This window comes from Ramlibacter alkalitolerans, assembly GCF_016722765.1.
Taxonomy (GTDB): domain Bacteria; phylum Pseudomonadota; class Gammaproteobacteria; order Burkholderiales; family Burkholderiaceae_C; genus Ramlibacter; species Ramlibacter alkalitolerans.
The window spans coordinates 1-55,309 of sequence record NZ_JAEQND010000017.1; the positions used below are offsets into that span (position 1 = coordinate 1).

Here is a 55,309-nt window from a genome sequence, read left to right on the forward strand (position 1 = left end):
TCCAGCGACGCCACATCTCGGCGTTCTGCTCGGGCTCCAGCCCTCGATCTTTTCTCGATGTCATTCCGGCCTTTCACAACATGAATCATGTTGCATTGACCGGTTGAGACCACCGGGACCCAGAACACGCGCGCAGCGCGTGGCATCGGGAGCCCTGGGTTCCCGCCTTCGCGGGAATGACGGCTTGTTCAGCCCACCGGCTCCTGCGGCGCGCCCATGCGCATCCTCAGCGACGACGCTTGCGCCGGCTGTTGGCGTAGAGGAGGAGGGCGGCCACGCCGCCGAAGATGGCAGCCTTGCGCAGGAAGCCGTTGCGGTTGTAGCGCCACTCGGCCGGGCCGCCCATCTCGGTGAAGAAGTTGGGGACGTGGCCGTGCGCCAGGTCGTCGATGATGCCCTCGACCACGTTCACGCGGTCGGCGAACAGCAGCATCAGCCAGTGGCGCAGGTCGTTCTCGCTGTAGCGGAAGGCGCCGGCACGGATCATTCCCGACATGCCCGAGGGCGGCTGCGCGGTGCCGAACACCGGCGTGAGCCCCGGGCGCTCGGTGGAGTGGAACACCTTCACCGTCGCCTCCTGGTGCTCGAGGTCGTCCCAGTGCCGGTTGATGAAGCGCGGCGGCGTGCGCTCCATCGGGAACGCGGGCCGCGCCTGCGGATCGAGGTCGGCGCCCCAGCCCGGGATGCCTTCCGGCGGCTTGCGCTGGTGGGCTTCGGGCGAGGTCTTCTCGACGTAGACCGTCATGTCTTCCGGATGGTTGCTCATGCCCGGCTCCTCAATGCATCTGCGTCTGGGACTGCACCTGCGACTGCGCCGGCAGCTGCCGCTCGTACTCGCGCGCGGCCGGCGGGATCAGCACCGGCTTGATGCAGTTGTCCAGCTTGCTGGAGAAGATGTGGTACGCATCGGAGACATCCTCCAGCGGGAAGCGGTGCGTGATGATCTCGCTGGGCTTCAGGCGCCCGGCCTGGATGTGTTCGATCAGGCGCGGCAGGTGGCGCTTCACGGCGGCCTGGTTGGCGCGCACCGTCAGCCCCTTGTTCAGCACGTTGCCGATCGGGACCATGTTGCCGGTCGGCCCGTACACGCCGACGATGGAGATGTTGCCGCCCTTGCGCGCCGAGTTGATCGCCCAGTGCAGCACCGTGGCCGCGCCGGCCTGCAGCTTCAGGTAGCGCCCCGACAGCATCTGCAGCATGTTGCCCACCGCTTCGGCGCCCACGGCGTCGATGCACACGTCGGCGCCGAGCCAGTCGGTCATGCCCTTGATGTGCTCCGCCATGTCCTGCACTTCCTTGAGGTTCACGATTTCGCAGGGCACCCACTGGCGCGCGAACTCGAGCCGGTATTCGACGTGGTCGACGACGATCACGCGGCCCGCGCCCATGAGCCAGGCCGACTTGGCCGCGAACAGGCCCACCGGCCCGGCGCCGAACACCACCACCGTGTCGCCCTCGGCGATCTCGCCCATCTCGGCGGCCTGGTAGCCGGTGGGGCAGGCGTCCGTCAGCAGCACGGCGTCGTCGAGCGTGAGGTCGGCCGGGATCTTCAGCGGGCCGATGTCGGCCATGGGCACGCGCACGAAGTCGGCCTGGCCGCCGTCGTAGCCGCCGGTGGTGTGCGAATAGCCGTAGATGCCGCCCGCCGCCGTGGCTTCGGGGTTGACGTTGTGGCAGTTGGAATAGAGCTCCTTCTGGCAGAAGAAGCAGGTGCCGCAGAAGATGTTGAAGGGCACCAGCACGTGGTCGCCCGGTTGCAGGCTGCGCACCGACGGGCCGACCTGCTCGACGACGCCGACGAATTCGTGGCCGAAGGTGTGGCCCACGCGCGTGTCGGGGACGAGTCCGTGGTAGAGGTGCAGGTCCGAGCCGCAGATGCACGAGCGCAGCACGCGCACGATCGCATCGTTGGGGTGTTCGATCCGGGGCTCGGGTTTCTGTGTCGCCCGCACGCGGTAGGGCCCGCGGTATTGCATCGCCAGCATTCGTTTGCTCCTGGGTGTTCTTCGTCGGAGCAAATCATTCTCCCGATTCGAACGCGGCCATTGGGGCGTCGGATGCATCCGGTTGCAAGCGGCCCCGCTGGCGCGTGCTTGCACCCACAATGCGTGCTGAACCCACGCCCACCATGACCACAGTCAGCCTCATCGGTGCGCCCACCGACGTCGGCGCCAGCGTGCGCGGCGCCGGCATGGGCCCGGACGCGCTGCGCGTCGCCGGCCTGGCCGAAGCGCTGCGCGCGCACGGCTTCCAGGTGATCGACCGCGGCAACCTCTCGGGTCCGCCCAACCCGTGGCAGCTGCCGGTGCATGGCATCCGCCACCTGCCCGAAGTCACCGCGTGGAACCGTGCCGTGTTCGACGCCGTGGCCACCGCGCTGGCGATGGGCCACGTGCCGCTGCTGATGGGAGGCGACCATTGCCTGGCGATCGGCTCGATCAGTGCCGTGGCGCGGCAGTGCCGGCAGGAGCAGAAGAACCTGCGCGTGGTCTGGCTCGATGCCCACACCGACGTCAACACCGAGGCGATCAGTCCGAGCGGCAACATCCACGGCATGCCGGTCGCGTGCCTGCTGGGGTATGGCCCGCCGGACCTGGTCGGCTGGAGCGGCGAGCGCGCCGCGCTGGATGCCGGCAGCATCGACTTCGTGGGCATCCGCAGCGTCGACGCCGACGAGAAGCAGGCGATCCGCCAGCTCGGGCTGCAGGTCTTCGACATGCGCCACATCGACGAGCACGGCATGCGCTACACCATGACGGAGGTGCTGCAGGACGTGGACGAGAACACGCACATCCACGTGAGCTTCGACCTCGACTGCCTCGATCCGATCGAAGCGCCCGGCGTCGGAACGGGTGTGCGCGGCGGCCCCACCTACCGCGAGATGCAGCTGTGCATGGAGATGATCGCGGACACCGGCCGCATCGGATCGATCGACGTGGTGGAGATCAATCCGGCGCTGGACGTGCGCAACCGCACCGCCGAACTGGCGGTGGAATTCATCCGCAGCCTGTTTGGCGCATCGACGCTGGCACGGTAGAGTTCTTGGGTGGATCCAGCCCAGCCCGCGACTGCCGCGTCTCCTGCCGATGCCGACGAAGGCGCGCGCCTCGCGGCGCTGCACCGCCTGGGCATCCTCGATACGCCGGCCGAGGCCTTGCTGGACAGCCTGGCGCGCAGCGCCGCCGCCGCCTGCGCCACGCCCGTGGCGCTGGTCACGCTGATCGACCGCGATCGGCAGTGGATCAAGGCGCAGGTGGGCCTCGAAGCGCTGGCCGAAATCCCCCGTGCCGAGGCGCTGTGCACCACCGTGCTCGCCGCGCGCGCGCTGGTCGAGATCGGCGATGCACGCAGGGATCCGCGCACTGCGGCCAAGGCTTGCGTGCACGGCGCGCCACACTTCGTCTTCTACGCGGGCGCTCCCTTAACGACGCCTGACGGGCACGTGGTCGGCACGCTGTGCGTGCTGGACCACGCCGAGCGGGCGCCGCTGCAGCCGGCGCAGCGCGCGGCGCTGGAAGAACTGGCGCGCTCCACCATGCAGGCGCTGCTGCTGCGGCAGGCCGCCCACCGCACGCTGCAGTCCTCCAGCGAGCGGCTGTTCCGCGAGCTGTCGGAGAGCTGCCCGGTCGGCATCTTCCATACCGATGCGCAGGGCCACTGCATCTACACCAACCCGCACTGGCAGCAGGTCTTCGGCCTCACGCTGGCGGAGTCGCTGGGCGAAGGCTGGCTGCGCGCGATCCACCCGGACGACCGCGCCGGCGTGCTCGCGATGTGGCAGGACGTGGCCACGCACGGCAGCAACTTCGACCACACCTTCCGCGTGCTGCACGCCGACGGCGCGGTGCGGCACGTGCGCGCCCGCGGCCGCGCCGTCTCGCTGCCGGGCGGCTCCCCGGGCGGCTACGTGGGCTCGGTGGTGGATGTGAGCGACGAGGTGGCGACCCGCCACCAGCTCGAATCGACCAACGATTTCCTGGCGCGGGCCGAACAGATCGCCGGCGTCGGCGGCTGGCGGATGGACCTGCAGACGCGCGAGCTGCTGTGGACGTCGCAGACGCGCCGCATCTACGAACTGCCGCCGGACTACGCGCCGCGCGGCGACGAGCACCTGCACTACTTCGCGCCGGAGGCCCAGGCGGTGGTCCGCAGCACCGCGGAACATGCGATCGCCACCGGCGAACCCTGGGACGTGCAGCTGCCGATGCGCACGGCGCGCAACCGGCAGATCTGGGTCCGCTCGATCGGCCAGGTCGAGTACCGCGACGGCCGGCCCGCGGTGCTGGTGGGCGCGCTGCAGGACGTGACCGAGGGCCAGCGCGCGCGCGCCGCGCTGGAGCTGAGCCAGGAGCGGCTGCACCGGGCCCTGGAGGGATCGGGCCTGGCGCTGTGGGACCTCGACGTGCCGACGGAGCGCATCTACCTGTCCGCGACCTGGTCCGCGATGCTGGGCGGCCCGCCGCGCGAGACGCACTGCAGCGCCCAGGAACTGCTGGACCTCGTGCCCGGCGAGGACCTCGCCCGCATCCAGCAGGGGCTGGAGCTGGTGCTGGGCGGCCGGTCGGCCCGTTATGCCGTGGAGCACCGGGTGCGGCGCGTGGACGGCACGCTGCTGTGGATCCACAGCGAGGGCCGGGTGGCCGAGCGCAGCCACGACGGCATGCCGCTGCGCATGGTGGGCACCAACCGCGACATCACGCACGGCAAGCAGGCCGAGCACGACCTGCGCGAGGCGCGCGACGCGGCCGATGCGGCCAATCGCGCCAAGAGCCAGTTCCTGGCGACCATGAGCCACGAGATCCGCACGCCCCTGAACGGCATCATCGGCATGACCAAGCTGCTGCTGGACGAGCCGCTGTCGCCTGAGGTGCGCCGGCACGCCGACCTGATCGACCGCAGCGCGCACTCGCTGCTGGCGCTGGTCAACGACATCCTGGACTTCTCCAAGATCGAGGCCGGCCAGATGGAGATCGAGAACGTCGCCTTCGACCTGCACGAGCTGGTGGACGACGTGGCGACGCTGTACCGCCTGCGTGCCACCGAGAAGAGCCTGCTGCTGCGCGTGCGCATGGAGCCGGGCGTGCCGCAGTTCGTGCAGGGCGACCCGACGCGCATCCGCCAGGTGCTGGTCAACCTGCTGGGGAACGCGCTGAAGTTCACCAACGCCGGCTCCATCTCGCTGGACCTGCGCGCCACCACCGAGCCCGACGCCTACCTGCTGGAGTTCGCGGTGGCCGACACCGGCATCGGCATCCCGCCGGAGGTGCAGCCGCAGCTCTTCACCCGTTTCATGCAGGCCGATTCGGCCACCACGCGCAAGTTCGGCGGCACCGGCCTCGGGCTGGCGATCGTGCAGCAGCTGGTGCACCTCATGGGTGGATCGGTCCGCGTGCGCAGTGCGCCGGGCCAGGGCTCGCGCTTCGTCGTCACGCTGCCGGTGCACGCGGCGCAGGATGCGGCGCCGGCCTCCGTCTGGCAGGACCTGCCGCCGCCGGCCTCCGACACGCGCATCCTGATCGCGGAGGACAACACGACCAACCAGGTGGTCGCGTTCGGCATGCTGCGCAAGCTGGGCTACGGGGACGTGCGGCTGGCCAGCAACGGCATCGAGGCCTACGAAATGGCGACCGCCGCGCCCTTCGACATCATCCTGATGGACTGCCAGATGCCGGAGATGGATGGCTACGAGGCCACGCGGCGGCTGCGCGCCGCCGGCTGCACGGCGACCATCGTGGCGATGACGGCCAACGCGATCAAGGGCGACCGCGAGCGCTGCCTCGAAGCCGGCATGAACGACTACCTGACCAAGCCGATCGACATCCGCCTGCTGCGCGGCATGCTGGCGCGCTGGGCCAGCGGCCAGGCCTCGCGCCTGTCCGACCTGCCGCTGTTCTCGCCCGGGGACCTCGACACGCGCTTCGGCGGAGACGTCGAGCTGCAGCAGGTCGCGCTCGGCACCTTCCGGGAAGCGACGCCGCCGCTGCTGGCGCGGCTGCGCGCGCTGCTGTCTTCCGGCAACCGGCAGGGCTTCGGCCTGCTGGCGCATTCCGCCAAGGGCGGCGGCCTCATGGTGTCGGCGGAGCGCTATGCGGCCATCGCCGCGGCGCTGGAGGAGCGCGCGGCCAGGGCGCCGACGGAGGAACTGGAGAAACTGCTGGCGGAGCTGGAGCGCGCCTTCGAGGAGTTCGCCGCGGTGGTGCAGGCGCGGGGCTGAACGACGGCACCGGGGCAGGCGCCCCGTGCGGGTGGATCACTCGCCGGGCGGCTTCACTTGTCGGCCGGGGCGTCGCTGGCCGGGGCGTCCTCGCTGCGCGACGGCCGCAGCCGCTGGCCCGATCCCTCGCGCAGGGCGCGCAGCACGCTCGCCGCGCCCTCGCCCGAATTCCCGTGCCGGCCGACGGGCGCCGTTTGCACGGCTGGCGCATCCTTGTCGGTGGGCAGGTCTGGGGACGGGATCATGCCGACGCACATTAGATGTGAATGGCTCGGCTGCGTGTAGGACAACTTCCCGGCCCCCGCCGGACGTGCGCCGACGCTGCATGTTGGCGCAGTCTGTCATCCCTGCGCCGCGGCCGGAAAGGAAAGAGGCGCCCACGGCGTGGGGGGTTGACGTAGGCTGGTGGTGGAGCGCCAGCGCAACCCCAGCGGTCCGCTGAGCGCTGGGGTTCGCCTCCGGGCTCACCGCCGGCCTACGAGATCAGCAGGCGGGCGCCGCCTTACTGCGGCTCGAGTCCGACCTTCTTCACCAGCGCCGCGTACTTCGCCAGTTCGCTGCGGAAGGCCGACTGGGCCTGCTCCGGCGTGCTGACGTGGATGCTGTTGCCCTGCTTGGCCATCACGTCCTTCACCGCCGGATCGCTGAACGCGGCGACGACGGCATCGTGGGCCTTCTTCACGTTGGCCGCGCTCATGCCCTTGGGCCCGATCACCGCGAACCACGCTTCGACCGCGAAGTTGGCGAGGCCCTGCTCGGCGAAGGTCGGAATCTCCGGCGCGGCGGGGGTGCGCTGCGCGGTCAGCAAGCCGATCGGGCGCAGGGCGCCGCCCTTGATCTGCCCCTGCACGCTGGGCAGGGCGGCGACGGCGAAGTCGATCTGCCCACCGATCAGGTCCGTCACCATCGGGCCGACCCCCTTGTACGGGATGTGCCGGGCCTTCACGCCACCGGCCTCCAGCACCAGCTCGCCGGCCAGGTGCAGGATGGTGCCGTTGCCGCCGGAGCCGAAGTTGAATTCACCCGGCTTCGATTTCAGCAGCGCGAAGAACTCGCGCGCGTTGGTCGCCGAAACCTTGTTCGGGTTGGCCACCAGCACCATGGGCGTGGCGCCGACGACGGCGATCGGCGTGAAGTCGCCGGGCATGTCGAAGGGCAGCGACTTCAGCACGCTGGGGAAGATCACGACGTTGTTCGACACCACCGACAGCGTGTTGCCGTCCGGTGCCGAACGCGCCAGCGCCTGCAGGCCGAGGACGCCACCGGCGCCCGGCTGGTTGTCCACGACGACGTTGGCGTTCAGCGCCTTCGACAGCGCGGGTGCCGCGGCGCGGGTGATCGCGTCCACGCCCGAGCCGGTCGCGTTGGGAAGGATGAACTTCACGGTGCCGGACTGGGCCAGGGTGGCCAGCGGCAGGCCGGCTGCGGCCAGCGCCGCGCCCGTGGCCAGGACGTGACGGCGGGTGATGAGGGAAGAAGTGGTATGGCTCAATGTGTCTCCTGGAATCGCAATGCCTCTCGTCAGGCCACCACGGCCTTGGCCTTCAGCGCCTCGATCTCGGCGTCGGCCAGGCCGACGGAGCGAAGCAGTTCCTGGCTGTGGGCACCGAGCGCGGGCGGATCGAGCCGCACGCCCAGGCGTTCCCCGCCCAGGGTGAAGGGCAGCAGGGTGGTCTTGACGGTCTCGCCGGCCCGGGCGCCATCGGGCAACCTCACGTCGGCCAAGCCGCCGGTGGCCAGCAAGTGCTCGTCATCGTACAGGTCTTCGGGCCGGCGGATCGGCGCGAAGGGCAGGCCCGCCTGCTCCATCCGCGCGGCAAGCTCGGCGGCGCTGCGTTCGCGCAGGCGCTCGCGCAGCGTGGCCAGCAATTGCGGGCGCTGCAGCACGCGCTGGTTGTTGGTCGCGTACCCGGGCTCCGCTTTCAGGTCGGGGAAGCCCAGCACGTCGCAGAACTTGAGCCACTGGGCGTCGCTCACGGCGGCCAGGAAGATCTGCTCGCCGTCCTTGACGGTGAAGACGTCGTACACCGCCCACGGGTTGTCGCGCGCGGGCAGCGGCGCGGCGGGCTTGCCGGTCACCGCGTACTGCAGCATGTGCTGGCCCATGAGGAAGACGTTGTTCTCGTACAGGGCCGATTGCACTTCCATGCCGCGGCCGGTGATGCCGCGCTGGATCAGCGCGCCCAGCACGCCGATGGCGGCGAACAGCCCGCCCATGATGTCGTTGACGCTGGTGCCCGCACGCAGCGGATCGCCGGGCCGGCCGGTCATGTAGGCCAGGCCGCCCATCATCTGCACCACTTCGTCCAGCGCGGTGCGGTGGTCGTAGGGGCCGGGCAGGAAGCCCTTGCAGGTCGCGTAGATCAGCTTCGGGTTGGCGGCGCTGAGCGACGCGTAATCGAGCCCGTACTTCTCCATCGTGCCGGGCTTGAAGTTCTCCGCCACCACATCGGCCGAGGCGCACAGCTTGCGCGCGAGCGCGGCGCCCTCGGGCTGGTGCAGGTCGATGCCGATGCTCTTCTTGTTGCGGTTGAACATGGGGAAGAAGCCGGAACCCGCGCCCAGCAGGCGGCGCGTGCGGTCGCCATCGATCGGCTCGATCTTGATCACCTCGGCGCCCAGGTCGGCCAGCACCATGCCGCAGGTGGGCCCCATGACCATGTGGGTGAATTCGACGACGCGCAGGCCGGCCAGCGGCTGCGGGGTGGACGGGTTCGTGTCAGGCATGCGCGGCCTCCTTCGCGAAGGTCTTCGGAAGGCCGGTCTTCCAGATCGTGCCGTGGGTCGGCTCGCCGGCGAGCCATTGCGCGACGCGCGCGCGCAGCGCGAGCAGCTTTTCGAAGTCCAGGCCGGTTGCGATGCCCATGCTGTGCAGCATGTACGTGAGGTCCTCCGTGGCCACGTTGCCGCTGGCGCCCGGCGCGTGCGGGCAGCCGCCGATGCCGGCGGTGCAGGCGTCGAAGCGGGCGATGCCCAGTTGCAGCGCGGCGAACACGTTGGCGAGGCCCAGGCCGCGGGTGTCGTGGAAGTGGCCGCAGACCAGCTTGTCGCCGGCCACGCGCAGCACCCGCTCGAACAGCCGCGAGACCATGGCGGGATCGGCGTAGCCCACGGTGTCGGCGAGGCTCACCGCATCCACACCGGTGTCCAGCACGGCCTGCACCAGGCGCACCACTTCCTCGGGTTCGACGCGGCCCTGCAGCGTGCAGCCGAAGGCGGTGCTGATGCCGACCTCGATCTGCGTGCGGGCGCCGCGCGCATCCCGCTCCGCGCGGATGCGGCCGATCTCGGCCACCACGTCGTCGGGCGCCTTGCGCAGGTTGGCCAGGCTGTGCGCGTGGCTGGCCGACAGCGGCAGCAGCATCATTTCCGCCTTGGCCTCCAGCGCCCGCTCGGCGCCTTTCAGGTTCGGCACCAGGACGCTGGCGCGCAGCCCGGGCAGGGTCTGCGCGAAGGCCAGCACTTCGGCGGTGTCGGCCAGTTGCGGCAGCAGCCGGGCCGGCACGAAGGAGCCGACCTCGATCTCGCGCTGGCCGGCTTCGTACGCCGCACGGATCCATTCGAGCTTGGCCGCGGTGGGCACGAGGGTCGCGACGCTCTGGAGGCCGTCGCGCAGGCCCACCTCGCGCACGACCACGCGGCGCGGCAGGGTTTCGGTGAAGGAACGGGTTTGCATCGGAAGCGAGTTTAGAATTTCCGTATTGGCCTTTGATCTCTATTTCGGAACGGTGAAGTTCCGATCGGGCAAACCTTGCGCGACCTCGACCTGACCACGCTGCGCCTGTTCGTCTCCGTCTGCGAGACGGGCAACATCGCGCGCGCCGGCGAGAAGGCGAGCATCGTCGGCTCCGCCATCAGCAAGCGCCTGGCCCAGCTGGAAGACCAGCTCGGCACGCCGCTGCTGGTGCGCAAGCGCCATGGCGTGGTGCCGACGCCGGCCGGGCAGACGCTGCTGGAACACGCGCGCGGCATGCTCGATGGCGCCGCCCGCATCGAGCGCGACATGGAGGCCTACGTGGCCGGGGGCCGTGGCCAGGTCCGCATCCTTGCCTCGGTCTCGGCGATGACCGAGTCGCTGGCCGATGACGTCGCCGCCTTCCTGCGCCAGCCGCAGCACCGCGCGATCAAGGTGGACCTGGAGGAGCGCGTCAGCCCCGAGATCGTGCGCGGCGTGCGCGAAGGCCACGCCTCGCTGGGCGTCTGCTGGGACGCCGCCGACGTCGGCGCGCTGCAGTCGCGGCCCTATCGCACCGACACGCTGTGCGTCGCGGTGCCCGAGGGCCACGCGCTCGCCACGCGGCGCAAGCTGCGCTTCGCCGACACCTTGCCGTACGAGCACGTGAGCCTGCCCGTGAACAGCGCGGCGCAGCTGATGCTGCAGCGGCGCGCCGCGGCGCTCGGTCGCAGCGTGAACCACCGCGTGGTCGTCACCAATTTCGAAGCCGCCATGCGCGTCGTGCGCGCCGGGCTGGCCATCAGCATCCTGCCGCGCGAAGTGGCCGAGGCGGGCGCCACGCCGCCGCCGGGCCTGGTGCTGCTGCCGCTCGACGAGCCGTGGGCGCAGCGGCGTTTCATCCTCTGTTTCCGCGACGCCGCGGCGCTCGCGCCGGCGGCGCAGCTGCTGCTCGCGCACCTGGCGTCGCTCGCCCCCGCACCATGAATCCAGAAGTCCTCGACCTCGGCGCGCAGCCGCGCCTGCTGTTCCTCGCCTGCGATGCCGATGCGGTTCGCGCGCAACTCGCCGGCCGCCGGCTCACGCGCGCCGAAGCGGGCACGCTGCGCGACGACATCTCCACCGACGAGATCAGCCCGGTGCGCATCCTGTCGCACTACGACGCCAGGCTGGCGCGCTTTCCCTACACCGGCTTCACCAGCGCGGACGGCCAGCAGCCCATCGCGGCGGGCGCCGTGCAGGCGGGCGACTTCCAGGTGACGGTGGCGGGCCGGCGCTACGGCAAGGGGTCCTCGCGCGAGCACAGCCCGGCGGCGGAGAAGCTGGCCGGCATCCGCCTCGTGATCGCGCAGAGCTTCGAGCGCATCTACCGCCAGAACGCCGACAACATCGGCCTGTTCACGTCCACCGACTTCGGCCTGGTGGAGCGCCTGCAGCGCGGCGAGGCGATCACCATCGACGAACTGGTGGCCGGACGCGATGCGCTGGCGGCGGCGATCCTGCGCAGCGGCGGCTTGCTGCGCTTCGGCCAGCAGCACCTGCGCGCCGCCAGGCCGGTGGCCGCGCCGCCGGCCACGCGACCGCTCACCCTGTTCGAGAAGATCGTGCAGCGCCACATGCTGCACACGCCGGTGACGCCGGACGCACCCGCACCGGGCGAAGGTTGCTTCGTGCGGGCGGACTGGCGCTTCATCCACGAGTACTACACCGGCATGGCGGCGCACATGCTGCACGAGACCCTGGGCACGCCGCTCGCGCTGCACGGCCAGGCGTCCATCCTGGTGTTCGAGGACCACACCTCGTACGTGGAGGAAAGCCCCGCCCATGCCGGCTCGCCGCTGCTGCCCAACATGCATGCCATGCGGCAGGCGCAGCGCGATTTCGCTTCCGCCTACGGCCTGCGCAGCCACCGCACGCTGACGGAGGACGAGGCGCGCGCCGACGACGGCAGCAACGTCGCCGGCATCTCGCACGCGATGATGGCGGAGCACTATGCATTGCCCGGCCAGCTGGTGGCCGGCACCGATTCGCACACGCCGCACAGCGGCGCGCTCGGCTGCGTGGCCTTCGGCGTCGGCACGACGGACATGGCCAATGCCTTCGTGACCGGCGCGGTGCGGCTGACGATGCCGCAGGTGCTGCGCATCGAGCTGCAAGGCGCGCTGCCGCCGGGTGTGGCGGCCAAGGACGTGGCGCTGCACCTGCTGCAGCTGCCGGCGATCCGCGCCGGCGCGGGCGTGGGCAAGGTGTTCGAGTTCGGCGGCTCCGCGCTCGCGGCCTTGGCCACCGACGAACGCGCGACGCTCACCAACATGACGGCGGAACTCGGCGGACTGACCGGCATCGTCGAACCCGATGCCGAAACGCTGCGATTCCTGAAGGAGCGCCGCGGTGTCGACTTCACGCTCGAAGCGTGGATGCGCAGCGATCCCGGCGCGACGTACAGCGACACGCTCCGCGTCGACTGCAGCGCGCTGTCGCCGATGGTCGCGCGGCCCGGCGACCCCGGCAACGGGCTCCCGCTGGACCAGTTGCGCGAGCGGGTGCCGGTCGACATCGCCTATGGCGGCTCCTGCACCGCCGGCAAGCGGGAGGATTTCGACCAGTACCACGCGGTGCTGGCCTGGGGCCTGGCGCGGGGGCTCACCGTGCCGCCGCAGGTGCAGCTGTTCCTGCAGTACGGCACGACGGCGGTGCGCGACTACTGCGTCGCGCGTGGCTATGACCGCGTCTTCGCGGCGGCGGGCGCGCGGATGCTGCAGCCTTCGTGCGGGGCGTGCGCGAATTGCGGGCCGGGATCCTCGACCGAGGCCGGGCAGGTGACGGTGAGCGCCATCAACCGCAATTTCCCGGGGCGGTCGGGCCCGGGGCAGGTGTGGCTGGCGAGCCCGGCGACGGTGATGGCGAGCGCGCTGGCGGGGGAGTTGGTGTCGTGGGCGGCGTTGCAGCGGCGGCTTGCAGCGGCGGATTCGTAGGCTGGCGGTGACGCGCGTCAGCGCCGGAACCCCAGCGTTGCGCGAAGCGCTGGGGTTCGCGCTTCGCGGCTCACCGCCAGCCTACGCAGGCCGCTCCAGCAACCCGCGCTCCTCCAGCCCCCGCCGCACATCTTCCGGCCCACCCACCTGCACCGCCTGCATGCCGATCGCGCGGGCCGCTTCGATGTTCGGCAGCAGGTCGTCGAACAGCAGCGCCTCGGGCGCCGCCACGCCGATCGCGTCGAGCACGTGGCGGAACGCCGCTGCGTCCGGCTTGCGCTGGCCGATCTCGTGCGAGACGAACACGCGCGCGAAGCGCGGCAGCAGGGTCGGGAAGGCGCGCTCGATCTCGGCCACGTGCACGGGGTTCGTATTGCTGATGGCGTAGCAGGGCACGTCGGCGCGGATCGCCTCGAGCAGGCGCACCGTCTCCTCGATCTCCGCCACCAGCATGGCATTGAAGCCGGCGCGCACGATGTCGGCGTCGCAGTCCAGCGCCAGCACGTCGCGCAGGTGCGAAAGAAAACCGTCGGCTGACAGCGCGCCGGTCTCGTGGCGCAGGTAGGGGTCGTCCTGGCGGAAGGCGGCGCGCAGCTCCTCGGGCGACAGGCGCGAGTGCGGCTGCCACACGGTGAGCGGCCGGGCGAAGTCGACGTCCAGCACCACGCCGCCGAGGTCGAAGAGCACGGCGCGGACGGGCGATTGCGGATCTTTCATGGCCTGCGATTGTCCCCGGCCGTGACCGCTTTGGGCTAAGGTAGCGCGCGCCAGCCATGTCCTTCCTCGACCTGCTCGGAGCGCTGCTCACGGCCGTGGCCGTGCTCGGCTACGTGAACTACCGTGTCGTGCGCCTGCCCGACACCATCGGCATCACGGCCATGGGCCTGCTCGTGTCCCTGCTGCTGGTGCTGGCCGGCAACGCGATTCCCGGGGCCACTGCCTGGGCGCGCGAGCTCGCCGGCCGCTTCGACTTTCCCGAACTGGTGCTGCACGGATTGCTCAGCGTGCTGCTCTTCGCCGGCAGCCTGCACCTGAACATCGCGGAGCTGGCGCGCATGAAGCTGCCGGTGCTGGTGCTGTCCACGGTGGGCGTCGTGCTGTCCATGCTGCTGGTGGGCTACGGCGCGTGGTGGGTGCTGCGCGCGATCGGCCTGGACGTGCCGCTGAAATACTGCCTTCTGTTCGGTGCGCTGATTTCGCCGACCGACCCGATCGCGGTGCTGGGCGTGCTGAAGACGGTGGGCGTGCCACGGACGCTTGAGGTCGAGATCGCCGGCGAGAGCCTGTTCAACGACGGCACGGGCGTGGTCGCCTTCCTGGTGATGCTGGGGATCGCGACCGGCAGCCAGGAGCCCACCGCCGCTTCGATCGCACTGCTGCTGGTGGAGGAGATCGCGGGCGCGGTGCTGCTGGGGCTGGTGCTGGGCTACGGCGCGTTCCTGATGCTGCGCGGCGTCGACAGCTATGCGGTGGAGATCATCATCACGCTGGCGCTGGCCACCGCGGGCTACAGCCTGGCCGAGCACCTGCACGTGTCGGCGCCGATCACCGTGGTGGTGGTCGGACTCGTGATCGGCAACCACGGCGCGAAGCACGCGATGAGCGAGACGACGCGCCAGCACCTGTTCTCGTTCTGGGACCTGATCGACGAGGTGCTGAACCTGGTCCTGTTCGGGATGGTGGGGCTGCAGTTGCTGGCGTTCGCCGGCCAGCAGGTGTCGTATCTCGCCGCCATCCTGCTGGTGCCGGTGGTGCTGGCCGCCCGCTTCCTGAGCGTGGGTCTGCCGGCGGTGGTGCTCGGTCGGTGGCTGCGGAACCGGTCGCCGCACGGCGTGAAGGTGCTGACGTGGGCCGGCCTGCGCGGCGGCATCTCGGTCGCCATGGCGCTGTCGCTGCCGGCCTTCGAGGGCCGCGACACGCTGGTGCTGGGGACCTATGCCGTGGTGCTTTTCAGCCTGCTGGTGCAGGCGCCGACGCTGGGGTGGTACCTGCGGCGGCTGGGCGTGCGCGCGCCGGCCCCGGCGGCAGCGGCGGCGTCGGTGCAAACCCGTGCCTGAGGCTCTTGCGGTTGGCGCGGGCTGTCGCCACACTGGCGCTCCACCCACCCACATCACCTCGAAGGAGAGCGTCATGGAAGTCTTCATGGTCGAGCGGTCGCTCAAGGGCATCCCGATGGACCAGCTGGCCGCAGCGCAGCAGCGCGCCATCGCCACCGCGCAGGAGATGACGGCCGCCGGCACGCCGATCCGCTACATCCGCTCCACCTTCGTGCCGGAGAGCGGGCAGTGCCTGTGCCTGTTCGAGAGCGAGGGTTGCGAGGCGGTGAAGGCGCTGAACGAGAAGGCCGAGATCCCGTTCAACCATGTGAGCGTGGCGCTGGATCTGACGCCGTGAGATTGGCGGTGGCGTCGCGGCACGCGTGCATCGGAAGCCCTGGATTCCCGCCTTCGCGGGAATGACGGACAAACCGCCTGCGCGGGAATGACGGGCGGATGCGAGCGCGATAGCGTCATCCCCGCGCAGGCGGGGACCCAGAGGGGGCCGCGTAGCGGCACTCGTGCATCGGGAGCCCTGGACTCCCGCCTTCGCGGGAATGACGGACAAACCGCCTTCGCGGGAATAACGGTTGTGTCCGCCTTCGCGGGAATGACGGTCAGTCCGCCTTCGCCCCCGAGTCCTTGGCCAGCTTGGCCCAGAAGCGGTTTTCTTCCTTGATGAAGGCGGCGAAATCCGCCACCGAGCTCGAGGCGGAGACGTCCGTGCCTTCGCGCGCCAGCGCGGCCTTCACTTCCGGCTTCTGCAGCGCGACCTGCGTGGCGTCGAACAGCTTCTTCACGATCTCCGGCGGCGTGCCGGCCGGCACGAAGAAGCCGTACCAGAAATCGATCTTGTAGGCCGGCAGGCCCGCTTCCTTCATGCCGGGAAGATCCGGGATCAGCGCAAAGCGTTCGGTCGTCGTCACGCCCAGGCCCACCAGCCGGCCGCCCTTGATCTGCGGCAGCACCGAAGGCGGCGTGGCGAAGGTGACCTGCGTATCCCCCGCGATCACCGACTGCACCGAGGGCGCGCCGCCCTTGAACGGGATCGGCGTGAGGTTGACGCCCGTGAGCTGGTTGAACAGCACGCCGCCCAGGTGCGGTGCCGAACCCATGCCCGCATGCGCGAAGTTCACCTTGCCCGGGTTCTTCCTGGCGTACTCGATCAGCTCCGGAATCGACTTCACCCCGAGCTGCGGATTGGCCGCCACCACCAGCGGCGAAGCCGTGAGCTTCGCCACCGGCACCAGGTTCTGTACAGAAGCCGCCCACTTCGGATCGATGGCGGGATTGACCGAGATCGCGCTCGGGCTGGCGATCAGCAGCGTGTAACCGTCCGGCGGCGCCTTGGCGACGAAATCCGCCGCGATGCTGGAGCCCGCCCCCGGCTTGTTGTCGATGACGATCGGCTGGCCGAGCGCGCGCGACAGCGCGTCGCCGACCGCACGCCCCACGTAGTCGGCCGCGCCGCCGGGCGTGAAGCCGACGACGAGTTTCACGGGCCGCTCCGGCCACGGTGTGGTCTGCGCGGCGACGCTGCCGCAGAAGGCGAAGGCCAGCGCGCAGCCGGCCAGGAATCTGCTCATCACGTTCCTCCTGTGATCACGATCTTGCCGACATGCGCATTCGCCTCCATCAAGGCCCGGGCCTCCGGCAGCTGCTCGAACGGGAACACGCGATCCACCAGCGGCTGCAGCCGGCCTTGCGCCACCAGCGGCAGCATCTCTTCGGCAAAGCGCCGCACGCCTTCGGTCTTCTGCGCCGGGCTGGTCAATTTCTGCGATACGCCGAACAGGACCATGCGCTTGGCGTGCAGCGCCTGCAGGTCGATCTCCGCCTTCAGCACGCCGTCGACGTAGCCGACGGTCGCCAGCCGGCCTTCGAAGGCGAGGCAGCGCACGCACTCGGCGAACACCGTGCCGCCGACGTTGTTGACGACCAGGTTCACGCCCGCGCCGCCGGTCGCATCCATCACCTGGGCGTGGAAGTCGGCGCCGCGCGTGCAGATCGCCACGTCGAGGCCCAGGGCCTGCAGCCGCGCGAGCTTGTCCTGCGACCGCGAGGTGCCGATCACCTTCGCGCCCAGCGCCTTGGCGAGCTGCAGCGAGGCCACGCCCACGCCCGACGAGATGCCGGTGACCAGCAGCCAGCCGCCGGCCTTCAGGCCGCCCTGCAGCACCAGCATGTCGTGCGCCGTCATGGAGGTGGTGGGGAAGGCGCCGGCCTGTTCCCACGACAGCCCCTGCGGCACGGGCATCGCATCGGACGCGTTGGCCAGCACGTACTCGGCCATCGCGCCGGGGAAGCGCCCCATCACGCGGTCGCCCACGGTGAAGCGGGTGACATCGGCGCCGGCCTGCACGACCTCGCCGGCGGCCTCGATGCCGAGCGGCTTGGCGCTGCCTGCCTTGGTGAGGCCGCCGATGATGAACTCGCCGCGGTTCAGGCCCGCCGCGCGCACGCGCACCAGCAACTGGTGCGGGCCCGGTTCGGGCACCGGCGCCTCGCGCAGTTGCGTGTGCAAGCCGCCGTCATCGGCGCTCAGCCACCATGCGCGCATCTCAATGCCCCCGGAACGCCGGCTTGCGCTTTTCCATGAAGGCGCGCCGTCCTTCGGCGTAGTCCTCGCTGTCGAAGCACTGGCGGATCAACTGCTGGCACAGGTCGCGGTCGAGGTCGGCGTCGGGCTTGAGGATCTCCTGCATGATCCGCTTGCCGGCATGCACCGTCAGCGGCGCGTTCTGCGCCATCGCATCGGTGTACTCCTTGAGCAGGGCGTCCAGGTTCGCGCCCGGGCAGACGCGGGTGATCAGTCCGACCGACTTCGCCTCGGCGGCATCGATGCGGCGGGCGGTGAAGAACAGGTCCTTGGCGACGCCGACGCCGACCAGGTCCACCAGGTTCTTCAATGCGGACAGGCGATAGCCCAGGCCCAGGCGCGCGGCGGGAATGGCGAAGCTGGAGTCGTCGCTCGCGATGCGCAGGTCGCAGCTGATCGCGACGTTGACGCCACCGCCAATGCAGTAGCCGCGGATGCAGGCGAGCGTCGGCTTGGCGCACAGGTAGATCGCCATCAGCGCTTCTTCCGCCAGGGCCTCGTACTGCTTGACCGCTTCGCGCGCGGCACGCATGTCCTCGAACTGCGAGATGTCCGCCCCGGAGACGAAGGACTTCTCGCCGGCGCCGGAGAACACCACCAGCCGGATGGCTTCGTCGCCTTCGGCCTGCCGCAGCAGCGACGGCACGGCCTGCCACATGTCGACCGAGAGGGCGTTGTGGCGAGTGGGATTGTTGAAGCGGATGTGCAGGGTGGACCCGTCGGCCCAGGCCTGCACGCGTTCGGTAGGCGACTGGTACGCCCGTTGTCCTGTCATGCGTGCTCCCGATCTGGAGCGCGCAGTATCCCAAGGGGCGCGGGCGGGGCCTTCGGGTCTTACCCGAGCACGGCAGCCTGTTCTTCCTCGGCCGCAGCAGCCTCGCGCAGCAGCGCGAACGGTGGCGCGTCCTTGACCAGCAGCACGCTGCACGGCGCTTCTGCCGCCACGCGTGCGGGGATGGTCGGGATCCAGCGGCGCAGGGCGAGGCCGTGGGTGGCTGCGCCGATCACGATCAGCGTCACGTGGTTGGACGCCGCGTACGCCAGCAGCGCGCCGGCCACGTCGTCCGACAGCAGCACGTGGAACGACACCTGGCGGCCATGCAGGTCGATGCCGCGGCACCACTGGCGCAGCTGCTCGCTGTGGTAGCGGTGCACGGCCGCCTCCTCCACCTGTGGATCGGGATCGACCACGGTCACGCAGGCGAGCCGGGCACCGGGCCGCAGCCCCAGCGAGCGGCGGGTGGCCTGCCGCAGCCCGTAGAGCACGGCATCGGTGGTGTCGTGGTGCGGCACGGCGACCATCACGATCGGCACTTCGTCGATGCGCTCGGTGGGCAGCGGACTCGGCTCGTAGTGCATGCCGGCGGCGCGGATCCAGCGCCGGAACTGGCTGCTGAACGAGGTGCGGCGCGTGCGCAGGCCGCGCGCGCCGACTTCCACCTGCTGCGGGTTGCCGAGGTCGAAGGCCAGGTGCGCGGCCGAGGGCGGACGGTTGGCGGCGGCGCTTTCCAGGCAGTGCAGGATGATCTCCTGCAGCCAGGGCGGCACCTCGGGGTTGAGGGCGCGCGGCGGCGACGGATCCATCCACAGCCGCTGGCGCAGCCCGCCGGTGGTGGCCGGTGCGCCGAAGGGCAGTTCGCCGGTGGCCAGCTCGTACAGCATCACGCCGATGGCGAAGACGTCGCTGCGCGGGTCCCCGCGCATGCCCACCACCTGCTCGGGCGCCATCCACGCCGGCGAGCCGATGGCCGGCCGCAGGTCGGCCGCCAGCAGGTCGGGGTAGTGAGCGTGCCAGCTCAGGCCGAAATCGAGCAGCACGCACGTGCCGTCGGGGCGGAAGATCACGTTGGCGGGTTTCAGGTCCAGGTGCACCGCGTTCTGCCGGTGCAGGCTGTGGGCGGCCAGCGCGATGGCGCGACCCCAGCGCGCGATGTCGACGGCCGCGGGGCGCGGCTGCAGCGGCGACAGCGCGTCGAGCATCTCCTGCAGCGTGCGGCCCTCGATGTATTCGATCACCAGGTAGGGCAGCCGGTGCATGTCGCCGGCGGCGACGAAGCGCGGCACGTGCGGGCCGTGCACCGCCTGCAGCATCTGGTGCTCCACCTCGAAGCCGACCAGGTTCTCGGCGCCCTCGCCGCCGCCCATGCGCGGCAGCTTCATCATCATCGGAAAGCCGGGATCGGGGCGGCCGCCGTCGTAGCGCACGCGGTAGATCTCGGCCATCGCGCCGGCGTGCACGCGCGGGCCGATCACGAAGCCGTCGATCAGCGATCCCTCTTGCAGTCTCATCGTCCGAGCTCCAGTCGCATGGCAAAGCTTTCCGGCAGGCCGGCAGCGCGGATGGCGGCCGCGGCGGCCCGATGGTCGTACGCTATGCGGTGGAACGAGAGGCGCGACTGAGGCAGCTCAAACAGGGCATACATGGCGCGCGGGTCGCCGTCGCGCGGCTGCCCGACGGAGCCGACGATGGCCAGCCAGTTGCGGTGCGCGGCGAGCGGCACCGGCACGTCCGGCACCGGCGAGAAGGCCATCGGGTGGCCGTCGGCCGCGCGGTAGTAGAGCTGCTGCTGGTGCACGTGCCCGCAGAAGACCTTGCTGGCGCCCCACTGGCGCTGCGCCGAGCCGAGCGCGCGCCGCACCAGGGCGGGCCGGTCGAGGTACTGCCAGGCCGCCGGCTTGTAGGGATCGGCATGCACCAGCAGGGCATCGTCGAAGGTGGCGGTGAGCGGCAGGCTGGCGAGGAACTGGAAGTGCTCCGCATCGAGCTGGGCCCGCGTCCAGCCGACGGCGAGCTGTTCGCCGGTGCCGCCGGTGGCGCTCTCGCCGCGCACCGCGGCGTCGTGGTTGCCGCGCACCACGAGGGCGCCGCGCGCGACCAGCTCCATCACCATCTCCAGCACTTGCGCGGGCTCGGCCCCGTAGCCCACCAGGTCGCCGAGGAAGGCGTAGTGCGTGGCACCGCTGCGGTGTGCGTGCGCGAGGCAAGCCTGCACGGCGCGCCGGTTGGCATGCAGGTCCGACAGCAGGGCCAGCTTCATGGAGCCATATTCTGCCGGGTGCAGAGCCCCTGCTTGACGAAGGTCAAGCTCCCCACCGGCCCCCGCTCCCAGACTGGAATCAAGCAGTAAGGAGTACAGCATGGAAGCGCAAGAGAGGATCCCCGATACCGTTCCCGCCGCGGAACTGCATGGCCCGGTGAACGAATTCCACGGCTCGCACGAGCACATCATCGACGGGTTGCACGCCATGGAGAAGCTGCCGGAGCTGGCGGAGGCGCTGGAGCGGGCGCGCCTGGTCGCCAATGCCACGCTGATGCTGTTCGACAAGGTGGTGCACGAGCACCATGCCGACGAGGAGCAGGAGCTGTTCGTTCACGTCCAGAAAAGCTGCACCGACCTGCGCGAAGGCCATCGCGTGCAGGAGCTGGTGGGGCGCCTCGCGGCCGACCACCGCCGCATCGAGAAGATGTGGCTCAGGATCCGCCCGGCGATCGCGCTGACGGCGCAGGGCAAGGTGCACGGCGTGCCGGACTTCCGCGCCGAAGTGGCGAAGCTGGTGGAGATCTACCTGGAACATGCGCAGCTGGAGGAAGAAGTCTTCCTGCCGCTGGCCGACGCCATCCTGGCCCGCGACGCCAACCACCTGGCCGCCCTCGACGTGGCCCTGCACCTGCGCCACGCCCCGCCGCTGCGGGGGGCGTACGTGTAGGGGGAAAGCCGGACAACCAGACAACCAGACAGCCAGAACGCAGAAGCCGCAAAAGTTACGCAAAAGCCGCAAAAGGGACCTCCTTCAATGGATCCCTTTTGCGGTCTTTGCGTACTTTTGCGGCTTCTGCGTTCAAGGTCTCCGATTTCCGGTTCCCGGTTCCCGGTTCCCGGCTTCCGGTGCCTACCACCACTGCTGCTGCCCCGGCTGCGGGACCGAGTGGCAGCGTTCGCAGGTGAACATCGCGCTGAAGGCCACCTTGGCGTGGCAGGTGCCGCAGGATTCGCCGGCCAGGATCTTCGGCATGGTGGTCGGGTTCGCGCCGGCCCTGGGCACGAACAGGCCGTCATGGCAGTTCGCGCACGCCAGCCACTGCGTGTGCGCGCCATGCGGGAACTTCACGTACGGCATCTGCGCCGTGTTCTTCATCAGGACGTCCAGCTCCAGCAGCTGCATGCGCTCCTGGTCACCCCGCACCGAGGCCCGCGGCTGGATCAGGCCTTCGCGCAGCGCGCGCACCCAGTCCGGCTTGCCGCGCGCGTCGGCCGGCAGCGCGGAGAACGCATCCCTGGGCTGCTGCAGCTTCGCGGCGTCGGGGTTCCGAGGATCCAGCACCGGCGCCGGCGGCGCGTCGGTGGGCGGCTCCGGCAGCGCGCCGAACAGGTCCTGCGGCCACTCGGGCAGGCCGCCCTGCGCCTGCTGTGGCGCACGGCCGTCCTGGGCCACCGCGACGCCGACGATCGCCAGCGCGCCCGCCACGAGCGCTGCAGCGGCGGCCAGCGCGCGCGTGCGCTTCAGAAAGACGAAATCCTGCAGGGCGTGAGCCATGCAGGATTCTGGTGCGGCCCGTGCGGGCCGCGATTGCCGAAGGTCAATTCGCCACGGGCGCGGGCAGGGTCGTGCCGGGCATGTGTTCGGTCTTGGCATCGAGCACCACTTCCGGCTCGTCCACTTCCAGCGCGCTCGGGTGCGACAGGTGCTGCGCGAGCCGCTCCGTGTCGAGGTCGCCCGTCCAGCGCGCCACCACCAGCGTGGCCACCGCATTGCCGACCAGGTTGGTCAGCGCGCGCGCTTCGGACATGAAGCGGTCGATGCCGAGGATCAGCGCCAGGCCCGCGACCGGCACGTTGCCCACCGCGGAGAGCGTGGCCGCCAGCACGATGAAGCCGCTGCCGGTGATGCCGGCGGCGCCCTTGGAGGTGAGCAGCAGCACGGCCAGCAGCGTGATCTGCTGCATGATCGACAGCGGGGTGTCGGTCGCCTGCGCGATGAACACGGCGGCCATCGTCAGGTAGATCGAGGTGCCATCGAGGTTGAAGGAGTAGCCGGTCGGGATCACCAGGCCGACGGTGCTCTTCTTCGCGCCCAGGTTCTCCATCTTCTCCATGATGCGCGGCAGCACGGACTCGGAAGAGGACGTGCCCAGCACGATCAGGAGTTCTTCCTTGATGTACTTGACCAGCTTCCAGACCGAGAAGCCGTGCAGGCGAGCGATCGTGCCCAGCACCACGAACACGAACAGCAGGCAGGTCAGGTAGAACGCACCCATCAGCTTGCCGAGGGAGAACAGCGAGCCGACGCCGTACTTGCCGATCGTGAAGGCCATCGCGCCGAACGCGCCGATCGGGGCCACCTTCATGATGAAGCCGATGATCGTGAACAGCACGTGCGAGGTCTTCTCGATGAAGTCGAACACCAGCGTGCCGCGGCCTCCGAAGCGATGCAGCGCGAAGCCGAACATCACGGAGATCAGCAGCACCTGCAGGATCTCGCCCTTGGCGAAGGCGTCGAACACCGTCGTCGGGATCACGCCCAGGAGGAAGTCCACCGTGGTGCCGATCTTGCCGGGGCCCGTGTAGGCGGCGATGCCCTTGGTGTCCAGCGTGGCCGGGTTCACGTTCATGCCGGCGCCCGGCTGCAGCACGTTCACCACCACCAGGCCGATGATCAGCGCGATCGTGCTGACCACCTCGAAGTACAGGAGCGCGAGGCCGCCGGTCTTGCCGACCTTCTTCATGTCCTCCATGCCCGCGATGCCGATCACCACCGTGCAGAAGATGATCGGGGCGATCATCATCTTGATCAGCTTGATGAAGCCGTCACCGAGGGGCTTCATCTCCGTGCCCAGCGCGGGGTAGAAATTCCCGAGGAGCACGCCGGCGATGACGGCGCAGATCACCTGGAAATACAGCGAGCGATACAGCGGCTTGCGCGCTTTCGCTTCGAAGGTGGAAGGGAGCATGGTGGTTCCTGGCTGCGTGAAGATGGCGAACTTTAGGTACCCCGGGAAATCCCTGATATTGTGGGTTCCCACAACCTTGAGTTGCATCAACTCAGCCGCTGCCGCCTCCGCACGGCGCTTGAACTCACGCAGCCGCAGGCAGCTCCCGCGGTGGCTCCGTCGGCTTCTGGAACACGACCTGGCCGGAGTCGACGTGGATCACCTGGATGGCGGCGCCGGGCTCGGTGCGGCTCTTGGCCGCGAGCGAGACGGCAACGCAGCGGTGGGCCACCTCGAGTTCGCGTTCGCCCGGTTTCGGCCACAGTGCGCCCCAGATCGGCGCGTTGCTGCGGATGCGGTAGCCCACCGGCTCCGGGCACTTGCGACGGGACGAGCCCAGGCACAGGTCTCCATTGCAGATTTCCATGTCTCCTCCAATGCTTTTTTTTTTCGGCGCCGGCAAGCATAGGGCCGCGCAGCCGGCAATCGGCCGGACGAGCCGCGGGCAGGCGGGCGCCGACCATGCTTCGTCATCGTTCATTGATCTGGATCAAGGATAGTCAGCCGCCCGCTCTCGCTAGCAAACCCGCATTCCCATGCCCGGCGCCGGCTCCCAGAATGGCCCCGCCCCATCAACGCACAAGCAACAAGGAGTGGCTCAGGCATGGCAGAAGTGAAGTGGACCGGCGGCACCGAACACTGGACGAACAAGGGCGAGGTGCGGCTGTTCCTGTGGAACAAGAAGGCCGCCGCGGGGGTGCCGCACCGCGGCACGCTCTTCTTCGTGCACGGCTCCTCGATGGCCTCGCAGCCCACCTTCGACCTGCAGGTGCCGGGCCGCCCCTTCTCCTCGGCGATGGACTGGTTCGCGGCCCAGGGCTACGACACCTGGACGATGGACAACGAAGGCTACGGCCGCTCCGGCAAGGACCGCCCGGTCAACGCCGACATCGGCAACGGCGCCGATGACCTGGAGGCCGGCAGCGACTACGTGCTCAAGGCGACCGGGGCGAAGAACCTGCTGATGTACGGCATCTCCTCGGGCGCGCTCAAGGCCGCCCTGTTCGCGCAGCGCCATCCGGAGCGGGTGGCGAAGCTGGCGCTCGACGCCTTCGTGTGGACCGGCGAAGGCAGCCCCACGCTGGAGCAGCGGCGCAAGAAGCTGCCGGAGTTCCAGGCGAAGAACCGGCGGCCCATCGACCGCGCCTTCGTGCACAGCATCTTCAACCGCGACCACCCGGGCACCGCGGACGAGGCAACCATCGAAGCCTTCGCCGACGCCATCCTCACGCTGGATTCCTCGATGCCCACCGGCACCTACGTCGACATGTGCTCGAAGCTGCCGCTGGTGGACCCGCAGCAGATCAAGGTGCCGACCATCGTGCTGCGGGGCGAATTCGACGGCATCGCCAGCATCGAGGACCTGCTGGCCTTCTTCGCCAAGCTGCCGCATCCTAACAAGCAGTTCTCGGTGATGGAAGGCATCTCGCATGCGAGCTTCCAGCAGAAGAACTACATGAACGTGTACCACCTCCTGCATGCGTTCTACACGCTGCAGGAGCCCGTCTACAGGGGGTGAAGCCATGCGCTGCGTGTTCGGTTCCCTGGTGCTCGGTGCCGCGCTCGCGACGGCGGGCCTCCCGGTCTTCGCGCAGCAGCAGGCGTGGCCCGCGCGCCCGGTCAAGCTGATCGTGCCCTTCGCGCCGGGCGGCTTCACGGACGTGACGGCACGCATCCTGGGGCAGAAGCTGTCGCAGGCCCTCGGCCAGCAGTTCGTGATCGAGAACAAGCCGGGCGCCGGTTCCACCATCGGCAGCGAACTGGTGGCGAAGTCGCCGCCGGACGGCTACACGCTGCTGATGGTCTCCAGCACGCACGTGATCAGCCCCTGGCTGTACAAGAACCTGCCTTATGACCCGGTCAAGAGCTTCACCGTCGTTGGCAAGCTGGTGGAGTCGCCCTACGTGCTGCTGGTGCACCCCAAGGTGCAGGCGAAGAACGTGCAGGAGTTCATCGCGCTGGCCAAGTCGCATCCCGAGGCGATCCACTACGCCTCCTCCGGCAACGGCAGCGCGCAGCACCTCATGGGCGGCCTGTTCGTGTCCATGACGGGCGCGCCGCTCAAGCACGTGCCTTACCGCGGAAGCAACGGCGCCGCGCAGGACCTCGTGGCCGGCGTGGTCGAAAGCAGCTTCGCCGGCGTGCCCAACGCGCTGGCGCAGGTGCCCAACGGCCGCCTCAAGGCACTGGCCGTCACCACCGGCAAGCGGGCCCCGCAACTGCCGGACGTGCCGACGCTGGAAGAAGCGGGCGTGAAGGGCTATGACGCCTCGGTGTGGCTCGCCCTGCTCGGTCCCGCGGGCATGCCCAAGGACATCGTGCACAAGCTGAATGCGGAGGTCGGCCGGCTGATGGCCGATCCCGAGACGAAGAAGGCGCTGTTCGAAGCCGGCGTCGAACCCACGCCCTCGAGCCCCGAGGAGATGGCGCAGTACCTGCAGCAGGAACTCGCGCGCTGGGGGAAGGTGGTGAAGGACGCGGATATCCGGTTGGAGTGAGGGGGCGAGGGCGCGGGCGCGAAGCACTCCGTCTTCGTCAACCGCGCCCGCAACAAGTCCTCCACTGTTCCCATACGTCTCGCGGCGCAATGCCGCTGCGCGCCGGTCAACTCCGACTGATAGAGACCGCAATGGTCCGTCGCGCTGCCACGAGACAGCAAGCACCCCCGGCCTGCTATTTCTGAGCGGCAGCAGCTGGTTCGAACAGCTCCACCAGATTTCCGGACGGATCCTCCAGCAGAATCTGCCGCCCGCCCGGCCCCGAGACGATGTCGTTGCGAAACTTGACTGCGGCTTTCTTGAGCACCTCGACCTGGGCGTCGAGATCGGTGCTTCGAATGATGAAGCGATTCCACCCGCCCGGTTCAGGTTTGCGGCCATCGGGCATCGGTTGCGACCCACCACCCGGGCCCTGCGGGGGACTCAGCACGAGTTGCAGGTTCTCCCGCTCGAGAAGCGCGAACTGGGGACCCGATTGAGCGGAGGTACGAAAGCCCAGATGAGTGGTGTAGAACGCGACCGCTGCGTCAACGTCGTGCACAATGTACCGAACCATCAATTCGTTCAGCTTCACGAGGCCTCCTTCGCGGAATGCGGAACACTTCGGTCGACAGGCGCCCGACTGTCGCATCCGTCATGCGGTGAACTCAGAATTTGGAGTTTCGTATGACGTCAGAGGTTCTGGCTGTGGCAGGCCATGTCGCTCACACGGTACAGGAACACCGCGGCATGGCGGTCCAGCATCGCTCCGGCCTCCGGGTGCTCGTACGCGATTCGTCAAGGTGAGGTGTATGCCTGCGGCCGCTCCCGCTGGGGGATGACGATGTTCATCGGACACACCGCCGTGGCGCTGGCGGCGAAGAAGCTGGCGCCGGAGGTCTCCCTGGGCCTGCTGCTCGCGGCCGCCACCTGGCTGGACCTGGTGTGGCCGATCCTCGTGCTGCTCGGGGTGGAGGTGGTGCGGGTCGACCCCGGCAACACCGCCTTCACGCCGCTCGATTTCGTCTCCTATCCCTGGACGCACAGCCTGCTGATGGCGCTTGCCTGGTCCGTGCTGTTCGCGCTGGTGCTGTCGCCCTGGGTGCGCGGCCGCCGAGCGCTGGCCGTCCTCGCCGCGCTCGTCTTCAGCCACTGGGTGCTCGATTTCGTCTCCCATCGTCCCGACCTGCCCGTGACGCCCGGCGACGCGGAGAAACTGGGCCTGGGCCTGTGGAACAACGTGGCCGCGACGCTCGCGGTAGAAGGCGTGCTCATGGCCGCCGGCACCTGGCTGTACCTGCGCGCGACGCACGCGCGCGCTGCGGCCGGGCGCCACGCCTTCTGGGCGCTGGTCGTGTTCTACGTCGTGGTCTGGCTGGCCAACCTGGTCTCGCCACCGCCACCGAGCGACCGCGCAGTGGCCTGGGTCGCCCTGTCCGCCTGGCTGCTGCCGTTGTGGGCCGGCTGGGCCGACAGGCCGGTCACGGGATCGCCACCGCGCGCGGCCAGGACGCCCTAAACTCCACCCTGCGGACATTTCGCCCGTAGCCCCCATGAACAACATGCCAGAACCAGGCCTCGCGCGTACCGGCTCCAGTCTGCTGCTGGACTGGCAGAGCCAGGCCCTGCAGCTCGCGGTGCGCGGCGCCCCGCTCGCGGACGTGCTGGAGGTCCTGGTCCAGGCTGCCGAGTCGCAGTCCGACGGCCGGTTCATCGGCTCCATCCTCCTGCTCGATGGGGACGGCCGCCACCTGCGGCACGGCGCCGCGCCCTCGCTGCCCCAGGCCTACAACGAGGCGATCGACGGCATCGCGATCGGGCCCAGCGTGGGCTCCTGCGGCACCGCCGCGCACTTCGGCCATGCGATCGTCGTGACGGACATCGAGCGCGACCCGTTGTGGGCCGACTTCAGCGCCCTTGCGCTGCAGCATGGCCTGCGCGCCTGCTGGTCGACGCCCTTCCACGCCAAGGACGGCAGCGTGCTCGGAACCCTGGCGCTCTACTACCGCGAGCCGCGCGGCCCCAGCGAGACCGACCGCGAGGTCGTCAAGCTCATCGGCAACACCGCTGCGCTGGTGGTCGAGAACGCGCGGCTGCGCCAGCGGCTGCAGGACATGGACGCGCGCCCGCCCGGCGCGGACGGCGCCGCGAAGCTCGCTTCGCAGCCTTCGATCCACCCCTGAAGTTCAGGCCGCCAGCGGCCTCATCCCACCGTCAAGCCGTGCCGCGTCGCGATCAGCGACAGCAGCATGCGCGCGCTCGCCTCGTTGGTGGCGCAGGGCACGTCGTGCACGTCGCAGGCGCGCACCAGCGCGTTGATGTCCGGCTCGTGCGGCTGCGGCGTCATCGGGTCGCGCAGGAAGATCACCATGTCGACCTGGCCGCCGGCCAGGCGGGCGCCGATCTGCAGGTCGCCGCCCAGCGGGCCGCTGAGCATGCGCTCGACGTCCAGCCCGGTCTCGGCGGCGATGCGGCTGCCGGTCGTGCCGGTGGCGCACAGGCTGCACTGGCGCAGCACGGGCGCGAACTCGCGCGCCAGTTCGACGATGGTGGCCTTCTTGCGGTCGTGCGCGATCAGGGCGATGCGGGGTGGGTGGCGTTCAGTGGTGTCCATGCGCTGCGGCGGCCGCACCGGCGTTCACCGTGCCCACCAGCGTCTCGGTGCCGGGCGCCTCGCGCGGCAGCTCGTACAGGTGGAACGGCGGCTGGTCGGGCCTCTTGCGCAGGAGCAGGGGCCGGGCCACGTTGAACACCGGCACGCCGTTGATGGTGCGCCCTTCCAGCGTGCCGCGGTGCGCATGCCCGTGGAAGACGGCATCGACAGGATAGCGCAACAGCGGTTCCTCCAGCCGGCTGCTGCCCAGGAAGGGGAAGATGTCGGCCGGCTCGCCCTCCACCGTGCCGCAGATCGGCGAGTAGTGCAGCAGCGCGATGCGCCGCGGCGTGCGCAGCTTGGCCAGCGCGGCCTCCAGCTTCATCGCCTCGTGCAGCGCCTCCTGCACGAACAGCTTGATGATCGGCTCGCCCCACGCGCCCAGCGAGCCGCGGCCGAAGCCGCCGGCGAAGCCCTTGGCGCCCGCGATGCCCACGCCCTCGATCTCGCAGGCCTCGCCATCGAGCACCCGCACGCCCGCCTTCTTCAGCGTCTCCGTGACGGCTTCCGGCGTGCCGGATTCGAAGTCGTGATTCCCCAGCACGGCGACCACGGGCACCTTCACGCCGCTCAGCTCTTCGGCCAGCACGTGCGCTTCCTCCGCGGTGCCGTAGTCGGTCAGGTCGCCGCACAGCAGCAGGGCGTCCACCGTCTCGGCGGCCTGCGCGAAGAAGGCGCGCAGGGTGCCGGCCGACTCCTTGGTCACATGGATGTCGCCGACGACGGCGAAGCGCACGGTGCTGGGGGATTTGCTCATGGCCAGCGATGCTGCCGTGCCTGCCGCGCCATCGGGATCGTCCATCCCTGCGGACGGCTGTAGGCGGGCGCCGACGATCGATGAGGTGCCTTGTCAGGTGCGTCACAGCGTTTCGGCCGAGGTGCTGGCCCGTACGGGCTCCCTAATCTTCCGATCATGTGCTCAGACATGCCCCTGGCCCCCTCGCTGGAAGAAGAAGTCGCGCCGGAAACGGCCGCCTTCTACCGCCGTGCGCTGCAGACGCTGGTGGACGCCGGCGTGCCCTTCCTGGTCGGCGGGGCCTTCGCCCATGCCTGCTTCACCGGCATCCGCCGCTCGACCAAGGACCTGGACCTGTTCATCCGGCGCCAGGACTACGAGCGCGTGGCGGAGCTGATGCGCGGGCAGGGCTGGGAAACCGAGATGACCTACCCGCACTGGCTGGCCAAGGTCTATGCCGGCGCGGAGTTCATCGATCTCATCTTCAACTCGGGCAACGGCGTCACGCCGGTGGACGAGCGCTGGTTCCACGACAACGCCGTGGCCGACGTGCTGGGCGTGCCGGTGCGCATCGCCAACATGGAAGACGGCATGCTGTCCAAGGCCTTCATCATGGAGCGCGAGCGCTACGACGGCGCCGACGTCGCGCACCTGCTGCAGGCCAACGCCGAGCGGCTGGACTGGCACGGCCTGCTGCAGCGCTTCGGCAGCAACTGGCGCGTGCTGCTGGCGCACCTCACGCTGTTCGGCTTCATCTATCCCGGCGAGCGCCACCGCATCCCGGCGTGGGTGATGCAGGATCTGCTGGGACGGCTCGCCGCCGAGGTGCAGCAAGGCCCCGTCGAGGACCGGCACGTGTGCGCCGGCACGCTGCTGTCGCGCGAGCAGTACCTGCACGACGTCGAACAGCTCGGCTACGTGGACGGTCGCCTCACGCCGGCCAGCACCATGACCGAGGCCGACGTGGCCACGTGGACGGCCGCCATCCCGGCGCGCCAGCCCGGCGCCGCCGCTGCCGGCCCGGAAGGGTCGCTCGCCCCCGGCCACGCCTGAGCCAGCCGCCAGGGCTGCTTTAGGCATTCCCCCAGACCCCCTTAGTCAATCGCGAGCCCGCGAAGGGGCGCGCGCTCGTCACAATCCGACACATGCAGGTGTCCCGGAGGGGACGAGCGCCGTCGCGGCGGAGCGCGGCGTGGTCACGTGGCACGTCAGGGAAGGGTGGTCATCATGCAAGCCAGCGAGCACGCCAGCCTGCTCGAAGCGCTGTCCGAGCGCCTGCTGACCGACTTCACGCAGCAACTGTGGCGCAAGGTCTTCCTCGGACCGGGCTACGAGTGCATCCGCTTCGAGCGCGAGACCGTGACCTTCCTGTGCACGGACACGCTGGACTTCGACTGGACCCCGGAGGAAACCGAGACCGTCGCCGCCCGCTACGGCGGCCGCGTCGAGCGCTGCGACCAGCGCCTCGTGCTGGCGTTCCCGCGCGCCCGCGACGCGCTGCAGATGGCGCTGCTGCTGCAACGCACCACCTGCTGCCCGCTGCGCATGGCCCTGCTCACGGCGAGCTGCCACTGCGCGGTGTACGGGCTCGCTGGCAGGCAGCGGCGCCTGGCCATCGGCAGCGAGGTGCAGCAGGCCTGCGCCAGCGCGGACCAGGCGCAGCCGGGCGCGATCCACATCTCGCCCGCAACGTACCGCTGCCTCGGCCCCTGCTACGCATGGCGGCCCCGCGCCGCGCCCGTGGCCACCGAGCTGCGGGGCGATGAAGGCGCGTCCGCCGCGATCACGCTGGCACCCTCGGCCCCGCCGCCGCTGGCCACCTTCGCCGGCCTCGGTCGCCTCGCCTGAGGCGCGCGCGCCTCACGCCGCCACTTCACTCACGGCGTCGCCCCAGGGCGACATGATCTCCGTGCAGCCCATGTTGCGCGCGCCCTCGCGCAGCACACCCGCGGGGCAGGCGAAGGCATACGGGAAGACGTTGCGCCGGGCGGTGCTGGTGGGCATCTCCTCGGCCAGGGCCTGCAGGATCTCGCGGGGCAGCAGGCGGTCCGCGGTGACCTGGCCGCCCCCGCTGACGTCGATGCGCGGCTGGTGGAAGGCCTGCTCCAGCGTCATGCCGTGCGCCATCAGGAAGGAGCTCAGTTGCAGCACGGCGCCCAGGATCTTGCGGCCGCCCGAAGCTCCGAGCGCGAAGCGGCGGCCGTCGCCGGCGACACCGATCACGGGGCAGTAGTTCGCCAGGCAGCGCTTGTCCGGCGCCAGCGAATTCGGCTTGCCCGGTTCGGGGTCGAACCACATCACGCCGTTGTTCAACAGCAGGCCGGTGGAGGGCGAGACCACGCGCGAACCGAAGATCGACAGCAGCGTCTGCGTGACGGCGCACAGGTTGCCTTCGCGATCGACCACGCTGAAGTGGGTGGTGCAGCCGGGCGCCTTGGGCGATTCCTGGTCGCCCATGCTGGACAGGCGCTTGCGGAACGCGGCATCGAGCACACGCGCCATGGCGCGGTAGGCCCGCGCGTCGGGCGCGCCCGCGTGATCACCCAGCTCGCCCTCCAGCATCTGCAATGCCTGGGCGAAGGTGGGTCCGCCGGTGAGGCCGGGCGCGGCGTAGACCTGGCCGCCGCGGTACGGCACCGCCAGCGGTTCGACCCATTCGGCCTGGTACGCGGCCAGGTCGGCTTCCGACAGGCATCCGCCCTTGGCGCGCACGTCGCGCACCAGGGCGCGCGCGACGCCTCCTTCGTAGAAGGCGCGCGGCCCCTCGTCGGCGATCTGCTGCAGCGTGCGGGCCAGCGCGCGCTGGTCCAGGTGGCGCTCGGTGCTGGCCGTCCAGGCGCCGAGGATCGGCCATCGGCCGTCCTCCAGGAACATGGCGGCCGCATCGGGGTCGAGCGACAGCGGCTGCGCCGTGGACGCGGTCACCAGCCCGGAGTACCAGTCGACCAGCAGGCCTTCCTGCGCCAGCCGCACGGCGGGGGCGACCAGTTCGCGCCAGGATTTGCGACCGTGGCGCGCGTGCGCCAGGCCCATGCCCGAGACGACGCCGGGCACCGCCACGGCGGTGGCGCCCTGCACGTTGCGGTCGTCCACCACGCAGCGCCAGGGGAACAGGTCGGAGCTGCGGCCGTCCGGCGTGAGCGGGTAGTCGGCCGGATCGAGTTCGCGCGGCGAGCGCATCCCGAAGTTCACCACTTCGGCCTTCTGTTCGGCGGCGCGCCACAGCACCATGCAGCCGCCCGCCGCCGCGCCGCTCATCCACGGCTCCACCACGCCGAGCGCGAACGAAGTCGCGACCGCCGCATCCACCGCGTCGCCGCCGGCGGCGAGCACCGCGGCGCCGACGCGCGCGGCCTTCTTGTGCTGCGAAGCGACCACGCCGCCCTCGCTGGCCACCACGGCCTTGCGCACCACCTGCGCATCGGAGAAGTTGTCGATCACGTTGCGTCCTTCATTCCGGCTGCTGCACGTAGCGCACGATGTCCGCGTGCGTGGCGAACCACACCCGCCCGAGATGGCGGGCGTGCAGGATCAGTTCCTCCAGGATCCAGATGCGCGAGCGGTAGCCGCTGATGTGCGGATGCATCGTGAGCTGGAAGATGCCGCCTTCGCGGTAGGCCGCGTCGAGCTCGCGGCGGAAGATGTCGAACACGTCGCCCGGCGGCGTGTAGGGGCGCAGGCCGGCGAAGCGGTTCATGTTGAAGTACACGGCATCGTCGCGGATCCATTCCACCGGCAGTTCCACCACGCCGCTCGGCCGGCCATCGAGCAGCAGCTCGTAGCAGTCCACGTCGGCCATCAGCGAGGAGTCGTACTGCAGGCCCATGTCGCGCGCGATGGCCAGGGTCGAAGGGCTGAAGTCCCACGAAGGCGTGCGGATCCCCACCGGCCGCCGGCCGCAGACCTTCTCCAGCGTGTCGGCGCTGCGCAGCATGAGGTCGCGTTCGGCCGCTTCCGGCAGCACCGAGTTGCGCTCGTGGATCCAGCCGTGCAGCGCGATCTCGTGGCCGTCGCCGGCGATGCGGCGCTGTTCGTCGGGATAGAGCAGCGCCGTGACGGCGGGCACGTAGAAGCTGGCCGGCACGCCCTGGCGCGCCAGGATCTCCAGGATGCGCGGGATGCCCTGGCGGTTGCCGTACTGCCCCTGCGACAGGCGGCCGATCGATTCGCCGCCCTCGCGCAGCTCGTTGGTCTCGTGGTCGGAGTCGAAGGACAGCGCGATGGCGCAGCGCGCGCCGCCGGGCCACTGCCGCGGCCGCAGGCTGCGCCCGGCGCGCACCCGCTCGACGATGCCGCGCCACTGGGGCTCCGGCCACTGCCAGGGTTGCAGCGGCTCGGTCATTTCTTCGCCCCGGCGTGGATGCGGTGCGCGATCTCCTGCGCCGCCTTCGCCTCGCTGGCGACGAAGGCAGAGAACTCGCGCGGCGGCATGGCCACGCCTTCGATGCCCTGCTGGTCGAACTGCGCCTTCACCTCGGGCTCCGCCAGGGCGGCCACCACCGCCGCATGGATCCGGTTGACGATCTCCGGCGGCGCCCCGGCCGGCAGCCAGAGGCCGAACCAGTTCACCTTCTCGAAACCCGTCAGGCCCTGTTCGTCCATCGTCGGCACCTCGGGCATGCCCTTCCAGCGCTTCCTGCCGGTGAGGGCCAGCGCGCGCAGGCGGCCGTTCTGCACGTGCTGCAGCGCGATGTTGGTGCCGACGAAGAAGATGTCGATGCGGCCGGCGATCAGGTCGCTGGTCGCCTCCGGGATGCCCTTGTACGGCACCGAGAGGATGTCGGTGCCCGTCATGGCCTTCATCAGTTCGGCCGGGATGTGGCTGGCCGTGCCGTTGCCGGCGTTCGCATAGGTCAGCTTGCCCGGATGTTTCTTCGCCAGCGCGATCAGTTCCTGCAGGTTCTTCGCCTCCACCCCGGGGTTCACCACCAGAGCCTGGCCGAAGTTCTGCGCCGCCAGCGTGACGTGGGTGAAGTCCTTGACCGGGTCGTAGGGCACGTTCTCGGCGAAGGGCGGGATGTTGACGTGCGAGGCAGTCGTGAACAGCCACGTGTAGCCGTCCGCCGGCTGCTTGGCCACGTAGGCTGTGCCCACGAGTCCGCCGGCGCCGGCCCGGTTGTCGATGATCACCGGCTGTCCCAGCACCTGGTTGATCTTCGGCAGCATGGCGCGCAGGATCAGGTCCGGCGGACCGCCGGCGGGCGAGGGCACCACCACCTTGATCGGCTTGTTCGGGAAGTCGCGCGCGGCGGGCGCGCCCTGCGCGAAGGCCGTTGCGCCCGCGAGGGCCAGCGTGGCGAAGAGGGCGGTACGGCGGGTCGGTTGACGCATGGGAGGGGCTCCGTTCAGGCCACGCGGACGGCGGCCTGTCGTTCGATGGAGGAGAGGATCGCCTCGAGCACGGCGACGTTGTGCACGGCGTCGCCGCCGGGCACGGCGAGGGGGCGCCGGGCGGCGGCGTGCAGCGCGAACTCTTCCAGTTCGGCGCGTTCGGTGCTGGTGTCGGGGAAGCGGTGGACGACCGGCTTCTGCTTGACCGTGACCTGTTGCGGGTCGAAGAAGCACGTTTCGAGCGACCAGGTGTGCAGGTGCTCCACTTCGCCGACCTGCGCCCAGCCCTTGCTGCCGAACACCTGCAGCCGCCACGTCTCCGCGGTGGCGATCACGGTGCCCAGGTAGCCGGTGGCTCCGCTGGCGAAGCGCAGCAGCATCGAGGTGGTGTCGTCGACGCCGAAGTCCTGCGCCAGCCGGAAGCTCTGGGCCGTGACCTGTTCGATCGGGCCGGCCAGGAAGAGCATCGCGTCGATCACGTGCACGCCGCGCCCGGTCATGCCGCCGGCCGGCACTTCCTCGCGGTCGTGGCGCCAGTGGCCTTTCGGAAAGCGGTAGGCGCTGGGGCCGCAGAAGTTGCCTTCGAGGTGCAGCACGCGCCCGAGCGAGCCGTCGGCGATCAGGCGGCGGATCTCCTGCAGCGCGGGCTGCTGGCGCCAGTTGTAGCCCACGCCCAGCGTCACGCCGTGCTGCGCGCAGGCACGGGCGGCCCGTTCGGCGCTTTCCGCGTCGAGGCCGAGCGGCTTTTCGCAGAACACGTGCTTGCCGGCCTGCGCCGCCGCGACGATCTGCTCGGTGTGCAGGGAGTGCGGCGTGGCGAGCACGACGGCATCGATCTCCGGATCGCGCAGCACTCCGTCGTAGCTCGCGAGCAGGCGCAGGCCGTGGGCCTGGGCGAACTCGCGCGCCTTGTCCGGCGTGCGGGTGGCGGCGGCGGTGAAGGCGATGGTGCTGCTGCGGCCGTGGACGCTGCGCACGAGGTTCTGGCCCCAGGTGCCGAGGCCGATGATGGCGGCGCGGATCATGAAAGGGTTGTCTCCGTGTTCGCAGACTGGTGGTGAGCGCCGCAGGCCGCGAACCCCAGCGCTTCGCTGCGCTCGCTCGATCGCTGGGGTTCCTTCGTCACCGCCAGCCTGCGCAGGCCGCAACGGGCCCCGGGCACCTCCATGCCTGCAAGGATGGCTGCGCGGATCATGGCAAGGAGGTCTCCGTGTTCGTAGGCTGGTGGTGAGCGCCGCAGGCCGCGAACCCCAGCGTTTCGCTGCGCTCGCTGGATCGCTGGGGTTCCTTCGTCACCGCCAGCCTACGCAGCCCGCAACAGGCCCCGGGCACCTCCATGCCTGCAAGGATGGCTGCGCGGATCATGGCCAGGAGGTCTCCGTGTTCGCAGGCTGGTGGTGAGCGCCGCAGGCCGCGAACCCCAGCGCTTCGCTGCGCTCGCTGGAGCGCTGGGGTTCCTTCGTCACCGCCAGCCTACGCAGCCCGCACAGCAGATCGACCAGGGCCGTGGCGTCGGAAGGCGCCGCATCGCCCCGCCACGCCACATGCTGGTCGTCGCGGCACAGCACCAGCTTGTGGCGATACGCTGCGGGCACTTCCACCCCTGCGATGTCGACCACTTCCAGCGGCATGCGCCGCTCGCGCGCGGCGGCGTGCAGCGGCGCCACGTCCGCCGCGGTGTCGAAGCGCAGGAGGGTGTACCCCGCCCCGAACGCGTCATACAGCGACCGTCCGTCCGGCAGCCAGAAATGCGGCGCCCGGCAGCCCGGCACCGTCGAGGGCGTGAAGTCGCCCATGGTGTACGCCGGCGGTGGCTCGTCGTCCTCGCAGACGATGGGCGAGCCCTGGTAGTAGTAGCCGAAGTTCAGGCCCGCGCAGCAGAACTGCTGCACGTTGAGTTCATAGGCTTCGCGCCCGACTTCCTCCCGGGCACGGGCGCCGGCTTCGTCCTGCGTCTCGATGTTCGCCGGCACCGCGCGCCGCGCCTTGATCATGCGCGCGGCATGCTCCATGGCGAACTGCGACACCTGCATCGTGATCGGCTGGCGCTCGGCCTCGTAGGCATCGAGGATCGCTTCGCCGCCCCAGCCCTGCACCCGCGCCGCCAGCAGCCACGAGAGGTTGAGCGCATCGGCGATCCCGGCGTTCATGCCGTAGCCGGCATACGGCACCCACAGGTGCGCGGCGTCGCCGGCGATGAAGACGTTGCGGTCGCGGAAGCGGTCCGCCACCAGCCGGCGCCCGACCCAGTCTTCCTTCGTGATCACCTCGTAGTCGAAGTCTTCGCCGACGCCCAGGATCTGCCGGATCGCCCAGTCGCGGTCGATCGAGTCGAACTCCGGCTCGTCGGGGTTGAGGTGGTTGTGCACCAGCCAGGTCTCGCGGCCGTCGATGGCGAACACCGTGCCGCAGCGGCGTGGATTGACCGCGTAGGTCGACCAGGCCGGCTTGCCCGGGATCCGCGCGCGCAGGCCCGGCGCGCGGATGTAGCTCGATTGCACGCGCTGGATCACCGGCGTGCCTTCCAGCTTCGCGCCGATCGCCTTGCGCACCAGCGAACTGCCGCCGTCGCAGCCCACCAGGTAGCGGCAGCGGATAAGCCGCTCCTGGCCGCCTTCCAGGTCCAGCGCGGTGGCCTCCACGCCGTCGGCCTGCTGCACGAAGCCGGTGACCTGCGTGCGGTTCAGGAGCGTCACGCCCGGCAGCGCCGCCGTGTGTTCCAGCAGGATGGGCTCCAGGAACAGCTGGTTGATGCGGTGCGGCGGCTCTGGCGTCGGCCACCAGGTGTCGGGGCCCTCGCGCGAGGTATAGCGTTCGGCGCGCCCGGGGATCGGGATGCGCGTGAGCTCCAGGCCGCACACGGTGGTGCGGAACACGACGTCGTTCGGGTAGTCCGCCGGCAACCCCGCGTCGCGCAGCTTGTGCGCCACGCCCAGCCGGCGGAAGCGCTCCATGGTGCGCGCCGCGACGTGGTTGCACTTCACGCTGGGCGGCTCGGCGTAGCGGCGAACCTCCGCGATGGCGACTCGCACGCCGCGCGATTGCAGGTCCATCGCGAGGGTGAGCCCCACGGGTCCCGCGCCGACGACCAGCACGTCGGCCGCGATCTCCTGCAGGCTCATTGGTCGATCCTGATGCTGGCCTGGCGGATCACCTTGCCCCACTTCTGCGTCTCGGAGCGGATGTAGGCCTCGAAGACTTCCGGCCGGCTCGGCGCCGGCTCCACGCCCAGGTTGCGCATGCTGGCGGCGATGTGTTCGTCCTTCAGGGCGGCGGTGATCTCCGCGTTGAGGCGCTGCACGATCGCCGCCGGCGTGCCGGCCGGCGCCACCACGCCGAACCAGCCGGTGGAGTCGTAGCCGGTCAGGCCCGCCTCGGCCGCCGTGGGCACCTCGGGCAGCTGCGGCAGCCGCTGCGGGCTGGTGACGGCATAGGCCACCAGCTTGCCGGCCTTGATGTGCTGCAGCGCCGAGGGCAGGTCGACCACCGCCAGCGGCACGTTGCCCGCCAGCACGTCCAGCGCCGCCGGGCCGGAGCCCTTGTACGGCACCTCGACCAGTTTCACGTCGGCCATCTGCGCGAACAGGGCGGCGGACAGGTGCATCGCCGTGCCGTTGCCGCCGTGCGCGATCGCCAGCTTGCCGGGCTGCGCCTTCGCCAGCGCGATCAGGTCCTGCTGCGTCTTTGCCGCGAGCGAGGGGCTGCCCACGAGCACGAAGGGGATCGCCGCCAGCAGGGTGACGGGCTTGAAGTCCTTGACCGGGTCGAAGGGCATCTGCGCATACAGGCTGCTGTTGGCCGACAGCGCACCGGCCGCGCCCACGCCCACCGTGTAGCCGTCGGCCGGCGCCTTGGCCACGATCGACAGGCCGATGTTGCCGCCGGCCCCGGGGCGGTTGTCCACGACCACCTGCTGGCCCAGCCGCTCGTTCAGGCGCGGCACCAGCATGCGCACCACCGCGTCGGCGCTGCCGCCGGGCGGGAAGGTCACGACCATGCGGATCGGCTGCCTGGGAAAGTCGGCGGGCGCGCCGGACTGCGCGAGGCTGGCGCTCGCCAGGCCCACGGCCAGCAGCGCCGCCAGGGCGCGGCTCATGCTCTTCATGCGGTGTCTCCTTGTGCGGCGATTGGAGCGGGATTCCCCGGGCGCGGCCATCGAAACAATCCCGGAGCAGCCGCTGTCGGCCATGCCGCACAGGCGCTCGCAGCCCGGCCCGATGGCCGCCGCAGGGTGCGCCGGGCCAGCATCGCAGCATGAACGACACCCCACAGCACGAGGCCCTCTGGGCCCTGATCAAGGACACGCGCTTCTGCATGCTTTCGCACCGCCATGCGGACGGAACGCTGCATTCGCATCCCCTGACCACGCAGAACAAGGAACTGGGCGAGGACGCCTGCCTGTGGTTCTTCGTCTCGAAGTCCTCCGAGGTCGGCCAGCGGCTGCGCCAGGATGGCAACGTCAACCTGTCCTACGCCAACCCCGACAAGGACACCTGGGTCTCCGTGACCGGCACCGCGCGCGTGCTGGAGGACCCGGGCAAGAAGAAGGAACTCTTCAACGCCATGGCCAAGGCCTGGTTCCCGGGCGGCGCCGAGGACCCGGACCTGGAACTGGTCGAAGTCCGCATCGACGAGGCCGAGTACTGGAACGTGAAGGAGAACAAGCTGCTGCAGTTGCTCAAGATGGGCAAGGCGGCGGCCACCGGCACGCGGCCGAAGAAGATGGGCGAGCACCAGGAAGTGCAATTCCGCTGAGCGCGCGCGGGGCTGCCCTGGAGGCAACCCCGGGCTTTCCCTGAGCTGCCGCGGCAGCCTTGTTCCGGTTGAGGTTCGTCAACTGGAATCCGCGGACGGCAGGCGATCGTTGCGTCCGTCCGCACCGAGGAGAGCCCGCATGCCTGCACCCGCCGTCCACGTCCGCTTCGTCGGCCTGCTTTCGTCCGTGCGGGCCGAGGCGCTCGCGCGCGCCTGCATCCGCGGACTCGACGCGACCTATGGCGACGTGGCCTGCTGGGACGTGTGCCTGCAGCCACCGCTCGCGCCCTGGTGCAGCAGCGGCTATGCGGTGCGGGCGCAGGCGCGGATGAACGACGGCAGCATGATCTCGATCCGCGCCCAGGGCAGCGGACTGGAGGACACGGTGCGCGATGCCTTCGATGGGATCGAGGGACTGCTGCTGCAGGAAGCCGGCGCGCACGCCGCGGCGCACCCGGCCTGGCGGCCCACCGCGACAGACGACGCGCGTTCGCTCGCGGCCTGAGAAGCTGTGAACGAATTGCTCGCACCCGCGTGAGGCCGCCATGAACCTCCTCTTGCTCTCAGGACCGCGCCCTGCGGCCTCACCCTTCGGGCCGGGGCGCCTCGAGACGCATGCCGTCGTTGCGCCCCTTGCCCAGGCGGCCAGCCTGGGCTGCGGGTCGCGCCTAGGCCTGCGCCCCGATGCGCCCCGTCGCGGGCACGATCAATTCATTCACAGCTTCTGAGCGCGCCGCCGCTCAATCGCCCAGGCAGTAGCTGCTGGCCCGCTTGTGGCTCGCGCCCCAGGTGCGGTAGCCGGTGCGGTCGATGTGGATGCGGCCGCTCGGGTAGCGGCTCACGCCCATGTCCCACTCCTTGCCCTGCTCGCGCCAGAAGCGGCACAGGTTAGCGCCGACCTGCGGTGACAGTGGCGCGATGTCGACGGCGAACTTCTGGTGCGAGCTGCCCGGCGCGCCGCCGGCGCAGCGGTTCAGGCGCGGGTCGCGATAGGCCGAGACGACCTCCAGCGTGGGCAGCACCCCGCGCTGCCGCAGGTCGCGCAGCAGGATCAGCACGTCGCGCACCTTCTCCCACTCGCTCTGCGGCGGCACCTCGAAGGGTTCGGCGCGGCACTCCTTCCACATCGAGGCGCTGCGCAGCAGCTGGTACATCGGCACCACGTCGGCCAGGCTCTGGTCGACGAGGTAGGCCGCGAAGGTGTCGACCTCCCCGCCGTGCTTGGCGCGCCAGATCGTGAACAGCACGTCGTCGCGTTCCGGGTCGCTGAGCTTGACCTCAGGCGCGGGCGGCGCCGGCGGCGGTGGCGCCGGCAGCGGCGCCTCGGCGGCTGGCGGCACCGGCGGCTGCAGCGGCGCCGTGGAGGTCGAGGGGGTCGGCGGCGTGGAGGGCGCGCGCGGCGTACAGCCCGCGAGCGCGGCGGCCACCAGGGCGAGGACGAGGCAAAGTCGGCGTGATTCGCGGGGCTTTCCCATGCCGCACAGGCTAGCGCAGCGCCACGGCCGCGCATGTCGGAGGGATGTCAGCTTTCCAGCGGGAAAGAGAGGCTGAAGAGCACGCCGCCGCCGACATTGGCTGCCTCGACCGTGCCGCCCATCTTGGCCATGTAGGTACGGGCCACGAACAGGCCCTGGCCGCGCCGCCCCTCGCCCGCGTCGGCGGCGCCGTCGCTCACCCCGTAGTCGAAGATGCGCTCCAGCATGCCCTCGGGAATGGCGGGGCCCAGGTTGTGGATGCCGATCACGGCCCGCGCGTGCCCCTGCTGCAGCGTGAGGGTGATGGCGGTGCCGGGGCTGCGGTGCCGGTCCGCGTTGCGCAGGATGTGCGTGACGATGTCTTCCAGCGAGAACGGATCGGCCCGCACCGTCAGCGGCGCCGCCAGCGGCGTGTAGCGCACCTCGGCGATGCCGGCGAACTGCGCATTGGCGGCCACCTCGCGCAGGAAGGCGTCGAGGTCCACGGCGGCGATCTCGAGCTGCGCGGCCTGCAGCGCCTCGCCGGGCGAGGCCTGCCCGTACAGCACGCGCACCGCCTGCTGCATGCGCTGCACGTAGCGGTGGGCGGGATCGGCGGGATCGGGGTGCAGCACCATCAGCGACTGCAGCGGCGACAGGATCTCGTGGCCCACGGCCTGCAGCATGTCGCGCTCGCCCTGGGCCCGCAGCTGTTCGCGCTGCACGTCGCTCTTCACCCGCTGCAGCAGGTCCGCCAGGCCGCCGGCGAGGATCCCCAGTTCGTCGCGCCCGCGCAGGTCGGACACATCGAGCTGGCCGATGCCCGCATGGCCGGAGGCGTCCATCTGCACGTTGTGCGAGACCGCGGCGGCGCGCCGGGTCAGCACCGCGATGCGGCGGATCAGCCCGATCTCGATCATCAGCCAGGCCAGCACGATGGCGCCCAGCATCGCCGCCACGTACCAGGACATGCGGGTGGCGATCGCGCCCAGGCCCTGGTCGATGCCACGGGCGTCGCCGGTCAGGCGCGCCTCGTAGCTGCCCAGCGGCGTCGTGATCGTTTCGCGCGCGGCCAGCATCCCGGGGCGGGCGGCGACCGGCAGCCGGTCGATCAGGCGCAGGATCAGCGGCGAGGTGCGCTGCGTGCCGTCGTCACGCGCCTTCAGCACGGCCACCGGCGCCGTGAGGCCGCCGTCCTGCCGCGTGATCGTGAGCTCCTCGCCGGGCGCCAGCAGGGCCGACAGTTCCTGCAGGGCCGGCGGCGGCACGGCACCGCGGGCGTTGCTGTCGAACAGCGGCCGGTCGCTTTCGGGCGGCAGCACCTGAAGCTGCACGCGGATGCGGTCCAGGTCGGAGGGCGGCCAGGCCGGCGGCTGGTGTTCCAGCGCGCCGCGGAAGCCCTCCACCGGCAGCCGGATGGCGTAGGAGACGCGGCGCGCGCAGTCCGGCGGCTCGCCGCCGCTGGCGCAGCCGGCGCTTTGCCAGACGCTGGCGCGGAAGGCGCGCAGGGGCCGCGCGTCGGGCGGCAGCTCGCTCTCGCCCCGCGAGGGGTAGGCGACGAAGCGGCCGCGTACCAGCGGCTCGCCGCGCATCGAGACCTTCTCGAACGGTGCGATCCAGGTCCGCAGTTCGCCGCGCATCTCGAGCCGGATCAGGGCGCGGTGCACGCCCAGCAGGTCGGCGTCGCCTTCCTCGCGGCCCACCAGGTCGCCGCTGGCGAAGCTGCCCACCAGGTACAGGAAGCTGCCCGCATAGGCGCTGCTGCCGACGCCCGCGCACAGGGCGCTGTCGTCCGGATAGACCACCGGGCAGCCCGCCAGTTCGACCGCCTGCTGCGCTTTGCCCGGGTCGTCGACGTCGAGCGAGGCATAGGGCAGCACCAGCGGCCGCAGCGGCGTCGGCGCGCCGCCGGCACCGGGGTTCAGCAGGGCCAGCAGGCCGGACGGCTGGCGCAGGCGCGCCATCAGGTCGGCCTGCGTCTTGCGAAAACCCTGCTGGTAGTTGCGGTAGCTGCGCGCCTTCTCGTCCTGCAGCAGCACCACGGCGAGTGCCAGCGTGGCCAGCGCCAGCAGCAGGAACACACCGCGGATCAGGATGCGGCGGCGGAACGACGCCAGCCCGAGGGGCGGCACCTCCAGCCGCGCCAACGACAGTTCCGGCAGGGCCAGCCCCGGCAGCTTCATGGCACCCAGCGGAAGCCGCGCATCGGCACGTTCTCGATGCGCTCGAAGCCGGGGTCGACTTCGCGGAAGGCGTCGCGGATCGTGCTCACGTGCTTGCGCACGTTGTCGCGGTTGCGCCCGCTCTTGACGACCTCGAACAGGTCTTCGTAGGACACGACGTCGCCGCGCCGCTGGTACAGCGTCGCCAGGATGCGCTGCGCCGTCAGCGGCAGGTTGATGCGCTCGCCGCGCCAGGTGGGCGTGCGCTGCCAGAGCGGGTCGAGCGCCAGTTCGTCGGCGGCGGGCGCCGGCGGCTGCTGGCGCGCACGGCGCTCGCGCGACACGCGCAGGATCTCCAGGAAGGTCTCGATGAAGTCGGCTTCCTCGAAGGTGGTCTTCTGCAGGTAGTCCCAGGCATCGAGGGCCTTCATGATGCTGCGGTAGATCGCCGCCGGCATGGCGGAGACGACGAGCACCGGCACGCCCGAGCCCTGCTTGTTGATCGCGTTGATCAGCGCAACGCCGGCGTGGCGTTCGCGCCCGAGCTCGATGTCCAGCAGCACCACGTCGTAGGCCGCGCGCGCCAGCGCCGCCTCGGCGGCGTCGCGGTCGAACCACTGGTCCACCTCGATCCCCGGCCGGGCCGAACGGATCCAGCCGGCCAGCTGGTTGCTGGTGGGGAGGTCATCCTCGATGACGGCGACGCGGGGCATGGTGGTGGAGAGGAATGCAGGAGGCAGGACGCAGAGGACGCAAAGGGTACGCAGAGGACGCAGAAGAAGCCATCGAAAGTATTGGATGTCTTTCGCGTCCTTTGCGTACCCTTCGCGTCCTCTGCGTCCGGCAGTCCGCATTCTGCAGCCCCCGCACGACTTCGCCTGTGAAGGTTTCTTCCGGGGTGTGAACGAAGCCGCCCTGCGCGCGCGTTGTTCGCTCCCGGGGGGATTCGAACAATGGCTTCATCGTCAACGCAAGGAGATCCACGATGACAAGCCGCAAGACCCTGGGTTCCGCCGTGAAGTTCGCGCTGGTGGCTGCCGCCAGCGCCGCCGCCGCGTCGCTGTGGGCGCAGGGCCGGCCCGAGGCCGGGCTGCTGCTGGATGCGCACACCTGGTGCGAGGAAGTGGCCACGGCCAGCACCGGCCCGTGGCCGGAAGACGGCTGGTTTCGGCTGGTGCCGCGGGAGCAGGCCGTCGAAGTCCGGGCCGTGACGCCCCGCGACGCCGTCACGGCGGTGGCCGCCGACGCGATGTACTTCCGGCTGCCCGGCGTCGCGCTGCAGGAAGGCCAGCGCACCGGCTACCGCTACCCGGAAGTGCTGCAGCAGCCGCGCATGGGCGTGCAGCACGAACTCTCGGTCGGCGGCACGCGCTTCAGCCTGCTGGCCGACTACGTCGACCAGGGCATCGCCTACACCGTCGCCTATGGCGGCGCCAGCTACCGCTACGTGCTGGGGGCGCCCGGGGCCGACCACACGGTGGTGCGCGCGGTCGCCGACCTCGATGGCGACCGCCAGCCCGATTTCGTGATCGACGTCGACGGCAGCGTGTACCTGTTGCTGTCCACGCAGGCCCGGCCCGGTGCGAACCAACCGACCGCCCATTACACCGAAGACATTTCCTGAGCCCCGCCTGTCGCAAGGAGAAGAGACCATGCTGGCCCGCCTGAAGTCCCTCGTGCGCGCGCTGCGCATCGCCGTGGCGCGCAAGCTGCGCCGTCCCGGCCGCGGCGACCCGCTGTTCGCCGAGGAAGCCCTGGGGCGCGTGCTGCAGGCCCGCCGGGCCGCCGCGCTCGCGGCGGCGGCCGGCCTCGGCGCCTGGATCCTCGTGGCGCACCCGCCGCTGCGGACGGTCGGCGCCGGCGAGATCGGCGTGCGCACCAACCTCGTGACGGGCAGCGTGGTGCAGTGGCGCGACGGCAGCCTCCTGGTCGTTCCCGGCCTGCACGAAGCGCAGGTGTTCTCGCTGCGCGATCGCATCTACAAGCCGGCCCAGCTGGCCAGCGCGGCCGGCGCCGCGCCGGTGCAATCGGTGGAGGGGCTCTCGGTCGGCATCGACCTGGTCGTGCGCTACGCGCTGGACGCGCGCAGCATCGCGTCCACGGCCCGCAACCTGCCGGCGAACGTGGACGGCGAGATCGTCGAGCCGGCCGTCCAGAACGTGGTCTACAAGGTGTTCCCGCGCTACACCGTGCGCGAGATCTTCTCGACCAAGCGCACCGAGATCCAGCAGACGCTGGAAGCCGAACTGCGCCAGCGCCTGGCCGCCGACGGCGTGCTGCTCAAGGGCGTGCTGGTGGGCAAGGTGGACCTGCCGGCCGACTACAGGCGCGGCATGGAAGGCCTGCTGGCCGAGGAACTGGAAACGCAGAAGATGGAGTACACGCTGCAGCTGAAGGACAAGCGGGTGAAGGAAACCGCACTCGAGGCCGCCGCCGAGAAGGTGCGGCGCGAGGTGCGGGCCGAAGCCGCCGCCCGCGAGCAGGTGATCGCCGCGCGCGCCCAGGAAGAGGCGATGCAGCACGTGCTGCCCTTCAAGCAGCGCCAGATCGAGCAGCGCCGGCTCGAGGCGGAAGCGGAGAAGGAGGCGCGCATGAAGACGGCCGAAGGCAACGCCCAGGCGCGCCGCATCGAGGCCAGCGGCGAAGCCGACGCCCGCCGCCAGCTGGCGCAGGCCGAGGCCTTCCGCATGGAGCAGATCGGCCAGGCCAGCGCGCAGCAGATGGCGCGCGAGGGCACGCTGCTGTCGCGCCATCCGCTCCTGATCCAGAAGACGCTGGCCGACAAGCTCTCGGACAAGGTGCAGGTGATCATCGCGCCGCCGGGCGCGGCCGGTGGCTTCATCGGCGCCAACCTGCTCGGCAACCCGCAGTCGCGCGACGCGGGCCCGCAGCACGCCGCCGCCCGCGCCGAGGAGGAGTGAGCCATGCCCGCCAGCGCGATCGCGCTCGCCGCCGCCGCCGCGATGAACACCGCCATCGTCACCGCCGACCGCGCCGTGCTGCGGGCCGCGCCGCGCGAGGCCGCGCCGCAGCAGGCGCAGCTGTGGCAGGGCGAGGTGCTGGAGGTGCGCGGCGAGCGGCTCGACTACCTGCAGGTGTGGGACCCTGCCCGCGAGCGCGGCGGCTACGTGAAGGCCACGCAGGTGCGGCGCAGCGCGCTCACCCCCGCCGAGGCGCCCGGGCTGCTGGCGGTGCTGCGCTTCCTCCGCGAGGCCCCCGGCGCGGAGTCGCTGGGCATAGGCATCGCCGCCGCCTACCTGCAAGCAGCGCCCGCCGAATCCGTGCGCGGTGCCGAGGGTGCCGAGGCGCTGGACGCACTGGGGACGCTGGCCGAGCGGCTGGCCCGCCGCGCGTCCGAAGGAACGCCCGCGGGCCAGCAGTCGCAGCTCGCGCTGTCGGCCCACCTCGAAGTGGCGGCGCGCTACGGCGTGAAGTTCGCCAGCTACGAGCAGGACGGCCGCATGCGCATCTGCTACGACGGCGATGCCTTCCGGCGGGTCCTGGCCTTGCCGGCCACGCCGCCGCAGCAGGCGCGCGCCGCGCTGGCGCTCACGCAGCCGGAGTGCATGGATCCGGCGCTGCAGCCCCTGCAACGGCACCAGCTGAGCGCGTGGCGCGCCGAGGTGCTGGAGCGGGTGGACACGGCGGGCTTGCCGGCCCACGTCAGGCACCGGGTCGCGCTGCGCCGCGCCGCCGTCTGGAGCACGCTGGCCTACGAGCACGCGCGCCTCGGCGACGGCGAGAGCAGCGCGGCGGCCGAAAGGGCGCTGGGCGAACTGGCCTCGGTGCACAAGGGCGAGCTCAGCGAGGAGGACCAGGCCGCGTACAACGATGCTGCGATCCGCGTCAATGCATCGCGCTGGGCGGCCGTGCCCGCAACGGCCGCCGCGCCGGCCGCAACGCGGCCCACGATCGTGACGCAGGCGGGGCAGCCCGGCGAGACCTGCGTGCTGCTGGTGGACGCCAGGCACGACGCTGCGCATCCGCTGGCGAAGCGCTGCACCTATGCGCTCGTGTGGCCGCAATCGGCCAGCGTGAACCGCGAAGGCACGGCCGTCGCGCTGGCGGTGCAGCCCATGGAAGCCTGGCGCGAGCTGTGGCTGTTCCGGCTGCAGGTGCGTCAGTGGACGATCGATGTCCTGCCGCCGGCCAGCCTGCAGCCGGGAAGCGGCTACGCCGAATTCGCCGGCTGGGTGCCCGGTGGGCAGCAGGTGCTGGTGGCCCGCGAGGCGCGGGCGGAAGGGCGCTACCGGCGCAGCTACGAGGTGGTGAGCGTCGCGTCGCTCGCCACCCAGCGCCAGGCCGGGGAGCCGGGGGCGCTGGGTCCGTTCCAGCGCTGGCAGGATGCGGCGTGGAAGAGGAGCTCGGTGGCGCTGCGCTGAACCCTCACCCCGGCCCTCTCCCGCAAGCGGGAGAGGGAGCGGGAGCGGCGACGGGAACTGGCGCCTTCGCGCCTTTCTGCGCCCGCGCCGGGCGCACGTACTCCGGCAGGAAGCTGCGCTTGCTGCGATCGGCGAACAGCACGGTCACCTGGGTGCCGCTGGCTTCCTCCACCACGCCGCGGCCGTAGCGGCGGACCTCCACCAGGTCGCCGCGCGCGAACACCGGCGGCCCGCCGGCTTCGGGCGCCGCATCTTCCTGCTCCTGCGGCTTGTTGCGCAGCAACTCCTCCACCACGGCCTCGTGGGCGGCGATGCGCCGGCAGTTGTCGCAATGCTCGCAGCGCTCCTGCGATGACTCGCCTTCCAGGTGCTCCAGCAGCACCCGCCAGCGGCACTGGCCGGTCTGCGCATAGAACACCATGCGCTCCAGCGCCTCGCGGTCGAGGTCGCGCTTCCTGCCATAGCCCTCGGTGAGCTCGCGCATGCGCTCGCCGCTGGCCGACCTGGCCTGCAGCTTGAGCGTGCCGTCGCGCGACTGGCTCACGATCCTGTCCTTGCGCAGCAGGCCGAGCGCCACCTGCACCTTCGACTTCGGGCGGCCCAGGCGCGCCTGCAGCAGCGGCAAGGTCCATGGCTGCCCGTCCTCGCGCGGCTCGCGCAGGGCCGCCACGATCGCGGCGGCGTCCTCCTCGCCGGGATAGCGGCCGGCCATGAAGAACTGCTGGATCGCCTTGTCGCCGCGCAGGAACAGCAGCGTGCAGCGCGCCAGCTCGCCGTCGCGGCCGGCGCGCCCGGCTTCCTGGTAGTAGGCCTCCAGCGTCGCCGGCAGCTGGTAGTGCAGCACGAAGCGGATGTCCGGCTTGTCGATGCCGAGGCCGAAGGCATTGGTCGCCACGATGATGCGGGTGTCGCCGTTCATGAAGGCGTCCTGCGTGGCCGCCCGCTCGGGCGCGGCCATCTTGCCGTGGTAGATGCCCACCGACTCGTCGACGGCCAGCAGCGCCTCGTGCACCGCATGCGCCGCCTTCACGGTGGCGGTGTAGACGATGCCGCTGCCCTGCGTCGCGCGGGCCAGCCGCACGACCTGCGCCAGCTTGTCGGCTTCCTTGGCGACCGGCACCACGCGCAGGTCGAGGTTGGGACGATAGGCGCTGGTGTTGACCACGCCCGCCGCCGGAATCCCCAGCTGCTCGCAGATGTCCGCGGCGATCTCGTCGGTGGCCGTCGCGGTGAGGGCCAGCACCACCGGCTTGCCCAGGCGCGGCAGCGCGTGCGCGATCTCCAGGAAGGCGGGGCGGAAGTCATGGCCCCAGTGCGAGATGCAGTGCGCCTCGTCGATGGCCAGCAGGCTCACCGGGTGGGCCCGCAGCAGTTGGAGGAAGTCGGGATCGGCCAGCCGCTCGGGCGTCGTCATGACGATGCGCGCCGAGCCGTCCTCCACGGCCTGCAGGGCCGCCTTGGTTTCGTCGCCGTCGATGGCGCTGTTCACCTGCACTGCGGCGATGCCCAGCTCGCGCAGGGACTCGCACTGGTCCTTCATCAGCGCAATCAGCGGCGAGACGACGACGGTGCGTCCGGGCAGCAGCACGGCCGGCAGCTGGTAGCACAGCGACTTGCCGGCGCCGGTGGGCATCACGGCCAGGGTCGCGTCGCCTGCGAGCACGCGTTCGATCACGGTGGCCTGCCCGGGGCGCAGGCGCGCCAGCCCGAAGGTTTCGCGCAGGACCGTGCGGACGCGCCGCGTCGCGGCGGCCGCCTTGCCAGGGGTGGCCGTCGGGGCGCGGGACGCCATGATCAGGCGTCTTCGCCGGAGTCTTCGCCGTCCGCGCCCAGGCGCGATTCGTCGAGTTCCGCGAGGTTCTGGGCCTCGCGGTTGTCCATGTCCGTCATTTCCATGCCGTCGGGGTCGGCCTCGGGGAAGCCCTCGTCGTCCGCCAGGTTCACCACCCGGTCCGGCAGGATGTCGGCGCCTTCGCGCAGGTCCGCGCCGGCCACGGCGGCACGGTCGCCCGTCTTGCCGCTGTCGATGGTGTCCTCGCGCGCCTCGCCGGTGCCGATGGTGTCGCTGCCGCTGTCCGAGTTGTCGCTGGGACCCAGCAGTTCGGCTTCGCGGCCGCTGGGCTCGGTGGGCGCCTTGTCCGCGCCCAGGATGCTGCTGTATGCCATGCGTGCTCCTCTTGGTTCCCGGCCAGTCTGGCGTGCGGGTGGCCAGCGCTGCGTCGGCACCCGCAACCGGACCGTGTCGGACGCAGCCGCCGCGCCCGCTGCCGTACAGTCGTGGCTGCAAGGAGACCCCAGTGACATCGAAGCCAGCGAGCGCACCCGCCCCGGCGGCACTGCCGCCCTTTCGGGCCATTCCCGACCTGATCCGGGAGAACGCGCAGGCGCGGCCGGCGCAGCTGGCCGTGCGGCAGGGCGCGCAACGCATGACCTGGCAGGCGCTCGACGCCGCCGCCGACCGCGTGGCCGCCACGCTGCAGGGCCACGGCCTGCAGCCGCGCGCCAGCATCGCGATCTGCGGTGCCAACTCGATCCCCTACCTGGCGCTGTTCCTGGGCGGCCTGCGCGCCGGGCTGGTCGTCGCCCCGCTGCCCACCGGCGCCACGGCCGAACAGCTGGCCGGCATGGTGCGCGACAGCGGCGCGCGCTTCTTCTTCGTCGATGCGAGCGTGCCTGCCTTCGATGCGGGCGTGCCGCGCATCCGCATGGACGTGGAACAGGAGCTCGCCGGCTGGCTGGTCGGCACCCGACCGCAGCCGGTGCAGATCCAGCCCGAATGGGCCTTCAACATCATCTATTCCTCGGGCACCACGGGCACGCCCAAGGGCATCGTGCAGCCGCACCAGATGCGCTGGGCCCATGTGGCGCGGGGCGAGAACTACGGCTACGGGCCGGACACGGTCAGCATGGTGGCCACCTCCCTGTGCTCCAACACCACGCTCGTCTCGGCCTTTCCCTGCCTGGCCAAGGGCGGCACCCTGGTGCTGACCGAAGGACGCTTCGATCCGGGTGCCTGGCTGGCGCTGGCGCAGGACGCGCGCGCCACCCACGCGATGCTGGTGCCGGTGCAGTACCAGCGGCTGATGGCGTATCCGGACTTCGACCGCTACGACCTGTCGTCCTTCCGCATGAAGTTCTGCACCAGCGCGCCGTTCCCCGCGGCGCTCAAGGCGCAGATCCTGGCGCGCTGGCCGGGCGGCCTGGTGGAGTACTTCGGCATGACCGAGGGCGGCGGCACCTGCATCCTGGAAGCGCACAACTTTCCCGACAAGCTGCACACGGTGGGCCGGCCGTCCGCGGGCCACGACATCCGCCTGATCGACGAAGAAGGCCGCGAGGTGCCGCCCGGCGAAGTCGGCGAGGTGGTGGGCCGCTCGGGCGCCATGATGGCCGGCTACCAGAACCAGCCGGAGAAGACGCGCGAGGCCGAGTGGTACGACCCCGCCGGCAACCGCTTCATGCGCACCGGCGACGTCGGCCGCTTCGACGAGGACGGCTTCCTGGTGCTGATGGACCGGCGCAAGGACATGATCATCAGCGGCGGCTTCAACGTCTACCCGAGCGACCTGGAAGCGGTGCTGCGCCAGCATCCGGCGGTGCACGAAGCCGCCGTCGTGGGCGTGCCGTCCGAGGCCTGGGGCGAGACCCCCGTCGCCTTCGTCGTGCCGAATCCCGATGCGCCGCCGGCCGAGGAAGTGCGCGCCTGGCTCAACGAGCGGGTGGGCAAGATCCAGCGCCTGGCCGACCTGCGCTACCTGCCCGAGCTGCCCCGCAGCGACATCGGCAAGGTCCTCAAGCGCCAGCTGCGCGACGGCTACGGGGGTTGAGCGTTGAGCGTCGGGCGTTGCGAGGGGTTCACGCCAAACGCTCCACGCTCCACGCTCAACGCTCAACGCTCAACGCTCAACGCTCAACGCTCAACGCTCAACGCTGCATTGCCGTTGCCTTGACAATGTTTGCCTAGGCAAGTATATTCGGCGTCCGATGGCCTCCCGGATCGCCCCTTCCCCCGCCCACCCCGTCTTCTACACGCCGGACGACTACCGTCCGGACGAGAGCGCGGCCTACCTGATGCGCCGCATCCTCACGCTCATGGCGGCCGAGGTCGACGAGGCGCTGGAACCGCAGGGCCTCACCAGTGCGCAGTGGGTGCCGCTGCTCAAGCTGCACATGGGCCATGCGTCCACGGTGGCCGAGCTGGCCCGCGAATGCCAGCTCGATGCCGGCGCCATGACGCGCCTGCTGGACCGGCTGGAAGCCAAGGGCCTGGTGGCCCGCGTGCGCTCCTCCGAGGACCGCCGGGTCGTGAACCTCGAACTGACGAAGGAAGGGCGCGATGCCGCCCGGCACATCCCCAAGGTGCTGTGCAAGGTGCAGAACGCCTTCCTCACCGGGCTCGACGTCGCGGAGTGGCAGCAACTGAAGGATCTGCTGCGGCGCATCCTGGACAACGGAACGAAGCTGCAGGGCAGCCGCGAAGGAAAAGAATGATCGACCTGATGACGCGCGGCCGCCTCGCCGGCCTGGTCGCGGCATGGCTGCTGGCCGGCTGCGCCAGCACCCAGGGCATCGCCCCCGAGGCGCAGATGCGGGCCCCGGCGGTGCCGCAGGCCTCCAGCGCACCGGTGGCGCCGGTCTCTTCCACCTGGTGGCGCGACTTCGGCGACCCGCAGCTCGATGCCCTGGTCGAACAGGCGCTGCGCGACAGCCCGACGCTGGGCGTCGCGCGCGCCCGCCTGCGCCGGGCCCAGTCGGCCAGCGCCAGCGCCCGCACCGCGGACCAGCCGCAGTTCCAGGGCCAGCTCGATTTCACCCACCAGCGCTTCAGCGAGAACGGCATCGTGCCGCCGCCGCTGGGAGGCTCGGTGCAGGACAGCGCCACCGCGCAGGTCAACCTGAACTGGGAGCTCGACTTCTTCGGCCGCAACCAGTCGGCGCTGCAGGCGGCGCTCGGCTCCGAGCGTGCTGCCCAGGCCGACGTCGCCGCCGCGCGCGTCGTGCTGGCCAGCAACGTGGCGCGCACCTACTTCCAGCTGGTGCGGCTGCAGGAGCAGGCGGTGGTCGCGCGACGCACCCTGGCGCAGCGCGAGGAGCAGCTCAAGCTGGTGCGCCAGCGCGTCGGCGCCGGCCTCGACACCAACCTGGAACTGCGGCAAAGCGAAGGCGCGCTGCCCGAAGCGCGCCAGCAACTGGAAGCGCTGCAGGAATCGACGCAGACCACGCGCAACGCGCTGGCGGCACTGGTGGGAGCGGGTGAACTGCCCGATCTCGCCAAGCTGCCGACGATCGCGGCGCTGCACCCCGTGACCACCGTGCCGGCGCTGCCCGCCGACCTGCTCGGGCGCCGTCCCGACGTGGCCGCCGCGCGGGCCCGCGTCGAAGCGGCCAGCGAGGGCGTGAAGCAGGCGGAGGCGGAGTTCTATCCCAGCGTGAACCTGGTCGCCTTCGCCGGCCTCACCAGCCTGGGCCTGAGCAACCTCGTCGACCTGGGCAGCCGGCAATGGGGCGTCGGTCCGGCCGTGCGGCTGCCGATGTTCGCGCAGGACCGCCTGCGCGCCAACCTGCGCGGCCGCACCGCGGACCTCGACGCCGCCATCGAGAGCTACAACGGCGCCGTGGTCGAGGCGATCCACGAAGCCGCCGACGCCGTGGCCAGCCTGCAGTCGCTCGCGCGCCAGCTCGCCGAGCAGCGCCAGGCGCTGGCCGCCGCCGAAGGCGCCTACGACATCGCCCTGCAACGCTATCGCGCCGGGCTCGGCACCTTCCTGAACGTGCTGACCGCGGAGACGGCGGTCCTGGCGCAGCGCCGCCTGGGCGTGGACCTGGCAGCGCGCGTGCTCGATGCGCGCGTGGCCCTGTACCGCGCGCTCGGCGGCGGCGCCACCGAGGACACGGCCGTCGCCGCCCACTGAACACCTTCCATCCCGAACATGACCGAAGCACAGAACGTCGCGCCCCTGCAGAAGGGCAATCCCAAGCGCAAGAAGGCGCTGCTCACCCTGGCGGCCGTCGTGGCCGTCGTCGGCCTCGCCTGGGGCGGCTACGAGTGGCTGGTGGCCGGCCACTACGAGACCACCGACAACGCCTACGTGCAGGGCAACGTGGTGCAGATCACGCCGCAGATCGGCGGCACCGTGATGGCCATCCACGCCGAGGAGACCGACTACGTCAAGGCGGGCCAGCCGCTGGTGAAGTTCGACCCCGCCGACGCCAAGGTGGCGCTCGAACAGGCCGAAGCCGCCCTGGGGCAGACGGTGCGCCAGGTGCGCACGCTGTACTCCACCAACGGCTCGCTGGCGGCGCAGGTGGCGCTGCGCCAGGCCGACGTGAGCAAGGCGCAGGCCGAACTCGCGCGTGCCAACGACGACCTGAACCGCCGCGCGGCCCTGGTCGGCAGCGGTGCGGTCTCGAAGGAAGAACTCAATCACGCGCAGACGCAGGTGAACAGCGCCCGCAGCGCGCTGGTGGCGGCGCAGGCGGGGGTGGTGAGCGCGCGCGAGCAGCTGGCCAGCAACCAGGCGATGACCTCCGGCACCGACGTCGAGCAGCACCCGCAGGTGCAGGCGGCGGCCGCCAAGGTGCGCGAAGCGTGGCTGGCGCAGCAGCGCTCGGTGCTGGTGGCGCCGGTCGACGGCTACGTGGCCAAGCGCACGGTGCAACTGGGCCAGCGCGTGGCCGCCGGCACGCCGCTGATGTCCATCGTGCCGCTGAACCAGGTCTGGGTCGATGCCAACTTCAAGGAAGTGCAGCTGCGCAAGCTGCGCATCGGCCAGCCGGTGACGCTGACCGCCGACATCTACGGCAAGCGGGTCGAATACAAGGGCACGGTCTCCGGCCTGGGTGTCGGCACCGGCGCCGCCTTCTCGCTGCTGCCGGCGCAGAACGCCACCGGCAACTGGATCAAGGTGGTGCAGCGCGTGCCGGTGCGGGTGGCGCTCGATCCGAAGCAGCTGCAGGAGCATCCGCTGCGGGTGGGCCTGTCGATGGAAGCGACGGTGGACGTGGCCAAGCAGGAGGGCAAGACGCTCGCCGACGCGCCGCGCGGCGGCGCCGTGTCGCAGACGCAGGTCTTCAGCGCGCAGGACGACGGCGCGGAGGCCGAAGTGCGCCGCGTGATCTCGGCCAACAGCGCCGGCGGCCGGACGACGGCCAGCGGCGCCGGAGCGGCGCCCGCCAAGCGCTGAAGCAGCGACCGTGAGCGCCAACGCGCAGCACATCCCGCCCGCGCCGCTGGAAGGTTCGGCGCGCGTCTGGGGCACCATCGCGCTGTCCGCCGCCACGTTCATGAACGTGCTGGACACCTCGATCGCCAACGTGTCGCTGCCGGCCATCGCCGGCGACCTCGGCGTCAGCCCGAACCAGGGCACCTGGGTGATCACGAGCTTCGCGGTGGCCAATGCCATCGCGGTGCCGCTCACCGGCTGGCTGTCGCAGCGCTTCGGCCAGGTGCGGCTGTTCATCGCCAGCGTGATGCTGTTCGTGATCGCATCGTGGCTGTGCGGGCTGGCGCCCAGCATGCCGCTGCTGATCGCGTTCCGCGCGCTGCAGGGCTTCGTCGCCGGGCCGATGATCCCGCTGTCGCAGTCGCTGCTGCTTTCCAGCTATCCGCGCGCGCTCGCGGGCCTGGCGATGGCGATGTGGTCGATGACGACGCTGGTCGCACCGGTGATGGGGCCGCTGCTGGGCGGCTGGATCACCGACAACATCTCCTGGTCCTGGATCTTCTACATCAACATCCCGGTCGGTGTGATCGCCGCCTTCTCCTCCTGGGCGATCTACCACAAGCGCGAGACGGAGCGCCGCTCGCTGCCGATCGACAAGGTGGGCCTGGCGCTGCTGGTGGTGTGGGTCGGCTGCATGCAGACCATGCTGG

At 70.7% G+C, this 55,309-nt stretch carries 52 protein-coding genes (1 of these 52 cut by a window edge); 23 read left to right on the top strand and 29 right to left on the bottom strand.

From position 1 onward, the window contains the following. Window positions 1-226: 226 nt before the first annotated feature. Both JI746_RS24485 and JI746_RS24490 read right to left on the bottom strand, forming a co-directional pair. The gene (locus JI746_RS24485) at window positions 227-766 is read right to left on the bottom strand and encodes a hypothetical protein (protein WP_330893070.1); all 540 of its coding nucleotides are present in this window, start codon (window positions 764-766) and stop codon (window positions 227-229) included. 10 nt (window positions 767-776) lie between these two features. Beyond that, the gene (locus JI746_RS24490; protein WP_201692919.1) at window positions 777-1,985 is read right to left on the bottom strand and encodes a zinc-dependent alcohol dehydrogenase; all 1,209 of its coding nucleotides are present in this window, start codon (window positions 1,983-1,985) and stop codon (window positions 777-779) included. A gap of 143 nt (window positions 1,986-2,128) precedes the next feature. Between JI746_RS24490 and rocF the strand changes: the two genes are divergently transcribed. Together rocF and JI746_RS24500 are read left to right on the top strand one after the other, a co-directional pair. Next, window positions 2,129-3,037, top strand: a complete 909-nt coding sequence (rocF, locus tag JI746_RS24495; RefSeq protein ID WP_201692920.1) for an arginase — start codon at window positions 2,129-2,131, stop codon at window positions 3,035-3,037. A gap of 9 nt (window positions 3,038-3,046) precedes the next feature. Continuing rightward, complete coding sequence (locus JI746_RS24500) at window positions 3,047-6,214, top strand: PAS domain-containing protein (RefSeq protein ID WP_201692921.1); 3,168 nt, start codon at window positions 3,047-3,049, stop codon at window positions 6,212-6,214. A 53-nt stretch (window positions 6,215-6,267) separates the two neighbouring features. Here the strand turns inward: JI746_RS24500 and JI746_RS24505 are convergent, their stop codons facing one another. From JI746_RS24505 to JI746_RS24520, 4 genes are all read right to left on the bottom strand, one after another. Further along, window positions 6,268-6,459, bottom strand: coding sequence for a hypothetical protein (locus JI746_RS24505; protein ID WP_201692922.1), 192 nt, complete (start codon window positions 6,457-6,459; stop codon window positions 6,268-6,270). A 257-nt stretch (window positions 6,460-6,716) separates the two neighbouring features. Continuing rightward, entirely contained in the window at window positions 6,717-7,706 is a 990-nt protein-coding gene (locus tag JI746_RS24510; RefSeq protein WP_201692923.1) for a Bug family tripartite tricarboxylate transporter substrate binding protein, read from the bottom strand. A 29-nt stretch (window positions 7,707-7,735) separates the two neighbouring features. Further along, window positions 7,736-8,941, bottom strand: a complete 1,206-nt coding sequence (locus JI746_RS24515) for a CaiB/BaiF CoA transferase family protein (RefSeq protein WP_201692924.1) — start codon at window positions 8,939-8,941, stop codon at window positions 7,736-7,738. After that, window positions 8,934-9,890, bottom strand: coding sequence for a hydroxymethylglutaryl-CoA lyase (locus tag JI746_RS24520; RefSeq protein ID WP_201692925.1), 957 nt, complete (start codon window positions 9,888-9,890; stop codon window positions 8,934-8,936). The genes JI746_RS24515 and JI746_RS24520 overlap by 8 nt, the downstream gene beginning before the upstream one ends. Before the next feature lie 75 nt (window positions 9,891-9,965). Between JI746_RS24520 and JI746_RS24525 the strand changes: the two genes are divergently transcribed. Together JI746_RS24525 and JI746_RS24530 are read left to right on the top strand one after the other, a co-directional pair. Further along, window positions 9,966-10,874, top strand: a complete 909-nt coding sequence (locus tag JI746_RS24525) for a LysR family transcriptional regulator (RefSeq protein WP_201692926.1) — start codon at window positions 9,966-9,968, stop codon at window positions 10,872-10,874. Further along, window positions 10,871-12,862: an aconitase family protein gene (locus tag JI746_RS24530; protein WP_201692927.1), complete on the top strand. Its 1,992-nt coding sequence runs from the start codon at window positions 10,871-10,873 to the stop codon at window positions 12,860-12,862. The genes JI746_RS24525 and JI746_RS24530 overlap by 4 nt, the downstream gene beginning before the upstream one ends. A gap of 81 nt (window positions 12,863-12,943) precedes the next feature. Here JI746_RS24530 and JI746_RS24535 read toward each other — a convergent pair whose 3' ends face one another. Then, complete coding sequence (locus JI746_RS24535) at window positions 12,944-13,579, bottom strand: HAD family hydrolase (RefSeq protein WP_201692928.1); 636 nt, start codon at window positions 13,577-13,579, stop codon at window positions 12,944-12,946. Between the two features lie 56 nt (window positions 13,580-13,635). Between JI746_RS24535 and JI746_RS24540 the strand changes: the two genes are divergently transcribed. Together JI746_RS24540 and JI746_RS24545 are read left to right on the top strand one after the other, a co-directional pair. Next, the gene (locus JI746_RS24540) at window positions 13,636-14,919 is read left to right on the top strand and encodes a cation:proton antiporter (RefSeq protein ID WP_201692929.1); all 1,284 of its coding nucleotides are present in this window, start codon (window positions 13,636-13,638) and stop codon (window positions 14,917-14,919) included. A 73-nt stretch (window positions 14,920-14,992) separates the two neighbouring features. Next, window positions 14,993-15,256 (top strand): DUF4242 domain-containing protein, encoded by a 264-nt coding sequence (locus JI746_RS24545; protein ID WP_201692930.1) that lies wholly within the window; start codon window positions 14,993-14,995, stop codon window positions 15,254-15,256. Window positions 15,257-15,515: 259 nt separating this feature from the next. On the opposite strand, the gene JI746_RS24550 is transcribed toward JI746_RS24545, so the two are convergent. Genes JI746_RS24550 through JI746_RS24570 form a run of 5 tightly spaced genes read right to left on the bottom strand, consistent with a single transcriptional unit; the run spans window position 15,516 to window position 20,535 of the window. After that, the gene (locus JI746_RS24550) at window positions 15,516-16,484 is read right to left on the bottom strand and encodes a Bug family tripartite tricarboxylate transporter substrate binding protein (RefSeq protein ID WP_201692931.1); all 969 of its coding nucleotides are present in this window, start codon (window positions 16,482-16,484) and stop codon (window positions 15,516-15,518) included. After that, complete coding sequence (locus tag JI746_RS24555; protein ID WP_201692932.1) at window positions 16,484-17,458, bottom strand: quinone oxidoreductase family protein; 975 nt, start codon at window positions 17,456-17,458, stop codon at window positions 16,484-16,486. Before JI746_RS24555 ends, JI746_RS24550 begins: the two co-directional genes overlap by 1 nt. Before the next feature lies 1 nt (window position 17,459). Then, a complete protein-coding gene (locus JI746_RS24560) occupies window positions 17,460-18,272 on the bottom strand; it encodes an enoyl-CoA hydratase (protein ID WP_201692933.1) in 813 nt (270 codons plus the stop codon). Between the two features lie 59 nt (window positions 18,273-18,331). Next, a complete protein-coding gene (locus tag JI746_RS24565) occupies window positions 18,332-19,786 on the bottom strand; it encodes a serine/threonine protein kinase (protein ID WP_201692934.1) in 1,455 nt (484 codons plus the stop codon). After that, window positions 19,783-20,535 carry a metallophosphoesterase family protein gene (locus tag JI746_RS24570; RefSeq protein ID WP_201692935.1) on the bottom strand — a complete coding sequence of 251 codons (753 nt, stop codon included), beginning with the start codon at window positions 20,533-20,535 and terminating at the stop codon, window positions 19,783-19,785. Before JI746_RS24570 ends, JI746_RS24565 begins: the two co-directional genes overlap by 4 nt. A gap of 100 nt (window positions 20,536-20,635) precedes the next feature. Between JI746_RS24570 and JI746_RS24575 the strand changes: the two genes are divergently transcribed. Beyond that, window positions 20,636-21,205 (top strand): hemerythrin domain-containing protein, encoded by a 570-nt coding sequence (locus tag JI746_RS24575; protein WP_201692936.1) that lies wholly within the window; start codon window positions 20,636-20,638, stop codon window positions 21,203-21,205. Window positions 21,206-21,388: 183 nt separating this feature from the next. Here JI746_RS24575 and JI746_RS24580 read toward each other — a convergent pair whose 3' ends face one another. From JI746_RS24580 to JI746_RS24590, 3 genes are all read right to left on the bottom strand, one after another. Further along, the gene (locus tag JI746_RS24580) at window positions 21,389-22,033 is read right to left on the bottom strand and encodes a c(7)-type cytochrome triheme domain-containing protein (RefSeq protein WP_201692937.1); all 645 of its coding nucleotides are present in this window, start codon (window positions 22,031-22,033) and stop codon (window positions 21,389-21,391) included. Between the two features lie 43 nt (window positions 22,034-22,076). Continuing rightward, the gene (locus tag JI746_RS24585; RefSeq protein ID WP_201692938.1) at window positions 22,077-23,447 is read right to left on the bottom strand and encodes a dicarboxylate/amino acid:cation symporter; all 1,371 of its coding nucleotides are present in this window, start codon (window positions 23,445-23,447) and stop codon (window positions 22,077-22,079) included. Between the two features lie 124 nt (window positions 23,448-23,571). Next, a complete protein-coding gene (locus JI746_RS24590; protein ID WP_201692939.1) occupies window positions 23,572-23,853 on the bottom strand; it encodes a hypothetical protein in 282 nt (93 codons plus the stop codon). Between the two features lie 237 nt (window positions 23,854-24,090). Between JI746_RS24590 and JI746_RS24595 the strand changes: the two genes are divergently transcribed. Together JI746_RS24595 and JI746_RS24600 are read left to right on the top strand one after the other, a co-directional pair. Then, window positions 24,091-25,005, top strand: a complete 915-nt coding sequence (locus tag JI746_RS24595; RefSeq protein WP_201692940.1) for an alpha/beta hydrolase — start codon at window positions 24,091-24,093, stop codon at window positions 25,003-25,005. Between the two features lie 13 nt (window positions 25,006-25,018). Then, entirely contained in the window at window positions 25,019-25,984 is a 966-nt protein-coding gene (locus tag JI746_RS24600) for a Bug family tripartite tricarboxylate transporter substrate binding protein (protein WP_408004126.1), read from the top strand. Window positions 25,985-26,159: 175 nt separating this feature from the next. Here JI746_RS24600 and JI746_RS24605 read toward each other — a convergent pair whose 3' ends face one another. Further along, entirely contained in the window at window positions 26,160-26,558 is a 399-nt protein-coding gene (locus JI746_RS24605) for a VOC family protein (protein ID WP_201692942.1), read from the bottom strand. A 249-nt stretch (window positions 26,559-26,807) separates the two neighbouring features. Here JI746_RS24605 and JI746_RS24610 point away from each other — a divergent pair, with 249 nt between their 5' ends. After that, on the top strand, window positions 26,808-27,482 hold the full coding sequence (locus tag JI746_RS24610; protein WP_201692943.1) for a hypothetical protein: 675 nt from the start codon (window positions 26,808-26,810) through the stop codon (window positions 27,480-27,482). Window positions 27,483-27,525: 43 nt separating this feature from the next. Beyond that, window positions 27,526-28,146 carry a GAF domain-containing protein gene (locus JI746_RS24615; protein WP_201692944.1) on the top strand — a complete coding sequence of 207 codons (621 nt, stop codon included), beginning with the start codon at window positions 27,526-27,528 and terminating at the stop codon, window positions 28,144-28,146. A 20-nt stretch (window positions 28,147-28,166) separates the two neighbouring features. Here JI746_RS24615 and JI746_RS24620 read toward each other — a convergent pair whose 3' ends face one another. Both JI746_RS24620 and JI746_RS24625 read right to left on the bottom strand, forming a co-directional pair. Then, window positions 28,167-28,577 carry a methylglyoxal synthase gene (locus JI746_RS24620; RefSeq protein WP_201692945.1) on the bottom strand — a complete coding sequence of 137 codons (411 nt, stop codon included), beginning with the start codon at window positions 28,575-28,577 and terminating at the stop codon, window positions 28,167-28,169. After that, on the bottom strand, window positions 28,564-29,373 hold the full coding sequence (locus JI746_RS24625) for a metallophosphoesterase family protein (protein ID WP_236600107.1): 810 nt from the start codon (window positions 29,371-29,373) through the stop codon (window positions 28,564-28,566). The genes JI746_RS24620 and JI746_RS24625 overlap by 14 nt, the downstream gene beginning before the upstream one ends. A 168-nt stretch (window positions 29,374-29,541) precedes the next feature. Between JI746_RS24625 and JI746_RS24630 the strand changes: the two genes are divergently transcribed. Both JI746_RS24630 and JI746_RS24635 read left to right on the top strand, forming a co-directional pair. Then, window positions 29,542-30,405 (top strand): nucleotidyltransferase, encoded by an 864-nt coding sequence (locus tag JI746_RS24630; RefSeq protein ID WP_236600108.1) that lies wholly within the window; start codon window positions 29,542-29,544, stop codon window positions 30,403-30,405. Between the two features lie 174 nt (window positions 30,406-30,579). Next, window positions 30,580-31,200, top strand: a complete 621-nt coding sequence (locus JI746_RS24635) for a hypothetical protein (RefSeq protein WP_201692947.1) — start codon at window positions 30,580-30,582, stop codon at window positions 31,198-31,200. 12 nt (window positions 31,201-31,212) lie between these two features. Here JI746_RS24635 and JI746_RS24640 read toward each other — a convergent pair whose 3' ends face one another. From JI746_RS24640 to JI746_RS24665, 6 genes are all read right to left on the bottom strand, one after another. Further along, complete coding sequence (locus JI746_RS24640) at window positions 31,213-32,793, bottom strand: gamma-glutamyltransferase (protein WP_201692948.1); 1,581 nt, start codon at window positions 32,791-32,793, stop codon at window positions 31,213-31,215. A gap of 10 nt (window positions 32,794-32,803) precedes the next feature. Continuing rightward, a complete protein-coding gene (locus JI746_RS24645) occupies window positions 32,804-33,694 on the bottom strand; it encodes a polysaccharide deacetylase family protein (protein ID WP_201692949.1) in 891 nt (296 codons plus the stop codon). Next, window positions 33,691-34,683: a tripartite tricarboxylate transporter substrate binding protein gene (locus tag JI746_RS24650; protein WP_201692950.1), complete on the bottom strand. Its 993-nt coding sequence runs from the start codon at window positions 34,681-34,683 to the stop codon at window positions 33,691-33,693. Before JI746_RS24650 ends, JI746_RS24645 begins: the two co-directional genes overlap by 4 nt. A 14-nt stretch (window positions 34,684-34,697) precedes the next feature. After that, window positions 34,698-35,708, bottom strand: a complete 1,011-nt coding sequence (locus JI746_RS24655) for a Gfo/Idh/MocA family protein (RefSeq protein ID WP_201692951.1) — start codon at window positions 35,706-35,708, stop codon at window positions 34,698-34,700. Between the two features lie 336 nt (window positions 35,709-36,044). After that, window positions 36,045-37,805 (bottom strand): FAD-dependent oxidoreductase, encoded by a 1,761-nt coding sequence (locus JI746_RS24660; protein WP_201692952.1) that lies wholly within the window; start codon window positions 37,803-37,805, stop codon window positions 36,045-36,047. Beyond that, the gene (locus JI746_RS24665; RefSeq protein ID WP_201692953.1) at window positions 37,802-38,788 is read right to left on the bottom strand and encodes a Bug family tripartite tricarboxylate transporter substrate binding protein; all 987 of its coding nucleotides are present in this window, start codon (window positions 38,786-38,788) and stop codon (window positions 37,802-37,804) included. The genes JI746_RS24660 and JI746_RS24665 overlap by 4 nt, the downstream gene beginning before the upstream one ends. Before the next feature lie 149 nt (window positions 38,789-38,937). On the opposite strand from JI746_RS24665, the gene JI746_RS24670 reads away from it, so the two are divergent. Both JI746_RS24670 and JI746_RS24675 read left to right on the top strand, forming a co-directional pair. Beyond that, window positions 38,938-39,438, top strand: coding sequence for a pyridoxamine 5'-phosphate oxidase family protein (locus JI746_RS24670; protein WP_201692954.1), 501 nt, complete (start codon window positions 38,938-38,940; stop codon window positions 39,436-39,438). A 139-nt stretch (window positions 39,439-39,577) separates the two neighbouring features. Continuing rightward, entirely contained in the window at window positions 39,578-39,943 is a 366-nt protein-coding gene (locus tag JI746_RS24675) for a hypothetical protein (RefSeq protein WP_201692955.1), read from the top strand. Window positions 39,944-40,178: 235 nt separating this feature from the next. Here the strand turns inward: JI746_RS24675 and JI746_RS24680 are convergent, their stop codons facing one another. The 3 genes from JI746_RS24680 to JI746_RS24690 are packed head-to-tail and all read right to left on the bottom strand — an operon-like array spanning window position 40,179 to window position 43,767. Continuing rightward, the gene (locus JI746_RS24680; protein ID WP_201692956.1) at window positions 40,179-40,913 is read right to left on the bottom strand and encodes a D-Ala-D-Ala carboxypeptidase family metallohydrolase; all 735 of its coding nucleotides are present in this window, start codon (window positions 40,911-40,913) and stop codon (window positions 40,179-40,181) included. Between the two features lie 47 nt (window positions 40,914-40,960). After that, window positions 40,961-43,075: a sensor histidine kinase gene (locus JI746_RS24685; protein ID WP_201692957.1), complete on the bottom strand. Its 2,115-nt coding sequence runs from the start codon at window positions 43,073-43,075 to the stop codon at window positions 40,961-40,963. Further along, window positions 43,072-43,767 carry a response regulator transcription factor gene (locus JI746_RS24690; RefSeq protein ID WP_201692958.1) on the bottom strand — a complete coding sequence of 232 codons (696 nt, stop codon included), beginning with the start codon at window positions 43,765-43,767 and terminating at the stop codon, window positions 43,072-43,074. Before JI746_RS24690 ends, JI746_RS24685 begins: the two co-directional genes overlap by 4 nt. A 272-nt stretch (window positions 43,768-44,039) precedes the next feature. On the opposite strand from JI746_RS24690, the gene JI746_RS24695 reads away from it, so the two are divergent. From JI746_RS24695 to JI746_RS24705, 3 genes are read left to right on the top strand one after another with little or no spacing between them, the layout of a single operon-like run. After that, window positions 44,040-44,678, top strand: coding sequence for a hypothetical protein (locus JI746_RS24695; protein WP_201692959.1), 639 nt, complete (start codon window positions 44,040-44,042; stop codon window positions 44,676-44,678). 28 nt (window positions 44,679-44,706) lie between these two features. After that, complete coding sequence (locus JI746_RS24700; RefSeq protein WP_201692960.1) at window positions 44,707-45,975, top strand: SPFH domain-containing protein; 1,269 nt, start codon at window positions 44,707-44,709, stop codon at window positions 45,973-45,975. A gap of 3 nt (window positions 45,976-45,978) precedes the next feature. Beyond that, a complete protein-coding gene (locus JI746_RS24705) occupies window positions 45,979-47,436 on the top strand; it encodes an SH3 domain-containing protein (RefSeq protein ID WP_201692961.1) in 1,458 nt (485 codons plus the stop codon). A 4-nt stretch (window positions 47,437-47,440) separates the two neighbouring features. Here the strand turns inward: JI746_RS24705 and JI746_RS24710 are convergent, their stop codons facing one another. Next, window positions 47,441-49,228, bottom strand: coding sequence for a RecQ family ATP-dependent DNA helicase (locus tag JI746_RS24710; protein WP_201692962.1), 1,788 nt, complete (start codon window positions 49,226-49,228; stop codon window positions 47,441-47,443). Between the two features lie 2 nt (window positions 49,229-49,230). Next, window positions 49,231-49,602 carry a hypothetical protein gene (locus JI746_RS24715; protein WP_201692963.1) on the bottom strand — a complete coding sequence of 124 codons (372 nt, stop codon included), beginning with the start codon at window positions 49,600-49,602 and terminating at the stop codon, window positions 49,231-49,233. Window positions 49,603-49,733: 131 nt separating this feature from the next. Here JI746_RS24715 and JI746_RS24720 point away from each other — a divergent pair, with 131 nt between their 5' ends. From JI746_RS24720 to JI746_RS24740, 5 genes are all read left to right on the top strand, one after another. After that, window positions 49,734-51,263 carry a class I adenylate-forming enzyme family protein gene (locus tag JI746_RS24720; protein WP_330893071.1) on the top strand — a complete coding sequence of 510 codons (1,530 nt, stop codon included), beginning with the start codon at window positions 49,734-49,736 and terminating at the stop codon, window positions 51,261-51,263. A 157-nt stretch (window positions 51,264-51,420) separates the two neighbouring features. Then, window positions 51,421-51,927: a MarR family winged helix-turn-helix transcriptional regulator gene (locus tag JI746_RS24725; RefSeq protein WP_201692965.1), complete on the top strand. Its 507-nt coding sequence runs from the start codon at window positions 51,421-51,423 to the stop codon at window positions 51,925-51,927. Next, a complete protein-coding gene (locus JI746_RS24730; RefSeq protein ID WP_201692966.1) occupies window positions 51,924-53,348 on the top strand; it encodes an efflux transporter outer membrane subunit in 1,425 nt (474 codons plus the stop codon). Before JI746_RS24725 ends, JI746_RS24730 begins: the two co-directional genes overlap by 4 nt. An 18-nt stretch (window positions 53,349-53,366) precedes the next feature. After that, window positions 53,367-54,620 carry an HlyD family efflux transporter periplasmic adaptor subunit gene (locus JI746_RS24735; RefSeq protein ID WP_201692967.1) on the top strand — a complete coding sequence of 418 codons (1,254 nt, stop codon included), beginning with the start codon at window positions 53,367-53,369 and terminating at the stop codon, window positions 54,618-54,620. 10 nt (window positions 54,621-54,630) lie between these two features. Beyond that, on the top strand, window positions 54,631-55,309 hold the 5' portion of the coding sequence (locus JI746_RS24740; RefSeq protein WP_201692968.1) for a DHA2 family efflux MFS transporter permease subunit. It continues 881 nt past the right edge of the window; the window shows 679 of its 1,560 coding nt (coding positions 1-679); its start codon is at window positions 54,631-54,633; its stop codon lies off the right edge, out of view.

Excerpts from the sequence above, each read along its gene's own strand:
- JI746_RS24650 (WP_201692950.1), bottom strand. The coding sequence starts at position 34,683 with ATGCGTCAACCGACCCGCCGTACCGCCCTCTTCGCCACGCTGGCCCTC.
- JI746_RS24690 (WP_201692958.1), bottom strand. The coding sequence starts at position 43,767 with ATGCCCCGCGTCGCCGTCATCGAGGATGACCTCCCCACCAGCAACCAG.
- JI746_RS24505 (WP_201692922.1), bottom strand. The coding sequence starts at position 6,459 with ATGATCCCGTCCCCAGACCTGCCCACCGACAAGGATGCGCCAGCCGTG.
- JI746_RS24620 (WP_201692945.1), bottom strand. The coding sequence starts at position 28,577 with ATGGACACCACTGAACGCCACCCACCCCGCATCGCCCTGATCGCGCAC.
- JI746_RS24535 (WP_201692928.1), bottom strand. The coding sequence starts at position 13,579 with ATGAAAGATCCGCAATCGCCCGTCCGCGCCGTGCTCTTCGACCTCGGC.
- JI746_RS24590 (WP_201692939.1), bottom strand. The coding sequence starts at position 23,853 with ATGGAAATCTGCAATGGAGACCTGTGCCTGGGCTCGTCCCGTCGCAAG.
- JI746_RS24550 (WP_201692931.1), bottom strand. The coding sequence starts at position 16,484 with ATGAGCAGATTCCTGGCCGGCTGCGCGCTGGCCTTCGCCTTCTGCGGC.
- JI746_RS24580 (WP_201692937.1), bottom strand. The coding sequence starts at position 22,033 with ATGGCTCACGCCCTGCAGGATTTCGTCTTTCTGAAGCGCACGCGCGCG.
- JI746_RS24540 (WP_201692929.1), top strand. The coding sequence starts at position 13,636 with ATGTCCTTCCTCGACCTGCTCGGAGCGCTGCTCACGGCCGTGGCCGTG.
- JI746_RS24675 (WP_201692955.1), top strand. The coding sequence starts at position 39,578 with ATGCCTGCACCCGCCGTCCACGTCCGCTTCGTCGGCCTGCTTTCGTCC.
- JI746_RS24670 (WP_201692954.1), top strand. The coding sequence starts at position 38,938 with ATGAACGACACCCCACAGCACGAGGCCCTCTGGGCCCTGATCAAGGAC.
- JI746_RS24735 (WP_201692967.1), top strand. The coding sequence starts at position 53,367 with ATGACCGAAGCACAGAACGTCGCGCCCCTGCAGAAGGGCAATCCCAAG.
- JI746_RS24730 (WP_201692966.1), top strand. The coding sequence starts at position 51,924 with ATGATCGACCTGATGACGCGCGGCCGCCTCGCCGGCCTGGTCGCGGCA.
- JI746_RS24585 (WP_201692938.1), bottom strand. The coding sequence starts at position 23,447 with ATGCTCCCTTCCACCTTCGAAGCGAAAGCGCGCAAGCCGCTGTATCGC.
- JI746_RS24575 (WP_201692936.1), top strand. The coding sequence starts at position 20,636 with ATGGAAGCGCAAGAGAGGATCCCCGATACCGTTCCCGCCGCGGAACTG.
- JI746_RS24715 (WP_201692963.1), bottom strand. The coding sequence starts at position 49,602 with ATGGCATACAGCAGCATCCTGGGCGCGGACAAGGCGCCCACCGAGCCC.
- JI746_RS24685 (WP_201692957.1), bottom strand. The coding sequence starts at position 43,075 with ATGAAGCTGCCGGGGCTGGCCCTGCCGGAACTGTCGTTGGCGCGGCTG.
- JI746_RS24645 (WP_201692949.1), bottom strand. The coding sequence starts at position 33,694 with ATGACCGAGCCGCTGCAACCCTGGCAGTGGCCGGAGCCCCAGTGGCGC.
- JI746_RS24725 (WP_201692965.1), top strand. The coding sequence starts at position 51,421 with ATGGCCTCCCGGATCGCCCCTTCCCCCGCCCACCCCGTCTTCTACACG.
- JI746_RS24655 (WP_201692951.1), bottom strand. The coding sequence starts at position 35,708 with ATGATCCGCGCCGCCATCATCGGCCTCGGCACCTGGGGCCAGAACCTC.
- JI746_RS24635 (WP_201692947.1), top strand. The coding sequence starts at position 30,580 with ATGCAAGCCAGCGAGCACGCCAGCCTGCTCGAAGCGCTGTCCGAGCGC.
- JI746_RS24610 (WP_201692943.1), top strand. The coding sequence starts at position 26,808 with ATGTTCATCGGACACACCGCCGTGGCGCTGGCGGCGAAGAAGCTGGCG.
- JI746_RS24545 (WP_201692930.1), top strand. The coding sequence starts at position 14,993 with ATGGAAGTCTTCATGGTCGAGCGGTCGCTCAAGGGCATCCCGATGGAC.
- JI746_RS24695 (WP_201692959.1), top strand. The coding sequence starts at position 44,040 with ATGACAAGCCGCAAGACCCTGGGTTCCGCCGTGAAGTTCGCGCTGGTG.
- JI746_RS24560 (WP_201692933.1), bottom strand. The coding sequence starts at position 18,272 with ATGACAGGACAACGGGCGTACCAGTCGCCTACCGAACGCGTGCAGGCC.
- JI746_RS24660 (WP_201692952.1), bottom strand. The coding sequence starts at position 37,805 with ATGAGCCTGCAGGAGATCGCGGCCGACGTGCTGGTCGTCGGCGCGGGA.
- JI746_RS24625 (WP_236600107.1), bottom strand. The coding sequence starts at position 29,373 with ATGAGCAAATCCCCCAGCACCGTGCGCTTCGCCGTCGTCGGCGACATC.
- JI746_RS24520 (WP_201692925.1), bottom strand. The coding sequence starts at position 9,890 with ATGCAAACCCGTTCCTTCACCGAAACCCTGCCGCGCCGCGTGGTCGTG.
- JI746_RS24705 (WP_201692961.1), top strand. The coding sequence starts at position 45,979 with ATGCCCGCCAGCGCGATCGCGCTCGCCGCCGCCGCCGCGATGAACACC.
- JI746_RS24700 (WP_201692960.1), top strand. The coding sequence starts at position 44,707 with ATGCTGGCCCGCCTGAAGTCCCTCGTGCGCGCGCTGCGCATCGCCGTG.
- JI746_RS24710 (WP_201692962.1), bottom strand. The coding sequence starts at position 49,228 with ATGGCGTCCCGCGCCCCGACGGCCACCCCTGGCAAGGCGGCCGCCGCG.
- rocF (WP_201692920.1), top strand. The coding sequence starts at position 2,129 with ATGACCACAGTCAGCCTCATCGGTGCGCCCACCGACGTCGGCGCCAGC.
- JI746_RS24615 (WP_201692944.1), top strand. The coding sequence starts at position 27,526 with ATGCCAGAACCAGGCCTCGCGCGTACCGGCTCCAGTCTGCTGCTGGAC.
- JI746_RS24565 (WP_201692934.1), bottom strand. The coding sequence starts at position 19,786 with ATGAGACTGCAAGAGGGATCGCTGATCGACGGCTTCGTGATCGGCCCG.
- JI746_RS24595 (WP_201692940.1), top strand. The coding sequence starts at position 24,091 with ATGGCAGAAGTGAAGTGGACCGGCGGCACCGAACACTGGACGAACAAG.
- JI746_RS24515 (WP_201692924.1), bottom strand. The coding sequence starts at position 8,941 with ATGCCTGACACGAACCCGTCCACCCCGCAGCCGCTGGCCGGCCTGCGC.
- JI746_RS24555 (WP_201692932.1), bottom strand. The coding sequence starts at position 17,458 with ATGCGCGCATGGTGGCTGAGCGCCGATGACGGCGGCTTGCACACGCAA.
- JI746_RS24570 (WP_201692935.1), bottom strand. The coding sequence starts at position 20,535 with ATGAAGCTGGCCCTGCTGTCGGACCTGCATGCCAACCGGCGCGCCGTG.
- JI746_RS24490 (WP_201692919.1), bottom strand. The coding sequence starts at position 1,985 with ATGCTGGCGATGCAATACCGCGGGCCCTACCGCGTGCGGGCGACACAG.
- JI746_RS24665 (WP_201692953.1), bottom strand. The coding sequence starts at position 38,788 with ATGAAGAGCATGAGCCGCGCCCTGGCGGCGCTGCTGGCCGTGGGCCTG.
- JI746_RS24530 (WP_201692927.1), top strand. The coding sequence starts at position 10,871 with ATGAATCCAGAAGTCCTCGACCTCGGCGCGCAGCCGCGCCTGCTGTTC.
- JI746_RS24630 (WP_236600108.1), top strand. The coding sequence starts at position 29,542 with ATGCCCCTGGCCCCCTCGCTGGAAGAAGAAGTCGCGCCGGAAACGGCC.
- JI746_RS24680 (WP_201692956.1), bottom strand. The coding sequence starts at position 40,913 with ATGGGAAAGCCCCGCGAATCACGCCGACTTTGCCTCGTCCTCGCCCTG.
- JI746_RS24485 (WP_330893070.1), bottom strand. The coding sequence starts at position 766 with ATGAGCAACCATCCGGAAGACATGACGGTCTACGTCGAGAAGACCTCG.